Annotated in this window: 48 protein-coding genes and 1 pseudogene; 33 read left to right on the top strand and 16 right to left on the bottom strand. The window is 60.9% G+C overall.

The annotated features are described in order from the left end of the window. The 3 genes from EM858_RS24870 to EM858_RS24880 all read right to left on the bottom strand — a co-directional run. Nucleotides 1-204: helix-turn-helix domain-containing protein (locus EM858_RS24870; RefSeq protein WP_164865502.1), on the bottom strand; the 204-nt coding region annotated here is incomplete at its 3' end. A gap of 223 nt (nucleotides 205-427) precedes the next feature. After that, nucleotides 428-1,396 carry a polysaccharide pyruvyl transferase family protein gene (locus EM858_RS24875; RefSeq protein WP_127758312.1) on the bottom strand — a complete coding sequence of 323 codons (969 nt, stop codon included), beginning with the start codon at nucleotides 1,394-1,396 and terminating at the stop codon, nucleotides 428-430. A gap of 52 nt (nucleotides 1,397-1,448) precedes the next feature. Continuing rightward, nucleotides 1,449-2,414 (bottom strand): glycosyltransferase family 2 protein, encoded by a 966-nt coding sequence (locus EM858_RS24880; protein ID WP_127758313.1) that lies wholly within the window; start codon nucleotides 2,412-2,414, stop codon nucleotides 1,449-1,451. A gap of 118 nt (nucleotides 2,415-2,532) precedes the next feature. On the opposite strand from EM858_RS24880, the gene EM858_RS24885 reads away from it, so the two are divergent. The 10 genes from EM858_RS24885 to EM858_RS24930 all read left to right on the top strand — a co-directional run bounded on the left by EM858_RS24885 (nucleotide 2,533) and on the right by EM858_RS24930 (nucleotide 15,144). After that, complete coding sequence (locus tag EM858_RS24885) at nucleotides 2,533-4,011, top strand: lipopolysaccharide biosynthesis protein (RefSeq protein ID WP_127758314.1); 1,479 nt, start codon at nucleotides 2,533-2,535, stop codon at nucleotides 4,009-4,011. Between the two features lie 371 nt (nucleotides 4,012-4,382). Further along, nucleotides 4,383-5,531 (top strand): acyltransferase, encoded by a 1,149-nt coding sequence (locus EM858_RS24890; protein WP_127758315.1) that lies wholly within the window; start codon nucleotides 4,383-4,385, stop codon nucleotides 5,529-5,531. A 4-nt stretch (nucleotides 5,532-5,535) separates the two neighbouring features. Next, a complete protein-coding gene (locus tag EM858_RS24895; protein WP_127758316.1) occupies nucleotides 5,536-6,327 on the top strand; it encodes a glycoside hydrolase family 16 protein in 792 nt (263 codons plus the stop codon). A 62-nt stretch (nucleotides 6,328-6,389) separates the two neighbouring features. Beyond that, entirely contained in the window at nucleotides 6,390-7,571 is a 1,182-nt protein-coding gene (locus EM858_RS24900; protein ID WP_127758317.1) for a glycosyl transferase family 1, read from the top strand. Between the two features lie 17 nt (nucleotides 7,572-7,588). Further along, nucleotides 7,589-8,587, top strand: coding sequence for a glycosyltransferase family 2 protein (locus EM858_RS24905; protein ID WP_080819931.1), 999 nt, complete (start codon nucleotides 7,589-7,591; stop codon nucleotides 8,585-8,587). Continuing rightward, entirely contained in the window at nucleotides 8,584-9,528 is a 945-nt protein-coding gene (locus EM858_RS24910) for a glycosyltransferase family 2 protein (protein WP_127758318.1), read from the top strand. The genes EM858_RS24905 and EM858_RS24910 overlap by 4 nt, the downstream gene beginning before the upstream one ends. Continuing rightward, nucleotides 9,528-10,523 carry a glycosyltransferase family 2 protein gene (locus EM858_RS24915; protein WP_127758319.1) on the top strand — a complete coding sequence of 332 codons (996 nt, stop codon included), beginning with the start codon at nucleotides 9,528-9,530 and terminating at the stop codon, nucleotides 10,521-10,523. The genes EM858_RS24910 and EM858_RS24915 overlap by 1 nt, the downstream gene beginning before the upstream one ends. 67 nt (nucleotides 10,524-10,590) lie before the next feature. Continuing rightward, nucleotides 10,591-11,496, top strand: coding sequence for a UTP--glucose-1-phosphate uridylyltransferase (locus EM858_RS24920; RefSeq protein WP_026363575.1), 906 nt, complete (start codon nucleotides 10,591-10,593; stop codon nucleotides 11,494-11,496). A gap of 108 nt (nucleotides 11,497-11,604) precedes the next feature. After that, nucleotides 11,605-13,953 (top strand): polysaccharide biosynthesis tyrosine autokinase, encoded by a 2,349-nt coding sequence (locus tag EM858_RS24925; RefSeq protein WP_127758320.1) that lies wholly within the window; start codon nucleotides 11,605-11,607, stop codon nucleotides 13,951-13,953. Nucleotides 13,954-14,199: 246 nt separating this feature from the next. Beyond that, on the top strand, nucleotides 14,200-15,144 hold the full coding sequence (locus EM858_RS24930) for a glyoxylate/hydroxypyruvate reductase A (RefSeq protein ID WP_127758321.1): 945 nt from the start codon (nucleotides 14,200-14,202) through the stop codon (nucleotides 15,142-15,144). Between the two features lie 17 nt (nucleotides 15,145-15,161). Here EM858_RS24930 and EM858_RS24935 read toward each other — a convergent pair whose 3' ends face one another. After that, a complete protein-coding gene (locus EM858_RS24935) occupies nucleotides 15,162-18,137 on the bottom strand; it encodes a PAS domain-containing protein (RefSeq protein WP_127758322.1) in 2,976 nt (991 codons plus the stop codon). Between the two features lie 364 nt (nucleotides 18,138-18,501). Here EM858_RS24935 and EM858_RS24940 point away from each other — a divergent pair, with 364 nt between their 5' ends. The 3 genes from EM858_RS24940 (at nucleotide 18,502) to EM858_RS24950 (ending at nucleotide 21,662) form a co-directional block, all read left to right on the top strand. Further along, entirely contained in the window at nucleotides 18,502-19,500 is a 999-nt protein-coding gene (locus EM858_RS24940; protein WP_127758323.1) for an ABC transporter substrate-binding protein, read from the top strand. 220 nt (nucleotides 19,501-19,720) lie between these two features. Further along, nucleotides 19,721-20,608: a proline/glycine betaine ABC transporter permease gene (locus tag EM858_RS24945; protein ID WP_035263623.1), complete on the top strand. Its 888-nt coding sequence runs from the start codon at nucleotides 19,721-19,723 to the stop codon at nucleotides 20,606-20,608. Further along, a complete protein-coding gene (locus tag EM858_RS24950) occupies nucleotides 20,601-21,662 on the top strand; it encodes a glycine betaine/L-proline ABC transporter ATP-binding protein (RefSeq protein WP_127758324.1) in 1,062 nt (353 codons plus the stop codon). The genes EM858_RS24945 and EM858_RS24950 overlap by 8 nt, the downstream gene beginning before the upstream one ends. On the opposite strand, the gene EM858_RS24955 is transcribed toward EM858_RS24950, so the two are convergent. Continuing rightward, nucleotides 21,654-22,883 (bottom strand): TIGR03862 family flavoprotein, encoded by a 1,230-nt coding sequence (locus EM858_RS24955; RefSeq protein ID WP_127758325.1) that lies wholly within the window; start codon nucleotides 22,881-22,883, stop codon nucleotides 21,654-21,656. The genes EM858_RS24950 and EM858_RS24955 overlap by 9 nt on opposite strands. Nucleotides 22,884-22,951: 68 nt before the next feature. Between EM858_RS24955 and EM858_RS24960 the strand changes: the two genes are divergently transcribed. The 3 genes from EM858_RS24960 (at nucleotide 22,952) to EM858_RS24970 (ending at nucleotide 24,982) form a co-directional block, all read left to right on the top strand. Continuing rightward, nucleotides 22,952-23,539 carry a YigZ family protein gene (locus EM858_RS24960; protein WP_127758326.1) on the top strand — a complete coding sequence of 196 codons (588 nt, stop codon included), beginning with the start codon at nucleotides 22,952-22,954 and terminating at the stop codon, nucleotides 23,537-23,539. A 139-nt stretch (nucleotides 23,540-23,678) separates the two neighbouring features. After that, entirely contained in the window at nucleotides 23,679-24,347 is a 669-nt protein-coding gene (locus EM858_RS24965; protein ID WP_080819914.1) for a pseudouridine synthase, read from the top strand. 8 nt (nucleotides 24,348-24,355) lie between these two features. Then, the gene (locus EM858_RS24970; RefSeq protein ID WP_080819912.1) at nucleotides 24,356-24,982 is read left to right on the top strand and encodes a class I SAM-dependent methyltransferase; all 627 of its coding nucleotides are present in this window, start codon (nucleotides 24,356-24,358) and stop codon (nucleotides 24,980-24,982) included. On the opposite strand, the gene EM858_RS27255 is transcribed toward EM858_RS24970, so the two are convergent. Continuing rightward, entirely contained in the window at nucleotides 24,983-25,168 is a 186-nt protein-coding gene (locus tag EM858_RS27255; RefSeq protein ID WP_149743367.1) for a hypothetical protein, read from the bottom strand. 184 nt (nucleotides 25,169-25,352) lie between these two features. On the opposite strand from EM858_RS27255, the gene EM858_RS24980 reads away from it, so the two are divergent. Beyond that, nucleotides 25,353-26,579, top strand: a complete 1,227-nt coding sequence (locus EM858_RS24980) for a PQQ-dependent sugar dehydrogenase (protein ID WP_127758327.1) — start codon at nucleotides 25,353-25,355, stop codon at nucleotides 26,577-26,579. Nucleotides 26,580-26,666: 87 nt separating this feature from the next. After that, nucleotides 26,667-27,683, top strand: a complete 1,017-nt coding sequence (locus EM858_RS24985) for a DNA topoisomerase IB (RefSeq protein WP_127758328.1) — start codon at nucleotides 26,667-26,669, stop codon at nucleotides 27,681-27,683. Nucleotides 27,684-27,686: 3 nt separating this feature from the next. Here the strand turns inward: EM858_RS24985 and EM858_RS24990 are convergent, their stop codons facing one another. Both EM858_RS24990 and EM858_RS24995 read right to left on the bottom strand, forming a co-directional pair. Continuing rightward, entirely contained in the window at nucleotides 27,687-28,409 is a 723-nt protein-coding gene (locus EM858_RS24990; RefSeq protein WP_127758329.1) for a response regulator transcription factor, read from the bottom strand. 1 nt (nucleotide 28,410) lies between these two features. Beyond that, nucleotides 28,411-29,646, bottom strand: a complete 1,236-nt coding sequence (locus tag EM858_RS24995; protein ID WP_127758330.1) for a sensor histidine kinase — start codon at nucleotides 29,644-29,646, stop codon at nucleotides 28,411-28,413. Nucleotides 29,647-29,950: 304 nt separating this feature from the next. Between EM858_RS24995 and EM858_RS25005 the strand changes: the two genes are divergently transcribed. From EM858_RS25005 to recX, 6 genes are all read left to right on the top strand, one after another. Beyond that, nucleotides 29,951-30,967, top strand: coding sequence for an ABC transporter substrate-binding protein (locus EM858_RS25005; protein WP_078053674.1), 1,017 nt, complete (start codon nucleotides 29,951-29,953; stop codon nucleotides 30,965-30,967). Between the two features lie 98 nt (nucleotides 30,968-31,065). Then, nucleotides 31,066-32,529 carry a sugar ABC transporter ATP-binding protein gene (locus tag EM858_RS25010; protein ID WP_127758331.1) on the top strand — a complete coding sequence of 488 codons (1,464 nt, stop codon included), beginning with the start codon at nucleotides 31,066-31,068 and terminating at the stop codon, nucleotides 32,527-32,529. Next, nucleotides 32,526-33,467 carry an ABC transporter permease gene (locus EM858_RS25015; protein WP_080838912.1) on the top strand — a complete coding sequence of 314 codons (942 nt, stop codon included), beginning with the start codon at nucleotides 32,526-32,528 and terminating at the stop codon, nucleotides 33,465-33,467. The genes EM858_RS25010 and EM858_RS25015 overlap by 4 nt, the downstream gene beginning before the upstream one ends. Beyond that, nucleotides 33,464-34,411 carry an ABC transporter permease gene (locus EM858_RS25020; RefSeq protein WP_127758332.1) on the top strand — a complete coding sequence of 316 codons (948 nt, stop codon included), beginning with the start codon at nucleotides 33,464-33,466 and terminating at the stop codon, nucleotides 34,409-34,411. The genes EM858_RS25015 and EM858_RS25020 overlap by 4 nt, the downstream gene beginning before the upstream one ends. A 35-nt stretch (nucleotides 34,412-34,446) precedes the next feature. Beyond that, on the top strand, nucleotides 34,447-35,367 hold the full coding sequence (locus EM858_RS25025) for an SMP-30/gluconolactonase/LRE family protein (protein ID WP_127758333.1): 921 nt from the start codon (nucleotides 34,447-34,449) through the stop codon (nucleotides 35,365-35,367). Between the two features lie 72 nt (nucleotides 35,368-35,439). Further along, a complete protein-coding gene (gene recX, locus EM858_RS25030) occupies nucleotides 35,440-36,030 on the top strand; it encodes a recombination regulator RecX (RefSeq protein WP_127758334.1) in 591 nt (196 codons plus the stop codon). A 3-nt stretch (nucleotides 36,031-36,033) separates the two neighbouring features. Here recX and EM858_RS25035 read toward each other — a convergent pair whose 3' ends face one another. From EM858_RS25035 to EM858_RS25060, 6 genes are all read right to left on the bottom strand, one after another. Then, nucleotides 36,034-36,432: a cytochrome c family protein gene (locus EM858_RS25035; RefSeq protein ID WP_164865562.1), complete on the bottom strand. Its 399-nt coding sequence runs from the start codon at nucleotides 36,430-36,432 to the stop codon at nucleotides 36,034-36,036. A 95-nt stretch (nucleotides 36,433-36,527) separates the two neighbouring features. Continuing rightward, complete coding sequence (locus EM858_RS25040; protein ID WP_003522107.1) at nucleotides 36,528-37,055, bottom strand: DUF992 domain-containing protein; 528 nt, start codon at nucleotides 37,053-37,055, stop codon at nucleotides 36,528-36,530. 248 nt (nucleotides 37,056-37,303) lie between these two features. Beyond that, nucleotides 37,304-38,113: an ATP-binding cassette domain-containing protein gene (locus EM858_RS25045; protein ID WP_127758336.1), complete on the bottom strand. Its 810-nt coding sequence runs from the start codon at nucleotides 38,111-38,113 to the stop codon at nucleotides 37,304-37,306. A gap of 34 nt (nucleotides 38,114-38,147) precedes the next feature. Further along, on the bottom strand, nucleotides 38,148-40,112 hold the full coding sequence (gene fhuB / locus EM858_RS25050) for a Fe(3+)-hydroxamate ABC transporter permease FhuB (RefSeq protein ID WP_127758337.1): 1,965 nt from the start codon (nucleotides 40,110-40,112) through the stop codon (nucleotides 38,148-38,150). Continuing rightward, entirely contained in the window at nucleotides 40,109-41,011 is a 903-nt protein-coding gene (locus EM858_RS25055) for an iron-siderophore ABC transporter substrate-binding protein (RefSeq protein ID WP_164865563.1), read from the bottom strand. The genes fhuB and EM858_RS25055 overlap by 4 nt, the downstream gene beginning before the upstream one ends. Nucleotides 41,012-41,039: 28 nt before the next feature. Beyond that, nucleotides 41,040-43,202 (bottom strand): TonB-dependent siderophore receptor, encoded by a 2,163-nt coding sequence (locus EM858_RS25060; protein ID WP_164865564.1) that lies wholly within the window; start codon nucleotides 43,200-43,202, stop codon nucleotides 41,040-41,042. 157 nt (nucleotides 43,203-43,359) lie between these two features. Between EM858_RS25060 and EM858_RS25065 the strand changes: the two genes are divergently transcribed. The 5 genes from EM858_RS25065 (at nucleotide 43,360) to EM858_RS25085 (ending at nucleotide 48,712) form a co-directional block, all read left to right on the top strand. Further along, the gene (locus EM858_RS25065) at nucleotides 43,360-44,271 is read left to right on the top strand and encodes a LysR family transcriptional regulator (RefSeq protein WP_127758346.1); all 912 of its coding nucleotides are present in this window, start codon (nucleotides 43,360-43,362) and stop codon (nucleotides 44,269-44,271) included. 243 nt (nucleotides 44,272-44,514) lie between these two features. Then, nucleotides 44,515-44,778 carry a hypothetical protein gene (locus EM858_RS25070; RefSeq protein WP_127758339.1) on the top strand — a complete coding sequence of 88 codons (264 nt, stop codon included), beginning with the start codon at nucleotides 44,515-44,517 and terminating at the stop codon, nucleotides 44,776-44,778. Nucleotides 44,779-44,965: 187 nt separating this feature from the next. Continuing rightward, entirely contained in the window at nucleotides 44,966-46,633 is a 1,668-nt protein-coding gene (locus EM858_RS25075) for a phosphoethanolamine--lipid A transferase (protein ID WP_127758340.1), read from the top strand. A gap of 65 nt (nucleotides 46,634-46,698) precedes the next feature. Further along, nucleotides 46,699-47,352 carry a response regulator transcription factor gene (locus tag EM858_RS25080; RefSeq protein WP_020010073.1) on the top strand — a complete coding sequence of 218 codons (654 nt, stop codon included), beginning with the start codon at nucleotides 46,699-46,701 and terminating at the stop codon, nucleotides 47,350-47,352. A gap of 22 nt (nucleotides 47,353-47,374) precedes the next feature. After that, nucleotides 47,375-48,712 (top strand): HAMP domain-containing sensor histidine kinase, encoded by a 1,338-nt coding sequence (locus EM858_RS25085; protein WP_127758341.1) that lies wholly within the window; start codon nucleotides 47,375-47,377, stop codon nucleotides 48,710-48,712. A 63-nt stretch (nucleotides 48,713-48,775) separates the two neighbouring features. Here the strand turns inward: EM858_RS25085 and EM858_RS25090 are convergent, their stop codons facing one another. After that, nucleotides 48,776-50,080: an MFS transporter gene (locus EM858_RS25090; protein WP_164865566.1), complete on the bottom strand. Its 1,305-nt coding sequence runs from the start codon at nucleotides 50,078-50,080 to the stop codon at nucleotides 48,776-48,778. Between the two features lie 289 nt (nucleotides 50,081-50,369). Between EM858_RS25090 and EM858_RS25095 the strand changes: the two genes are divergently transcribed. From EM858_RS25095 to iolG, 4 genes are all read left to right on the top strand, one after another. Continuing rightward, nucleotides 50,370-51,479 (top strand): RHE_PE00001 family protein, encoded by a 1,110-nt coding sequence (locus EM858_RS25095; RefSeq protein WP_127758343.1) that lies wholly within the window; start codon nucleotides 50,370-50,372, stop codon nucleotides 51,477-51,479. A gap of 256 nt (nucleotides 51,480-51,735) precedes the next feature. Next, nucleotides 51,736-51,966 carry a helix-turn-helix domain-containing protein gene (locus EM858_RS25100; protein ID WP_003522093.1) on the top strand — a complete coding sequence of 77 codons (231 nt, stop codon included), beginning with the start codon at nucleotides 51,736-51,738 and terminating at the stop codon, nucleotides 51,964-51,966. A gap of 232 nt (nucleotides 51,967-52,198) precedes the next feature. Further along, nucleotides 52,199-53,449, top strand: coding sequence for an adenylate/guanylate cyclase domain-containing protein (locus EM858_RS25105; RefSeq protein WP_127758344.1), 1,251 nt, complete (start codon nucleotides 52,199-52,201; stop codon nucleotides 53,447-53,449). Between the two features lie 211 nt (nucleotides 53,450-53,660). Further along, complete coding sequence (gene iolG, locus EM858_RS25115; protein ID WP_003522091.1) at nucleotides 53,661-54,653, top strand: inositol 2-dehydrogenase; 993 nt, start codon at nucleotides 53,661-53,663, stop codon at nucleotides 54,651-54,653. A 20-nt stretch (nucleotides 54,654-54,673) separates the two neighbouring features. Here the strand turns inward: iolG and EM858_RS25120 are convergent. Continuing rightward, a pseudogene (locus tag EM858_RS25120) lies at nucleotides 54,674-55,004 on the bottom strand (hypothetical protein); the annotation flags it as partial.

Genomic DNA, 55,004 nt, shown 5'->3' on the forward strand with positions numbered 1-55,004 from the left:
GGATGTTCGCCGAGGGCTCGAATGCGGACGGCGGGAGCGATCCAGCAAGGCGTCTCCCGCCTGCGCCCGCCGCAGCCAGACATAACCCGTCTGCCGACTGATGCCGAAACGCTTGCACAAAGCCGAAATAGTGGCCCCTTCCAGCAACGCAAGCATCACAAATTCTCGTCGCTGATCCACGACAGACAACTCCCGCCAAGCCATCCCGACCTCCTCTGCCACAAAGGCAAAGTTGTCAGGGATGTCTCCGAACATCTGTCAACTATGTATCAGGGCTGCACACTTGTCCCGAGGATCTACTCACGTATCGTATGATCGGTCGGTTGCAGATGCTCGGGACAAGCCCGAGCATGACGATAGAGACCCTAGAGGATGGCATACTCAAGCGAAGGCGGCAGAAAATTCTCTGCCGCATCACTCTTCACCCTCAGAGATAATCCCGCTTCACCGTTTCCAGAACGGCGGCAAAGCGCTCCTTGCGCTCTTCCAGCCGGCCATCCGGGCTGAGACGCGGCTCCGCGCGGCTTGCCTGCCAGAGCGCCAGCGTGGAAGGCGCGGCCAGCACCTGCTTGGCCAATTTGCGCAACGACCGGGACTGCGTTTCCTGCGGCCGCACCAGCACGTCACCCTCATGCGCCGGCCCCGCATGCGCCGGAACGGAACCGGCCTCGGCAATGATCGGGCCGGGCGGCGGCGGGAAGCTCATGCCCCAGAAGCGCGAGCCCTTTTTCGCCGCCTCGGCGCGGGTCGAAACCGGCACGTATCGCGGCTGATATTCGACACCCACGCTGCCAGCCCAGTCGCTCCATTTGAAGCTGTTGATCGACGGCGAGGTGCTGACCGCGACCCATGGCACGCGGAAGGCATCGGCAAGGATTGCGCCATGCATGGATTCGGCAACGATGAATTCCGACTGGGCGATGGCGCGGATCACCGCTTTCGCCTCGCCGCGCGGGTCGAGATAGGTCAGTCCCGCCGGTTCGCAGACGGTTTCCCACATGCCGAATTCCGCCGATTCCCAGTGCGGAACGAAGGTCTTCTTGTAGAGCTTCGGCAGGCCTTTGAAATCAGGCATCTCGGTGACCATGACGGCCGGGTCGACAATGCCCTTTTCGGGCGCGAGCCCCAGCTTGGCGGCGGTTTTTTCGCCGCGCACGCAGCGAATATCCCAGAACTCGGTGCTGGTATCCGGCACCGCGCCATAACCATAACCGCTGCCGATCACCAGCTTGCGCTGCTTTGCGGGCAAAAGAACGTCGTTCAGCACGGTGCCGACGCCGACGAGCATGACGTCGTCATGCACATCGCGCAGGCCCGGAAGCAGAAAATCCCACAGCCACAGGTTGAGATCGTCACCGAAATTTCCGTGATGAGATTCCCAGTGGTAAGGTTTCATGAGGTCACTCCTGGGTGAAAAAACATATAAATTCTTGCGGGCGAGAATTCGCTCATCTGGAGCGGACGATTTTTCCAGCACCGAGTTCAAACGCGGCGCGCAGCAGTGCCGGATCGCGCATCGCCCATTTCAGGAGCAGCCCGAATTCGGGCGCCTTGCGCCGTTTCAGATTGCCCGCCTGGCTCCACAGCGCCTGTTTGCGCGCCGTGTTTTTATAGGAAGCGATGGAGGCGACATCGTCCGGCCGGCGTGAAAAACGCCCCTCCAGCGTATCGAGCGCCACCCAGGTATTGAACTGCTGGCGCAGGAATTCCGGCGAGGTATTGTCGATGCTGTGGAAGATATTGACGCCCATGCCGCGCATCGCGCCGGCGTCGTCACAGAGAAGCGTGCGCTTCGATGCGAGGATGGAATCGCAGAAAAACAGCACGTCTTCCGCCGCCAGACGAAGCGCCGGGTCGAAGCGGATCTTTTCAAAAAGGGGACGGCCGATCACCATGCAGGAGAGATGCAGGAAGCTCCAGTTGCGCAGCATCACACTTGCCAGATCCGGCAGTTCGATCAGCAGCGGCTTCTCGGAAAGCCGTGCCGCACCCTCATTCTTCTCCAGTTCGGAAATGGCGAAATGATAATAAAATTCGTCACTTGCCTGCATGGATGCCCAGTAGCACTCGCCGCCATAGGTCTGAAGCGCAAAGGCCGCATTCTGCAGATGATCGGGTGTCCAGATGTCGTCGGAATCAAGAAAGGCGACATAGTCGGTGCCGTCAGGCACATTGTCCAGACCGGTGTTGCGGGCGCCGCCCGGGCCGGCATTGGCCTGCTTAATGACGAGAATCCGGTCTTTCTCACCCTGCGAAAGTTCCGCAAGTTCCTGATCGATCGGGTATGGCGATTCGTCATCGACGATGACAAGATCGAAATCCTGGTAAGTCTGCGCAAAAACCGATGCGAGTGCACGTCCCAAGACACCGTGCTGCTTTTGGTAGTAGGGAATGACGACAGTAAATCTTGCCATTGTTTCGCCCCTTGCGTTGATCAAGAAGTGTCGGGCCCGATCCTAAAAGCGGCCCCGATGGTATCGGCAACTCCCAACCGGCTTTCCTCCCGCCGGCCTCCAGAAACAGGATGCTTGTATGCCCCCAGCGCCAAATGTAAAGACCATCACCACGAATGTCGGCTGGAGCGTTTTATCAAAAACAGGGACATTCGGGCTTAAATTTGTCACGGTCCCAATTCTCGCAAGACTGCTCTCCCCGGAGGAATTCGGGGTGGTTGCGGTAGGACTAACGGTTGTACAGTTTCTGACGATGATCGCCGGCGCGGGGCTCACCTCCGCGCTCATCGTCGAAAAGGAAGAGGATATGGAAACGATCCATACCGTCTTCTGGGCCAATCTCGCCATCTCCTGTACCATGGCCGCCGTCCTCTACATCTTCGCGGAATTTTTCGGCGGGCTGCTGGGCGCGGTGGAAAGCGCTTACCTGTTGCGCATCATGGCCTTCCTCATTCCGCTGCAGCTTGCCGGCGATGTCGCCTATTCACTGCTCGCCCGGCGCATGAATTTCAGCAAGGATGCGCTTTGGAGCATGGCGTCGGAAAGCATCGCGGCCATCGTCGCGGTCGCGCTCGCCTTCATGGGCTTCGGCGTCTGGGCGCTGATCATCCAGCTTTTTGCCGCAGCCCTCATCCGGCTTGTCGGGCTTTATGCCGTTTCGCGCTATTGCCCGCGCTTCGTCATGAAACCGCGCCGGCTGGTGCCGCTTCTCGGCTTCAGCTCGGGGCTGATGGGCTCGGAAATCGCCAATTTCGTTACCTTTCAGTCGCCGATGGTGGTCATTGCCCGGCATCTTGGGCTGGCGGATGCCGGCGCCTATTCCGCCTCCAACCGCTTTGCCAGCATTCCCAATCAGGTGGTTCTATCGGCCGTCATGGGTGTCCTGTTTCCCGCCTTCAGCCGCATGATGGACGACCCGCAACGCCGGCGCGATGCGCTGATGTTCAGTACGCAGGTGCTGACCGTGCTCCTGGCACCGATGATGTTCGGCCTCTGGGCCGTGGCGGAGCCGGCCATGCTTGTCATCTTCGGGCAGAACTGGGCCTATGCCTGGCCGGTCCTCGGTCTGCTCGCCCTGTCGAAGGCCATTCTGACGCCATGCAGCACCTTCATCCCCTATCTGAAGGGAGCAGGTTACGGCCGCGTGCTGTTCTGGTCGGCAACGATCCGCGCCATCGTCACCACCGTCGCGGTCTGGCTTGCCGCGCTTTATGGCACCCTGATCGACGCGATGGTGTGGCTCTGCATCGTCAATGCGGTAACGCTGGTCGCCTATTCATGGGCCGTGTTCAAGGCAAGCGACACGCCATTTTTCCGTGGCCTCTATGTCAGCAGCCGGCCGATGATCGCGGCGCTGGTGATGGCCGTTTCGGTACGTTATCTGCTTCACCTTCTGGCTGAGCGCGTTCCCAATGCCACGCTTCAGGTCCTCATCGGCGCTGCCGTCGGCGGGCTCATCTATGCGGTGCTGATCCTGCTGACCGAACGGGCGCTGCTGGGGAAAATCCTGGGGATGGTAAAGTCGCGGCGGATGCGCGATACCGCAACCCAGGGTTAGGAAATTCAAAAAAAAACGCGCCTCATTTCCGCCGTGAACCGGCTTTTCCGCGGTGATTTCATTCGCCGCGGCAAGGGCGTGCAGGCACGCTTTTTGCAGCGCAACATCACGACAAATGACAATTTCGCACGCTTCAGCGATTTTTAACGATGCGGGAATTTGTATAAAATAAAGCAATTTCAATTGTTTGATTTTTTATAGCCGCCGGAATGGCGTTAACGCCAGACATTCACCCGCAAAATCTAATCTTGTGTTTTTCCCGCGTCGCCACATTTTATCCCAAAGTCGAAACCAGACTTTCCAGTGCGGGCTTAAGTTCGCTCTGGTTGCAACGCGGCGTGGGTGGACGCCGCCCAATAGGGGTGACTGATGTGACTGTCGATCAGAACCTATCCTCCCGTATCAATTTGATGCGCATATTGCTGATCTCCGGGATCGTGTTCGTCCATGTGCCGCACGATGCCGAAACCAGCCCTTTTCTCGGCCTTTACGGCTTCTTCGACTGGCTGCGGGTTTTTCTGGGCGATGCGCTGTTTCGCATCGGCGTGCCCTGTCTCAGCGCCATTTCCGGCTATCTGCTGTTTCGCCGCGGCATGAGCGGTTTCGATTATCCGGCGACGATCCGTTCCAAGTCGAAAACCGTGCTGCTGCCTTTCCTTCTGTGGAATGGCGCGCTGTTTGCGGCCATATTGCTGATCCAGCTCTTCGATGTCGGCGTGGGGTATTTCCCCGATCTGTGGAACGCCAGCCCGCGTGAAATCATCAGCCACGGAACGGCGCTTGAGGAGCTGCCGGTGAATGTGCCGCTTTATTTCCTGCGCGACCTCTTCGTCTGCATCCTGCTGTCGCCGGTGCTCGCCTTTCTGATGCGCCGCTTCGCCCTGCCGACGCTCGCCATCCTGCTCTTCATCACCGCCATGCCTGACCTGACGATTTTCATCGTCCAGAAGAAATCCATTCTTTTCAGCTTCTCGCTCGGCATTGCGCTCGCGCTCCACCGCGTCGACGTCAAGGCGCTCGACCCCTATGCCGTGCCGATCATGGCGCTGACCTTTGCCGCCTCTGCCATATTGGCGACGGGACTTTATTTCACCGGCCCGGAATTCACCTTCTGGCTCAACATGTCGCGCAATCTGCTGGCCGTCTTCGGCGCGCTCGGTTTCTGGGCATCTTCCGCCCTGTTGATCCGCAGCCGGCTTGGCCAGCGGCTTGCCGAAACCGGCAGCCTGAGCTTCTGGATTTTTTGCGCCCATTATCCGCTCCTCGTCATCATGTGGATGGTGTGGAACAAGGGCGGGCCGGATTTCTACCCTGCTTTTTATATCAGCGCCACGCTTTCCGCCTTCGTCATTCTGGTGATCAGCAATGCCCAGACCCGCAAATATCTGCCGGCCGTCTATGCCGTGCTGACCGGAAGCCGCAGCGGCAAAGGCAAGACGAAGGCCGACTTTGCGGCAAAACGGGCCGCCATGATCGGCCCGCCGACATCCGAAACGCTTTATTCGCAACGACAGAGGTGAACCAATGACAACATTTGTCACCCGCGTTCAGACACGCATTCTTCTCGCCGCGGCCCTTCTGGCCGCTCCCTTCGCGACGCCGGGCCAGGCGCAGGAAGGCAATGGCGCATCCTTCATCGAGAACTTCGACCAGATGGACAGAAGCTTCTGGTACGTCTCCGATGGCTGGAACAACGGCGCGCATCAGAACTGCACCTGGTCGAAGAAGCTGGCGACGGTGGAAAACGGCCAGCTGACACTCGGTTTCGAAGAAGCCAAGGCCGGAGACCGCAAATTCGCCTGCGGTGAAATCCAGACCAAGGGGCGTTATCGCTATGGCACCTATGAAGCACGCATGAAGGCCGCCACCGGCTCGGGCCTGAACTCCGCCTTCTTCACCTACATCGGCCCGACCGACAAGAAGCCGCACGATGAAATCGACTTCGAGGTTCTGGGCAAGAACACCGGCAAGGTGCAGCTGAACCAGTATATTTCCGCCAAGGGCGGCAATGAGAAGCTGGTGCCGGTGGAAGGCGGAGCCGATGCCGGCTTCAACGATTACGCCTTCGTCTGGGAGCCGCAGCGCCTGCGTTATTACGTCAACGGCAAGCTCGTCCATGAAGTGACCGACGAGTCGAAAATCCCTCAGAATGCCCAGAAGATTTTCTTCAGCCTGTGGGGCACCGACACGCTGAAGGACTGGATGGGCGCCTTTTCCTATTCCGGCGCAACGCAGATGATCGTTGACCGGTTTGCCTTCACGGCGCTCGGCGACAAATGCCAGTTCCCGGAATCCATTGCCTGCGCCCTCAACTGATTTTTTTTGAACCAAACCGTCATCCGCGGCGTCTCTGACGCATGAACCAACCGGACCCTTGCATGACCCATGTTCTATATCTCGCGCATGATCTGTCGGACCCCGCCATTCGCCGGCGGGTGCTGACCCTGCTTGCGGGTGGGGCGCGGGTGACGCTGGCGGGCTTCCGGCGCGGACAGAACCGATTGGCGGAGATCGAAGGCGTCGTACCCGTCGTGCTCGGAGAAACCGCCGACGGCCAGTTTCTGCAGCGCATGGCGGCGGTGGCGAAAGCCAGCCTTTCGCTCGGCAAGACATTGAGCCGCATCCCCGCCCCTGATGTCATTCTTGCCAGAAATCTGGAAATGCTGGCGCTGGCAAAGCGGGCCATGTCGATCTATGCCGGGCAGCCGGCGCTGGTTTATGAATGTCTCGACATTCACCGCCTGCTTCTCAATACGGGCAAGCCCGGACAGCTGCTGAATGCCGCGCAGCGTTATTTCGCACGCGACGCCAAGCTGCTTATCACCAGCTCTCCGGCCTTCGTGGAGCATTATTTCAAGCCCGTGTCGGGCCTCGACCTTCCCGTCCTGCTGCAGGAAAACAAGGTGCTGGCGCTCGACGCCACCGTTGCCGCCACGCCGCAGCCACGCGCACCCGCCCCCGGCGAACCTTGGAAAATCGGCTGGTTCGGCGCGCTTCGCTGCCGGAAGTCGCTGGAAATACTTGCCGAATTCGCGAAGCGCATGGAGGGCAAGGTCGAAATCATCCTGCGCGGCCGGCCGGCCTATTCGGAATTTTCAGATTTCGACGGCTTCGTGGCTGCCGCTCCGCATGTCCATTTCCATGGGCCTTACAAGAACCCCGAAGACCTTGCCGCGATCTATAACGAGGTGCAGTTCACCTGGGCGATCGACTTTTTCGAGGAAGGCCAGAATTCCAGCTGGCTGCTGCCCAACAGGCTTTACGAAGGCTGCCTTTATGGCACCCTGCCGATTGCGCTGGCCGGCACGGAAACCGCACGCTTCATCGAAAAGCGCGATATCGGCTTCGTCCTGCAGCATGCCGGCGCTGAGGATCTCACCGCGCTGTTTAACTGGATGAACCCGCAAACCTATGCGGACGCCTTCAACACCCTCTCGGCGCTCGACAGGAAACAATGGCTGACGGACCGCGACGATTGCCGTCAGCTGGTGCAGCACTTGTCCTCTCTCGCCAAATCCGCTTCCGGCCATGCCCGCGAAGCGCAGTTTTCACCCGTGTAGTGCGTAGGGGGCAAATCATGGAAGGTCTTGGTCATTCCGGCATCAGAACGCTGATCGTCATTCCCTGCCTCAATGAGGCGAAGACGATCGAGGGGCTGCTTGTCAAATTCACCGGCGCGATGCAGGGGCGTCTTTTCCGCATCGTGGTTGCCGATGGCGGCAGCACGGACGGAACCCGCGATATCGTGACCGCCTTTGCGGCGACGGATGACCGCGTGACGCTTCTTCCCAATCCGAAGCGCATCCAGAGCGCTGGCATCAACCTTGCCGTCGCCACCTTCGGCGAGGATTTCGATTACCTCATCCGCATCGACGCCCATGGCGATTATCCCGATGATTATTGCCAGCGGCTGATCGAGGATGCCGAGCGCATCGGTGCGGATTCCGTCGTCGTCGCCATGGATACGGTCGGCCACGGTCTGTTTCAGAAGGCGACGGCCATCGCCCAGAATTCCAAGCTCGGCAATGGCGGCTCCAAGCACCGCGAAGGCGCGAAAGGCCACTGGATCGACCATGGCCACCACGCGCTGATGCGGATCGCCGCTTTCGACGCGGTCGGCGGTTATGATGAGAGCTTCAGCCATAATGAGGATGCCGAACTGGATTTCCGGCTGCGCAAATCCGGTTTCCGCATCTGGATGACCGACAAGACCCGCATGACCTATTATCCGCGCGCGAGCGTCATGCCGCTGTTCAGGCAATATCTCGCCTATGGCCGCGGCCGGGCGAAGAACCTCCTGAAACATCGCTCCATCCCGAAAATCCGCCAGATGATCCCGCTCGCCGTGCTGCCGGTTTTCATCCTCGCGCTGCTGTCGCTTGTGCATTGGGCGGCACTTATTCCGCTCGGCCTCTGGATCGCCGCATGTGTGGGTTATGGCTTGTGGATGGCAATAGGTCAGAAAAACCCATACGGCCCGCTCGCCGCCTTTTCGGCAATGGTGATGCATCTGGCCTGGTCCACCGGCTTCTGGCTGGAACTCCTGAAATTCCGGGGAAGAAAGGCTGTCTCATGACCGACAACACCGTCACCCGCACCGATGATTCGAAAACCGTCGATATCGGCATCTGCACCTACAGACGCCCCGCGCTCGTCGCCACACTTCTGTCACTCTTCGAGCTGGACGTGCCGGAAGGCGTGAAAGTTCGGCTGATCGTTGCGGATAATGACGAGGAGCCGAGCGCCAAGGCCAGTGTGGACCGCCTGCGGGAAACAGCACCCTTCGAGATTACCTATGTGCATTGCCCGAAATCGAATATTTCGATTGCCCGCAATGCCTGCCTGTCGGAATGCAGGGCGGATTATCTGGCCTTCATCGACGATGACGAGACCGCCCCGCCGCACTGGCTCTCCGCCCTTCTGGAAAAGGCCGACGAGACCGGCGCGGAAGCCGTTCTCGGCCCCGTTACGGCGGTTTACCGGGACAATGCGCCGGGCTGGATGAAACGCGGCGATTTCCACTCGACCGTTCCGGTCTGGGTCAATGGCGAGATCATCACCGGCTATACCTGCAACACATTGCTCAAGATGGATGCGCCCTCGGTGAAGGGCCGGCGCTTCGCGCTGGCGCTCGGCCAGAGCGGCGGCGAAGACACCCATTTCTTCTCGCATCTTCACGCCGCCGGCGGCCGCATCGTTTTTGCGGAAGATGCCATGCTGTCCGAACCGGTGCCGGAAAATCGCGCAAGCTTCATGTGGCTTGCCAAACGCCGCTTCCGCTCCGGCCAGACCCACGGCCGCGTGCTGGCGGACAGGAAACCCGGTATACGCCGCGTGGTGCAGGTGCTGAAGGCAGGTTCGAAAGTGCTTTATTGCGCCGTCTTCGCCGCATTGAACGGCTTTAACGCTGTTCGCCGCAACCGTTATGCGCTGCGCGGCGCGCTGCATATGGGCTCGATGAGCGGCGCCTTCGGCGTGCGTGAAATCCGCCAGTATGGCGCGGTGGAGGCGACCTGATGGAAAACCTTGCCTCGCCGCCCGATATCAGCTTCGTTATCGCCGCCTATAATGCCGCCGATACGATCGAAGCCGCCGTTCAAAGCGCACTCGACCAGAAGGGTGTGACGCTGGAGGTTATCGTCGTCGACGACCGCTCCGCAGATGACACCATTGCGCTCGTGGAAGGTATCGCCATCATCGATCCGCGCGTCCGCCTGCTTGCTCTTGCCGAAAATCTCGGTCCTGGCGGTGCGCGCAATGCCGGCATCGAAGCCGCGACAGGACGCTGGATCGCCGTGCTCGATTCCGACGATGTCATTCGCCCGGAACGCTCCGCCTGCATGATGTGCCGGGCGGAAGCCGCCAACGCGGCGATTGCGGTCGATAATCTCGATGTCGTCTATACCGACGGCAGGCCGATGGAGACGATGTTTCCGGAAGAGTTTCTGGAGGAACGGCCGGTTCTCACGCTGGAGGACTTCATTTCCTCCAACATCCTGTTCCGCGCCACCTTCAATTTCGGCTATATGAAACCGATGTTCCGGCGCGATTTCCTCAATGGCGAGGGACTGCGCTTCCGCGAGGATATCCGCATCGGCGAGGATTATATCCTGCTCGCCTCGGCGCTCGCCGCCGGTGGTCTCTGCGTCATCGAACCCAAACCGGGTTACATCTACAATATCCGCGAAGGCTCGATTTCGCGCGTGCTCGAACTTCATCACGTCGAAGCGATGATGCGGGCGGATCAGGAATTCCTGAGCCATTACACTTTGCTGCCCGCCGCCATGGATGCGCAGCAGGCGAGAGCCCGCAGCCTGCGGCTGGCGCATAATTTTTTGACATTGGTGGAAAACATCAAGAGCCGCTCGGTACTCGGCGCCTTGAAGACCACGATAAGGGATCCTGCCGTGCTGGGGCACTTAAGAATGCCCATTGCAGTGCGGCTGAGGAGACTGCGGGACGCCATGTTTGCGCCTGCGGCGAATACAGGGGTGAAAAGACAGATTTCGTGAAATTGACGCGTGGACGAAATCTGCGCGGGGACTGGGGACAGATCAAACCTTGATGAAGGAGAACGCGATGGACCTGAACAAAACTGTCAGAAAAGCCGTCATTCCCGTAGCTGGCAACGGCACGCGGTTTTTGCCCGCCACCAAGGCGATGCCAAAGGAAATGCTGACGATTGTCGACCGTCCGGTCGTGCAGTATGCCGTTGACGAGGCCATGCAGGCCGGTATCGAGCATATTATTTTCGTGACGAGCCGCAACAAGACCGCCATCGAAGACTATTTCGACAGCGCGCCGGAACTCATCAACACGCTCACCCGCTCCGGCAAGACCGTGCAGGTGCTGCAGCTTGAAAAGATGCTGCCGGTTGCCGGCACTGTCAGCTATACGCGCCAGCAGGTGCCGCTCGGTCTCGGCCACGCCGTCTGGTGCGCGCGCGAACTGGTGGGCAAGGAGCCTTTCGCGCTGCTTCTGCCTGACATGGTTTCCTACGGCGCACGCGGCTGCATCGCTGGCCTGATGGAGCTTTATGACGAAGTCGGCGGCAATATTCTCGGTGTCGAGGAATGCCTGCCGGAAGAAGTCTCGTCCTATGGCGTCGTCGGCGTCGGCCAGAAGGTCAATCATGGCTTCGCCGTCACCGAAATGGTCGAAAAGCCGGAACCATCCAAGGCGCCTTCGAATTATTACCTGAATGGCCGTTATATCCTGCAGCCGGAAATCTTCGATATTCTCGCCAAGCAGGAGCGCGGCGCGGGCAATGAAATCCAGCTGACCGACGGCATGAAGCGGCTTGCCGAAAAGCAGTCTTTCCATGCGCAGAAATATAGCGGTCGCACCTTCGACTGCGGCAGCAAGCAGGGCTTCATCGCCGCCAACGTCGCCTTCTCGCTGCTGCGCGCCGACATGGAAGCTCAGGTTCTCGCTTCGGTGAAGGAACTGGTTGCGAACCACGAAAGCCGCGTCCAGGCGGCCTGACTTTAATCGCGCCGCCGGGGGAGGCGGCCGGCGCACCAATAACGGGGGGCGGGAAGGCGAGCATTTGTTCGGCTTCCCGCGTACCATTTTAATTCACAAGGTAGGTCCATGCACCACAAGACCTTTAAATCCAATATCGGTTTTCCGGAGTCCGGCAAGGATTCCGACACGTTCATCGACCTCGACCGCCTGTGGGCCGCCGTGGTGCGCCGTGCCAATGTCATTGCCGCTTCGGTCATCGCCGCCGTGGTTCTGGCCGGCCTTTATCTGGTGCTTGCGACCCCCGTTTACACCGCGATGACGCAGGTGCTGCTGGATGAAAGCCTTTCCCGTTATGCGGAAGAGGAATCACCGGTGCCCGCCGCGCAGATCGTCGACAACCGCATCGCCAGCGCCGTGGAAATTTTGAAATCCAAGGAAATGGCGTTGACCGTGGTCGACAAGGCCAAGCTCGATGAGAACGACACCATCGTCAATCCGCCGATGTCGCCTGTCGAGCTCGTCAAATCCTCCGTGCGCGGCATTCTCGATCTCGTCCTGCCGGGCGATCCGCCGGTCTCCGAAGCCGCAATCCGCGCCGGACGCCGCGAAAAGGCCGCCGCCGTGCTGCAGCAGTCGCTGACGGTGGAACGTGTCGGCCGCAGCTCGGTCATCGCCATCTCCACCCGCTCGACCGACCGCCAGCTTGCCGCGCAGATCGCCAAGACCTATGCGCAGGCCTATCTCACCGAACAGCTGAACGCCAATTTCGACGCCAGCGAGCGCGCCTCGGTATGGTTGCAGGAACGCATGACGGACCTGAACCAGCGCGCCCAGGCGGCTGAACTGGCGGTACAGAAATTCAAGTCGGACAACAACATCGTCTCCTCGCGCGGCGAGCTGATGTCCGAAGGCCAGCTTGCCGACCTGAACGGCCAGCTGATTGCCGCGCAGGCCGATGCCGCGACGGCCTCTGCCCGTTACAACCAGTATAAATCGATCATCGACCGGGGACCGGATGCGGCCGTCGACAATGCCGTCGTTTCGGCCCGCGATACCGATAATTCGGTCATTCAGGATCTGCGCAAACGCTACATCACCATTTCCGACCGGCAGCAGGGCATCGTCCAGCAATTCGGCGCCGACCATCCGCAGGCGGTTGCGCTGGACGCCGAGAAGAAAGAGGTTTCGCGACAGATCTATCAGGAACTGCAGCAGCTTACCGGCAGCCTGAAGAACGAATACGACGTCACAAATTCCCGCGTACAGTCGCTGCGCGACAATATCGACCGGGTGGCAGGCCGCAATTCCGAAGCCAACATCACCATGGTCCAGCTGCGCGAACTCGAGCAGCGGGCGACGGCGCTGCGCACCCTCTACCAGTCCTATCTCGGCCGCTTCGAGGAGGCTTCCCAGAAGCAGTCGCTGCCCATCGCCAAGGCGCGCATCATCTCCGAAGCGGGCCTGCCGACATCGCCTTCCAGCCCGAAAAAGACCATGACCATGGCGCTTTCGGTCGTTCTCGGCCTGATGCTCGGCGGCGGTATCGCAGCGCTTCTCGAATTCCGGGATCGTTTCTTCCACACCGGCAACGACGTGCGTGACAATCTGCGCATGCGTTTTCTCGGTTACCTGCCCTTCATCGGTGAAAGGGGCGTGGAAAACGCCAAGGCGGGCAACAGCGCCGCCACCCCCGGCGGCGAGAACGCCACGCTTGACGAAAGCGGACAGGTCTCGTTCCAGAAAATGCTGCGCCTTGCCGTCGACAGCCCGCGCTCCAGCTTTGCGGAAACGCTCCGCAACGTGAAACTCACGGCAGATGTCGTCATTCAGGAACGCCAGTGCCGGGTCATCGGCGTCATTTCCTGCCTGCCGAACGAAGGCAAGTCGGTCGTGGCGCTCAATCTCGCCGGACTGATCGCCTCCACCGGCAAGCGCACGCTGGTGGTGGATGCGGATATCCGCAATCCCGGCCTCAGCCGCATGCTGACGACACGGCAATCCGCCGGTCTGGTGGAGGTCGTCCTCGACGAAATCCCTTGGACGCAGGCGGTGAAGGTGGATACGCGCACGAAAATGGGCATCCTGCCGGTTTCGACCAGCAACCAGTTCGCCCATTCGAGCGAGCTGCTGTCTTCCTCCGGCATGCGCAAATTCATCGACTCCGCTCGCGAGGCCTGCGACTACATCATCGTCGACCTTGCACCGGTGGTTCCCGTGATCGACGCCAAGGCCTTTGCGCCGCAGGTGGACGGTTTCGTCTTCGTCACCGAATGGGGCAAGACGCCGATCCAGATGGTGCAGAACCTGATGGCCAACGAACCGCAGATCGCCAACAAGACGCTCGGCATCGTGCTGAACAAGACCGACATGACGGAATTGCAGCGTTATGCCGGCCCCGGCGGTTCGGAGCATTATCACGAGAAATTCTCGGCCTATTACGGCGACGCGAAGCCGCCGGTAAAGGAAGATGCGTAATGGTGGAGATTTAACAGGCCGGTTGCATCCACACTCCGTCACCCCGGCTGCCGAGCCGGGGTCCAGCCAGCCCAAGTCCCTGGGCTGAAAAGAAGTCTTGGCGCCGCGCAGACGCGCGGCGGCTGGATGCCGGATCTAGTCCGGCATGACGGAAGAATCACAAATTCCCCCATTCCACCCATGGCATTACCCGCCGAAATTGCGCATTGATGGCGTGAAGCTAAAATCGCAAGCAGGATCAGTCCCATGCCATCACCCATCGCCTTTGTTTCACGGATGAATGCGGAAACGGAGGCCGTCTGGAAACAGGCGCTGCGCGCCGCCATGCCGCAGGAGGACATCCTCTCCTTTTCCGAATTGACGGACGAGCAGCGACGGGCAGTGGACTTTGCCATCGTCGCCAATCCCGATCCGGCCGATATCGCGGCACTTCCGGGCCTCAAATGGATCCACAGCCTGTGGGCGGGTGTCGAGCGGCTGGTGCTGGAGCTGGGCGACAAGGCTCCCCCCATCGTCCGGCTGAAGGATCCGGCGCTTTCGCGCGTGATGGCCGAAGCCGTGCTGGCATGGACCTATTACCTGCAGCGCGACATGCCCGCCTATCGCGAAAACCAAAAAAAGGCGCTCTGGCAGGAGCTGGACTACCGCCACCCCGGCGAGATGACCGTCGGTCTGCTCGGCCTCGGGGCGCTCGGCACGGCTGCGGCGGCGCGCCTCATCCATGCCGGATTCAACGTTGCCGGCTGGAGCCGTTCGGCCAAGGCGATAAAGGGTGTGGAAACGTTGACCGGCGATGACGGGCTCCAGGCATTGCTGGAAAAGAGCGACGTTCTCGTCTGCCTCGTGCCGCTTACCGATGCGACGCGCGGTCTTCTCGATGCCGACCGTCTCACCGCAATGAAACAGGGCGCGGCGCTCATCAATTTCGCCCGCGGCGCGGTCATCGTCGCCGATGACCTGATTGCGGCGCTTGATTCCGGCAGGCTTTCGCATGCCGTTCTCGATGTCTTCGAGCAGGAGCCGTTGCCCGCCGCTTCCGCCTTCTGGCAACACCCAAAAGTTACGGTTCTGCCGCATATTTCCGCGCCGACAAGCCGGGAAAGTTCGGCCCGGATCGTCGCCGGCAATGTCCGCACATGGCGGGAAACGGGCGGGCTGCCGGAGACGGTCGACATGGCCCGCGGTTACTGAGCCGGCGGCAAGGCGGCCTATTCGGCCGCCACCGACTTGCCCGTATGGGCCTGTTCAACGGCGGAGACGATCTGCTGTTCGTTATAGGGTTTGGTCAAGAGAACCGCGCTTGCCGGCGCTCCTTCCGGCAAATGGCTGTCTCCCGTCGCAAACACAATGGCAAGCCCCGGCTTGCGGCGCAGGGCCTCCACCGCCAGTTCGCCGCCCTTCATGTCGGGCAGGCCGATATCGGTGACGAGAACGTCGATCTGATCCGCTTCGATAGCCTTCAGCGCCTGCGCCGCATTTCCGGCTTCGACGACGGCAAAGCCGCTCTCCGACAGCATCTCCGTCGAATTCATCCGGATCAACTCGTCATCCTCGACCAGAAGAACGCGTATGGACCGGTTTTGATTTTCGGCTGCCCTGACCGGTTCGGAAAGTTTCGAAGAACCCGGCGCAGATGTCGGCCGCGCTCTCGACAACGAAACCTGCTTGCGGTTGGCGATGACGTGGCGAATGCGCCGCGCCAGCGCTTCGCGCGTATAGGGTTTGGAAAGCAGCTCCACCCCGGCATCCAGCTTGCCGCCATGCACGATGGAGTTTTCGGTATAACCCGAGGTGAAGAGAACGGCGAGATTGGGCAGCCGTTCCTGCGCGCGGCGCGCCATTTCCCGGCTTTTCAGCGGTCCGGGCATCACCACGTCGGTGAAGATGACATCGATCGGAATGCCGCTTTCCACCACCGTCAAACCGGCCTGCGCATCGCGGGCGGTCAGCACGCGGTAACCGAGATCGCTCAAGGTCTCGACGACGGTGTTGCGCACTTCCTCGTCATCTTCCACCACAAGAATGGTTTCCGTGCCGCCCTCCACGGGGCCGGTCGGCATCACCACTTCCCTGTCCTCATCGGCGGCGGAGCGCGGCAGATACATCTTCACCGTCGTGCCCTGCCCCACCTCGCTATAGATGTTGACATGGCCGCTGGACTGTTTCGCAAAACCATAAACCATCGAAAGCCCGAGGCCGGTGCCCTTGCCTTCCGGTTTGGTCGAGAAGAACGGCTCGAAGACCTTTTCAAGAATCTCCGGCGACATGCCCGAACCGGTATCGGTAACGGCGAGCATCACATATTGCCCCGCCGAAACTTCCGAGTGCTTGCGGGCATAATCGCGGTCGAGAACCGCATTTCCGACCTCGATGGTCAGCTTGCCCTGCCCTTCCATGGCGTCGCGCGCATTGATGGCCAGATTGAGAAGAGCGTTCTCCACCTGGTTGGGGTCGGCATAGGTGTTCCAGAGACCCCCTGAGGTGATGACCTCCACCTCGATCGCCTCGCCGAGCGAGCGGCGAAGCAGATCGTCCATGCCGGTCACGAAACGGGCGATATTGATGACACGCGGCTCCAGCGCCTGGCGGCGGCCGAAGGCCAGAAGCTGGCTGGCCAGCTTTGCGCCGCGATGAACGCCGGCAAGTGCATTTTCCAGCCGCCGCTCCGCACGTTCATTGCCGATCACATCCTTCGACAGCAATTGCAGATTGCCGGCGATCACCTGCAGCAGATTGTTGAAATCATGCGCCACGCCGCCGGTGAGCTGGCCGATGGATTCCATTTTCTGCGCCTGCTGCAGCGCCTTTTCGGTCTGGCGGCGCTCGGCCATTTCCGCCTCGACACGCGCCTCGAGGCTCTCGTTCAATTGCCGAAGCTGCTCTTCCGCCCGGATGCGGTGGCGAATTTCGCGTTCGAGATTGCTCGCATGTTCCTTAAGGGTGTTTTCGGCCCGCCGCTGCTCGGTGACATCCGTATGGACGCCGACCCATTCGGCGATGGCGCCGGCCTTGTCGAAAATCGGCACGCCACGGATCGCGAACGTGCGGTAGACGCCGTCATGGCGGCGCACCCGATGTTCCCAGATATAGGTCGACTTTTCCGCGACCGCCTTGTTCCAGCTGTCGACAGACCCCTGCCTGTCGTCGGGATGGACCGCATCCGCCCAGCCAAAACCCCGATATTCTTCCGGAGTCTGGCCCGTCAAAGCGCTCCAGGCGGGTTGTTCGCCCAGCATCATTCCTTCGGCGCTGTTGGTCCACAGCACGCCGTGCACAGCATCCACCGCAGCACGGAAACGATTGTTGCTGATGAGGATTTCCCGCTCCGAGCGCTTGCGCTCCTCGATATCGATGATCAGCACATAAATGCCGTCGATGGACCCATCTGCAATGTAACGCGGAACATAGCGGATTTCGGCGGCGCGCGTGCTGCCGTCCGGTCTGCTGATCACGGTATCCGAAACAATCTTCTCGCCGTTGAGTGCGCGGTCGAGATAGGCCCTGCGGGCCTCGAAAAACGCCTCGCCGACGATTTCGGGAACGCTGCGGCCGATCACCTCCTCGGCGCGGCGGCCGAACCATTCCAGATAGCCGTCATTGGCGAATTTATAAACGTAATCACGGTCGACATATCCGACCAGAATGGGCAGGGCATTGGTAAGCCGGCTCAGTTCCTTGCGGCTCTGCTCCAGCGCCTCCACGGCCTTCACCTTGTCGGTATTTTCAAGCACGGTGCATAAAACGCCGTCTACGGTGCCGCCCTCATTATAGATCGGCGTGTAGAACAGATCGAAGATCACCTCTTCCGGCATGCCATGCCGCATCAGCGTCATCGGCTGGTCGCGATAGGCCATGACCTCACCGCGAAAACCGGCTTCGAGAATGCGGCTGTTCCAGTCCCATATTTCCGGCCAGATGCCGGGCACGGTTCCGCCCAGCGCCTGCGGGTGATAATTGCCGGCGATCTCCGCATAGCTGTCATTATAGATCATCACATGATCCCTGCCCCACATCAGCACCTGCGGAATGGGGGAATTGACGACGGAATTGGCTTTTTGCCTCAGATTTTGCGGCCATTCGCAAATAGGACCGAGCGATGTCTTCGACCAGTCGAAGCGGCGCACAAGCTCACCCGTTTCACCGCCACCGATCGGCCATACCGGCGCAGCACCAAGATTGGTCATTCAACATCACCACAAAAACCGAGAGAAAATCTCCCGTAATACAGAACAGGATAAAAGTCCAAGAAAACAGAAACTTCCGCTTATTGTTCCCAAGCTTTTCAGAAAATTGAAAAAGTTCCATCACGGCGTAAATGTCGCAAGGCGAGTGCTAAACCATCAGACATTTCAGGACCTTCGTGCGAGAAATTTCTCCAATATATCCCTGCGACCTCGCCTTCGTTTGACAATTGGCATCCTCAATACGCCAGAAATTGCCGCAAACGGGATGGCGACAAAGGAATTATTAAGCCTCAATAAGGGTGCTGGCGGTCGCGGTGCCGTCAGCGCCCGGGTCTTCGCCACACCGCGACCAGAGGGAACAACAATGAAAATACTTTTGGGTGCCACAATTCTTTCCGCCGGCTTCGCCTTTTCAGGCGGCGCAGCCTATGCTGCCGACTGCGGAAACGTGACAATCGCCAGCATGAACTGGCAATCCGCCGAAGTTGCCGCGAACCTGGACAAGTTCATTCTTGAAAAGGGCTATGGGTGCTCCGCCGAAATCGTGACCGGCGACACCGTGCCGACACTGACCTCCATGGCCGAAAAAGGCCAGCCGGATATCGCGCCTGAGGCCTGGGTCAGCCTGCAGCCGGAAATCGTCAAGCAGGGTCTGGAAGGCGGCAAAGTGGTCGCGGCCGCAAAAATCCTTTCCGATGGCGCTGTTCAGGGCTGGTGGATTCCGAAATACCTCGCCGAGGCCAACCCCGATCTCAAGACCATTCCGGATCTCTTCAAACACCCCGAACTCTTCCCCTCGCCGGAAGACAAGTCCAAGGGCGCCGTGTTCAATGGCCCGCAGGGCTGGGGCGGCACTGTCGTCACCGCGCAGCTTTTCAAGGCTTTCGGCGGCGAAAAGGCGGGCTTCACCCTCGTCGACACCGGCTCCGCCGCAGGTCTCGACGGTTCCATCGCCAAGGCTTACGAAGCCAAGCAGCCATGGGTCGGCTATTATTGGGCGCCCACCTCGCTGCTCGGCAAATACGAGATGGTAAAGCTCGAATTCGGCACCAACTATGACGCGGCCGAATGGAAGCGTTGCACCTCGGTTGCCGATTGTCCGGACCCGAAGCCGAACGCATGGCAGGTGGACGACGTGCAGACGCTGGTCAGCAAGTCCTTTGCCGACCGTGCCGGCCCCGCCATGGACTATCTCAACAAGCGCGCCTGGAGCAACGCGACCGTCAACAAGCTGATCGCCTGGATGACAGATAACCAGGCGACCGGCGAAGATGGCGCCAAGCAGTTCCTGAAGGAAAACGAAGCTCTCTGGAAGGGCTGGGTTTCTCCCGAGGTCGCGGAAAAGGTCAAGGCCGCCCTTTAACAGCCGGTCCTTACATATCTGCCCGGCAACCGGCGTCCGCCAGCAGCGACGCCGCGCCCGCACCGGCCCTGGAATGCCTCCCGGCTTTCCGGTGACGATGCGCCGGTTCAACAGAGCGTTCCGCCCTGCCTCCAGAAGGATGCGCGGCGCTCTGACGATTTTACTCCCGGAGCGCGGAGGACATCGATCCCCGCCTCCGGTTCGTCATGGAGAACAGGATATGGAATGGCTTTTCAAATTTCCGACCATGAATGACGATGCTCTGCGCGCGCTGAAAAAAGTCATCGACGAGGGGTTCCGGGCTTTCACCCGAACCTATGGCGGCGCAATCGAGGGGCTGTTTACCCCCCTTCAGAGCTTCCTCATTTGGGCGGAAAGGCTTTTGATCGGCGCACCCTGGCCGGTCGTTATTCTTATTGTCGGCGCGCTCGCCTGGTTCGGCAGCCGCAGCGCCACCATTGTTTCGCTCTGTTGCGGCATTCTCTTCGCCATCGGCTGGTTCGGCATGTGGGAAGACACGATGAAGACGGTCTCGATGATCTTCGTCTGCGCCGTTCTGTCCATCGTCGTCGGCCTGCCCATCGGCATCGCCATGGCACGCTCCAACCGCCTGCAGAGCGTGGTCAATCCGGTTCTCGACGTGATGCAGACGATGCCGAGTTTCGTCTATCTCATTCCCGTCGTCATGCTGCTCGGCATCGGCCGCGTGCCCGGTGTCATCGCCGTCGTCATCTATGCCATTCCGCCGATGATCCGGCTTACCAACCTCGGCATCCGCATGGTCGACCGCGACGTGCTGGAGGCCGCCGACGCCTTCGGCTCTTCGAAGCGCCAGAAGCTTTTCAAGGTGCAGTTGCCGCTCGCACTGCCCACCATCATGGCCGGCATAAACCAGACCATCATGATGGCGCTCGCCATGGTCGTCATCGCCTCCATGATCGGCGTTCAGGGCCTCGGCCAGCCGGTGCTGAAGGCCATCGCCAACCAGTATTTCACGCTCGGCGTGTTCAACGGGCTTGCCATCGTCGGCATCGCCATCATCTTCGACCGCATCAGCCAGGCCTATGGCCTTCGCCTGCAAAAACACCGGGAAGTGGCGCATGGCTAGTCAATCGATCGAAATTCGCAGCCTCTACAAGATTTTCGGCCCCAAGGCGGGAGACTATGTCGAACCCGTCAAGGCCGGCATGTCCAAGTCCGATCTCAACGCCAAGCATGGCCATGTGCTCGGCCTGCGTGATATCAACATCACCATGCCGGGCGGACAGATCACTGTCATCATGGGCCTTTCAGGCTCGGGCAAATCGACGCTGATCCGCCACGTCAACCGGCTGATCGACCCGACAGCCGGCGAAATCCTCTATGGTGGCACCGATGTTTGTCGCCTCAACGAAGCGGATCTTCTTGAATTCCGCCGCCACAAGACGGCGATGGTGTTCCAGAAATTCGGGCTGCTGCCGCACCGCAACGTGCTGCAAAACGTCGTCTATGGCCTCGAGGTGCAGGGCGTCGACAAACGCGAGCGCGAAGAAAGGGCAGAGGTCTGGATCAGGCGCGTGGGGCTGGAAGGTTTCTCCAACCATTATCCCAACCAGCTCTCCGGCGGCATGCAGCAGCGCGTCGGCCTCGCCCGCGCGCTCACCAACAATGCCGAAATCCTTTTGATGGATGAAGCTTATTCGGCGCTCGATCCACTCATCCGCGTCGATATGCAGACGGTGCTGCTGGAACTGCAGAAGGAACTGAAGAAGACCGTGGTCTTCATCACCCACGATCTCGACGAAGCGCTGCGGCTCGGCGACAAGATCGCCATCCTGCGCGATGGCGAAATCATCCAGCAGGGCACGGCGGCCGAAATCGTCATGTCGCCGGCCGACAGCTATATCGAGGCCTTCGTGGAAGAGGTCAATCGCGGCCGCGTCATTCGCCTTGGCGCCGTGGTGCAGCCGGAATTTGCCGGCCAGTCCCGCCTTCAGCTCGATGCGGACATGACGGTTGAAGAAGGCCTGCGCGCCCTCGTCCGGGAAAATGTCGGCAGCGCCACGGTCGTCGGAGAAAACGGCAAGGCGCTTGGTGCAATCACCACCGATGCCATCATGCGCTGCCTCGTCAGGACCGCACATGGTGAGGAAGCAGGCACGGCTGAACGTTTGTCAGGCTGAGCCTTCGAGCCACGCGGCCATGCCCTTTGCGGCCGCCTTGCCGGTGGCGAAACAGGCGGTCAGGAGATAACCGCCGGTGGGCGCTTCCCAATCCAGCATTTCCCCGGCAGCAAATATGCCGGGGAGCTTTTCCAGCATGTAGTTTTCATCAAGGCCGCTCCACGCGATACCGCCGGCGGACGAAATTGCCTCGGCAATCGGCCTCGTCCGCAAAATCGGTATCTCCGCATGTTTTATTCTCGCGGCGACGAATTCATCCGGCATGGCCGCGATATCGGGAAATATTTCCCGCAGAAGCCCGACCTTCACAGCCGATAAGCCGGCCGCCTTGCGCATGCGGTTTGCAAAGCTCTCTTTCCGTCCGAGTTTCGCCAGATCGCGGCTGAGGCGTTCGACCGTACGTCCCGGCGCAAGATCGATTGCGAGCGATACTTTGCCCACCTCTTCCAGCCGGTCGCGCAGCGCGGCGGAATGGGCATAGATCACGCTGCCCTCAATACCATGTTTCGTGATGACGAATTCGCCCTGAAAGGCTCCGCCCGGCGAAATGGTGATGGTGGATTTCACCGCTTCACCGGCAAAACGCGCGCGGAAGACATCGCTCCAGTCAACGTCGAAACCGCAATTGGCGGGGCGGAACGGGGAAAGCGCCACGCCTCTCTCCGCCAGCGCCGGAACCCATACGGCGTCCGAACCGAGACGCGGCCAGCTTGCGCCACCGAGCGCCAGAAGAACGGCATCGGCCTTGATGATGATCTCGCCCTCCGGTGTCGCGAAAACCAGGTGCTCGCCGGAAAAACCCGTCCAGCGATGCCGCGTCCTGATGGTCACCCCCTGCGCCTCCAGCCGGGCGAGCCATGCCCGCAGCAACGGCGAAGCCTTCATGACGGTGGGAAACACCCGGCCCGAGGTGCCGACGAAGGTTTCCTGCCCCAGCCCCTGCGCCCAGTCGCGCAGCATATCCGGCGTAAAATCATCGAGAGCGGCGCGCAGCCTCGGTTCCGCCTCGCCGAACCGGTGACGGAAGCTGTCGTAATCTTCGGCATGGGTGATGTTGAGGCCGGATTTTCCGGCCATCAGCAATTTGCGCGCCACGGTCGGCATGGCCTCGAACACCGTCACGACATGGCCTGCGGCCGAAAGCATCTCGGCCGCCATCAGCCCCGCCGGTCCGCCGCCGATAATCGCGACCTGCCTCGCCTTTGCCAAAACCCTCTCCATCGCCATCTTCGCCGTTCCGAGCCTTATACCGATTTCCGCATGCGAATATATGCGATATTGAAACCCGCATGTTCACGCTCGACCGCCCCGTCACCTTTTCGCAGGATATCAAGAAAAGCCGCTTCATCGCCTTTGCCGCGCCGGTGACGGGCGAAGAGGATGCGAAAAACTTTCTTGCGGCGCATTCCGATCCCGATGCGAACCATAATTGCTGGGCCTGGCGAAACGGCCAGACCTATCGTTTCAGCGATGACGGCGAGCCTTCGGGCACGGCCGGGAAACCGATCCTTCAGGCCATCGACGGTCAGGCGCTGGACAATGTCGCCGTTCTCGTCATCCGCTGGTTCGGCGGCATCCTGCTCGGCAGCGGCGGGCTGATGCGCGCCTATGGCGGCACGGCAGCCGCCTGCCTGCGGCTTGGAGAGACGTCACCGGTCATCGCTTATGTCAGCGCGACGCTGAGCTGCCCTTTCTCCGATCTGGCGCTTGTGAAATCACGCCTTTCCGCCACCCAGAACCTGCGTCTGGAAAGGGAGGATTTCACCGGCACCGGCGCGGATATGCTGCTCTCGGTTCCGGCCGAGGAAGCCGAACGGCTCACCCGTCTTCTCAGCGACCTGACCAGCGGGCGCGTCAATTTGCATATTCCCGACTAGAGTTTTTTCGCTTTTCTTCGAATTGCGAAAACACTCTAACTCTTTGTTTTGGCGCATTTCCGGACGAAAAACCGGGGTCCACTTTCCTGGAAATGCTCTAGCGCCTGTCCGAATGCGCAATTCGTGCTAAGGAAGCGACATGTCTCCAGAGCTTTCCAACCCCATCTATCATCCGCCACTCGAACCCTGGCTCACCATCGTGCACCGCGACGACAATCTTCTGGTGCTCGACAAGCCAAGCGGGCTTTTATCGGTGCCGGGGCGCGATCCGGCGCTTTCGGACAGCCTCATGACGCGGGTGCAGAAACAGTTTCCGAAAGCGCTGATGATCAACCGGCTGGACAAGGACACCTCCGGCATCGTGCTGATGTCCCTGAACCGCAAGGCGCATGCGGCGATTGCGTCGCAGTTCGAAAACCGTCAGACGCGCAAATCCTATGTTGCCCTGGTCTGGGGAGAAGTTGCCGGAGAAGCGGGGGAAGTGGACCTGCCGCTTGCCATCGATCCGGAAAACAAGCCCCGCCACCGGGTCGACCGCGAGAACGGCAAGCCGGCGCAGAGCCTTTGGCGGGTGCTGGAACGATTGCCGCTTCCGGCAACGCGGCTGGCGCTGACACCCCTCACCGGCCGTACCCACCAATTGCGGGTGCATATGAAGGCGCTCGGCCATCCGATCCTCGGCGATGAATTTTATGCCGAAGGCGAAGCGCTCGCCGCTGCGCCGCGCCTGATGCTGCATGCGCAGGAGGTCGGGTTCCGCCATCCCGATGGCCGTGACGTCACCTATACCGTCCCCTGCCCCTTCTGAGGTCCAAGATGAAGGAACAAAACGAAAGCTTCGTGGTGGATTTTGTCGGCGGCGCGGTCGGGCACCGTTTCCGCTCCGGCGAAGGGCGCGGGCAGGCCCTGCCGAAAGCTGCGGGTTTCACCAAAGGCCGCACGCCAAAGATCGTCGATGCCACGGCCGGGCTCGGGCGGGATGCCTTTCTGCTTGCCTCGCTCGGCGCGGAGGTGACCCTCATCGAACGCTCGCCGGACATGCATGCTCACCTCGCCGATGGCATTCGCCGTGCACTGGCAGCAGGCGGCGCTTATGCCGAGGCGGCAGCGCGCATGACGCTGCTCCACGGTGATTCCCGATATCTGCTGAAGGAGCTTTCACCGGAGGTGGTGATTGTCGACCCCATGCATCCGCCGCGCCACAACACGGCGCTGGTGAAAAAGGAGATGCGGGTGCTGAGAGAACTGGTTGGCGCCGACCCGGACCAAGTGGAGCTGATGGAGGCTGCGCTGGAGAATGCGACGAAGCGGGTGGTTCTGAAATGGCCCCTGAGAGCCGAGCCTATGCCCGGCATCCGCAAGCCTTCACATCAGATAATGGGCAAGAACACCCGTTATGATGTCTTCATGATCTTCGGAAAATCTCTCGACGACGAGGAATGATCAGCGGAAGGTCGGCTTGCGCTGCGCATTCATCAAAAGCTCATGCCGCGAGGCGAACTCGCCGAACAGTTTTCGGAGCCGGGTCTCCTCGGCCTTGTCCAGCCGGTAACGCCGGCAGAATTCCGCAACGTTGAGGATCGGCTTGGTTCTGTTCCCGTCAATGGTCTTGTTGTCGATGATCTGCATGGCGCCCTCCGTATAACAGAGGCCAAACGTCGCTTGCGCCTTGCGGTTCCTTATGAATTCGCATGGATGAGAAAAGAGCGTGCCGCCTGCACACGGAGTGATCAAGTTTTCTTGAAACTATCGCAGGAAACGAAATCCTCCCCAAATGGTTCTCTGCCTGATGTAAACCATGGAAGGGAGACCCATGTTCCATAACAACCGATTTCTGAGTTCGACGATCCTGTGTGCACTGCTCGCCGTGCCGCTCGCCGGTATCGCACAGGCCCAGACCCCGGCCGCCGAAACGAAACGGCCGAATGCGCCGGATCAGAAACCGGCTTTTGAAGGCCAGACCCGCGCGCCGCAGGCCGCCACCCAGCCACGCGTCGAAAAAACCGTGATCGCTGACGGCCTGCCGCATCTATGGTCGATGGAGTTTCTGCCCGATGGCCGCATGATCGTCGCGGCCAAGGAAGGCGCCATCCATATCGTCGCCGACGGCAAGGCCGGCCCGGCGATCGCCGGCGTGCCGGAAGTGGCGTCCGATGGGCAGGGCGGACTTCTCGACATCGCGCTGGCTCCCGATTTCGAAACATCGCGCACCATCTTCTTCTCCTTTTCCGAACCGCGCGATGGCGGCAATGGCACGTCGGTAGCCTCGGCAAAACTGACCGAGGAGGGAGGCGCGGCAAAGCTGGACAATGTCTCGGTGATTTTCCGCCAGACGCCGACCTATGACGGCGACAAACATTTCGGCTCCCGCCTCGTTTTCGGGCCGAACAACGAGCTTTATGTCACTGTCGGCGAACGTTCGGATTCAAAGCCGCGTGTGCAGGCGCAGGATCTGTCGAGCGGGCTCGGCAAGGTCTTCCGCATCGATACACAGGGCAAGGCCTTTGAAGGCAATCCTTTCGCCAGCCAGCAGAACGCCCTCCCCGAAATCTGGAGCTATGGCCACCGCAACCTGCAGGCCGCGGCACTTGATGGTGAGGGCAGGCTCTGGACTGTGGAACACGGCCCGAAGGGCGGCGATGAGCTGAATATGCCGAAAGCCGGCCTGAACTACGGCTGGCCCATCATCACCTATGGCGTCGAATATAGCGGAAGGTCGGTTGGCGAAGGCGTTACCGCAAAGGAAGGCATGGAACAGCCGGTCTATTATTGGGACCCGGTCATCGGCCCCTCCGGCATGGCCTATTATGACGGCGACCAAATCCCCGAATGGAAGGGCGCCTTCCTCGTCGGCGGTCTGGTAAGCCAGGGTCTCGTCATCCTGCATATCGATGGCGACAAGGTTGCCACCGAAAGCCGGTTGCCGCTGGAAGCGCGCATTCGCGACGTGAAGGTCGGTCCGGATGGCGCGATCTATGCCGTGACCGAAGAGCGCGGCGGCGGGAACTCGCAGATTCTGCGGATCGCCAAGGCCGGCTGAGAAAACTCACGACTGGAACGACAGGCCGCCGGAACGAAGGCGGCCTGTTTTTCGTTTGCCGCAGCGTGAAACCTGCCGGAAAAAACAATGCCACAACCGCCCACCCGCCTTCTTGCCAAAATCGGACTTGCCTATGTCAACGATCAGGAGCCGGGTATTTCCCGCGAGAAACGCGGACGCGGTTTCTGTTACCGTCTGCCGGGCGGCGAACTTCTCTCCGACAGCGTCGAACTGAAGCGCATCAAATCGCTCGGTGTGCCGCCCGCTTATAAGGACGTGTGGATATGCATCGACCCCGCCGGCCATCTGCAGGCTACGGGTTTCGATGCCCGCGGGCGAAAACAGTATCGGTATCATCCCGACTGGCATGCGCTCCGGGGCGAGACGAAATTCTTCCAGCTCAAAAGCTTCGGCAAGGCGCTGCCCGCCATCCGCCGCCGCGCCATCGCCGATATCGAAAAACAGGATCATGGGCCGGAAATGACGCTCGCAGCACTCACGCTGCTGCTCGATGCCGCCTATCTGCGCGTCGGCAATCGCTCCTATCTCGAAACCAACGGCACCTATGGTGCAACGACCTTGCTCAAGCGGCACGTCTCCTTCGGTGAAACCATCGAGTTGCGGTTTGCCGCCAAAGGCGGGCAGAAGGTGAAACGGCAATTGCGCCACCCGCGCCTTCAGAAAATCCTCGAGGAGATCGCCGATCTGCCCGGCAAGGAACTCTTCGTCTGGCAGGACAGCGAAAACCGGGTGCATTCGGTCGATTCCAGCGATCTCAACGCTTACCTCTCCCGTATCGGCGGGCGAGGCATTTCCGCCAAGACCTTCCGCACCTGGGGCGGAACGCTCGCCGCCTTCTGTAACGCGATGGAACATGTGGCGGCGGGCGACAAACCGAGCATAAAGGGCATGTGCCAGGCAGCCGCCGCGGAGCTTTCCAACACACCCGCCATCTGCCGCAAGAGCTATGTGCACCCGGCTGTCCTCGATATCGCCACGGAAGAGAAAGCGCAGAAAAAACTTGGCCGCATCCTGAAGGTCGGGGCAAAGCCCGTCTCCGGCCTCAGGGCGGATGAAAGACGGCTGCTTGCCTTCCTGCCCTGAGGATCAGCGGCTGCCCGCCCATTCCGCCAGCTCCCGCTCGGCCCTTTCCAGCGCGCTGTAATTCAACAGCTTGCGCAGGAAAGCGATGGTAACGGCGCGGGTTCTGAGATTATACCGGCCTTCCGCCTCGTCGTCGCCGGCCGCCTGATGCACGTTCAGCTTCTCATAGAGGCTTTGCAGCCGGTTCTGCACACTGCGTAGCGACAGGTTGCGGCGGCGGGCAATCGCCTTGTCGGTGAGGCCGAGCGCGACATCGACAAGAATTTCATATTCGGAATCGGTAAAGCCATGGGCCTTGCCGAGGCTCTTTTCCTGCAGGCCGCGCACCTCCCGGTCGATCACGCATTGCGCCTCGATGAAGATGCTGCGCAGCGCCAGCCGCAGGCGGTCATCGGAGGCCGATTTCAGCACGTAGCCATAGGCCGCCCCTTCCGGCACGATGCGGGAGACACCGCGCACATAGGCCTCGTCGGAATAGTTGGACCAGAACAGGATGCGGGTATCGGGCCTTTCCTTCCAGATGGTGCGCGCCGCCTCGATGCCGTTGCGCTCGTTCATCTGCAGATCCATGACGATATGGGCGGCGCGATTTTCCCGTGCGAGCTTTTCGCCGGTTCTGCCATTGGCCGCTTCCAGCACCTTGTCGCATTCCGGCAGCGCGGCACGCACCGCCTCGTTCAGATAGGCGCGGTGCAGCGCATCGTCTTCGACGATCAACACATCCATGTCACAACTCCTCCCGCCGGTCGAAAGCGCCTGCCGGCAAGGTGACGGTGATGCGGGTTCCCGCTCCCGTGCCATTGCCGCCAATATCGAATCTCGCCGAAATCAGCCTCGCCCGCGTCTTCATATTGCCGATGCCAAGGCCGCCGGAGGCCCCGCCTTCGCCGCCGCCGCTGCCGTCGTCGCTAACCGTCACCCGCAACCCGCCGTCGATTGCGGTCAGTTTCACGGCAATCGCTTCGGGCTGGGCATGGCGAATGGCATTGTTCACCGCCTCCTGCACGATGCGGAACAGTGAGATGGCCACCGTCTTGTCGAGCTTTTCCACCAGCCCATCCGTCTCATCCGTCACCGACCAGTCGATTGCCGATCCGCTGTCGCGCACGGAGCGGTCCACATAGGTTTCGATGGCTTCAACGACGCCGAACAATTGCAGGATCGAGGGTTTCGCTTCCTCGATGATCTCGCGCAAATCCTGCATGCAATGCTGCAGGCTGCGCACCACCGGCTCCAGCATCTCGCCCGACAGGTCGGGGGTATGGCTCATGCGCTCGATGCGCCGCGCCAGCCGCGTCAGGTCCGCCAGCGTCTGGTCGTGCAGATCCATGCCGATGCGCTGCCGCTCGGCCTCCAGCGCCTCGGTCAATTGCAGCGCGCCCAGCCGCAGGCCCTCCTCGCGGGCATTGGCGCGCGCCTCCTCGATGGCGGAGCGTTTGGCCTGCTCGGCGGCGCGGATGGCGTAGAAATAAGGCGCCAGCAAATCGGCGACCGCGCGTGCATTCGCCACATCCTCCATCGTATAGGCGTTCGACTGGTGCGAGGAACAACTCAGCGCGCCGATGATATCGCCATGCACCTTCATCGGCACATGCAGCCGGCTATGCAGGTTGAGTTCGATGATTGGGCTCGAAAACGACCCTTCAAAATGAAAGCGCGGATCGGAACAGGCGTCGCCGCTCAAGAGGTATTCCACCTCGCCTGACAGCAGTGTCCGGATCGGGCTACCGGTCAGAAGGGCGGGCGGCTGCCGGCTCCAGGCGCTGACGAGACCGCTCTCATAGGCGATGTGATATTTGTCATCCAGCTGCTTGATGCAGACATCCATATGGTCATGCGGGATGATATGGCTGATCTCGGTGGCGACCGCCTGGATGATGGCATTAAATTCGAGCTGCCCGGCAAGCAGCCGCGAAATGCCCATATAATGATGAAAAAGAGCGCTTTTCGGCGTATCCAGCATGTGCGGACGCCCTCCCAAGCGCCTGCCTTCGACCATCGCGGCGAAGATTCAACCCCTTGGGCGCCGCATCATTCATTCTGCGCCCGGCAGTGGCGTTTCGTCCTGCGGGTTCCCGCAAGCTTTCTGCGGAAACCCGCAGGAAGATTGCCGCGATCCGCCTATACAAGCCAAATCTTCTTGGTCATTCTCGCTTCTACTGGGGAAAGGAGCTCCAGTGCAAAGGAATTCCACCTGCCGCCGAGGAGATTTGCGGCGTGCGAGAATTCCGGGCTCGAAAAGGGCAAGCCACGAGGGAGGAAATCAAATGGCTTTCAGGAAGATGCTTCTGGCATCGGCCGCTGTCGCATGCGCAGCTCTGCCGATCACCGCTCATGCCGATACGTCGGCCAAAAAAATCGCGCTTTCAAACAATTATGCCGGTAATTCCTGGCGTCAGGCGATGCTGACAAGCTGGGACAAGATCACCAAGCAGGCGGTTGCCGACAAGCAGGTCGCCGCCGCCGACGCCTTCACCACAGCCGAAAACCAGGCGACCGAACAGGCCGCGCAGATCCAGAACCTCATTCTTCAGGGTTACGACGCCATCGTCATCAACGCCGCTTCGCCCACTGCGCTTAACGGCGCGGTGAAGGAAGCCTGCGACGCCGGCATCACCGTCGTATCCTTCGACGGCATCGTCACCGAGCCCTGCGCATGGCGCATCGCGGTCGATTTCAAGGCGATGGGCGAAAGCCAGATCGACTATCTCGCCAAGGCCATGCCGAAGGGCGGCAACCTGCTCGAAATTCGCGGCCTCGCCGGCGTTTCGGTCGATGACGAAATCCACGCCGGCATCGCCGCCGGCGTCGCCAAGAACCCGCAGTTCAAGATCGTCGGTTCCGTCAATGGCGACTGGGCGCAGGATGTCGCGCAGCGCGCCGTCGCCGGCATTCTGCCGAGCCTTCCCGAAGTCGCGGCTGTCGTGACGCAGGGCGGCGACGGTTATGGCGCGGCACAGGCTTTCGCCGCCGCCAAGCGCCCGACACCCACCATCGTCATGGGCAACCGCGAAGACGAGCTGCAATGGTGGAAACAGCAGAAGGACGCAAGCGGTTACGAGACCATGTCGGTCTCCATCGCCCCCGGCGTCTCGACGCTCGCTTTCTGGGTGGCGCAGCAAATCCTCGACGGCAAGGATGTGAAGAAGGACCTGACCGTGCCCTTCCTGCGCATCGATCAGGCCAATCTCGAGGAAAACCTGAAGACGACCCAAAAGGGCGGCGTGGCGAATGTGGAATATTCGCAGGAAGATGCTGAGAAGGCCATCGCATCGGCAAAATAGGCCGGATCGGCCCAGAGCCTGACTATTGCGGCGCTCCCGGAACGGGTGCCGCAATAGCCACACATTATCCGATTTTCACATCACTGGCGTAATTGCTCATGAATGACATCATCGAGGCGGAAGAGGTCGTCGCTGCGCGCGGCGTGAAGGTCGTGTTCGGCGCGGTAAGGGCGCTGGATGGGGCCGATCTCGTCATCCGCACGGGGGAATGCCTCGGGCTCGTCGGCCATAACGGCGCGGGAAAGTCCACCATCGTCAATGTCATCAATGGCGGGCTGACGCCGCATGAGGGTTCCGTTTCCTATGGCGGCAACGAAAGCCGCCACGGCATTGCCGCCGCGCGCGCGAACGGCGTTCGCTGCGTGTTTCAGGAACTGTCGCTCTGCCCGAACCTGACGATCGGCGAAAATGTCCGCATCATGCATGCCGCCACGGGTGGGCGAAACTGGCGCGGCCGTGCGCTGACGACGATCCGCCAGACACTGGACGAGATTTTTCCCGGCCACGGCATCGATTGCGAGCTGACCATCGCTGAACTTTCCATCGCCGAACGGCAGATGGTGGAAATCGCCATCAATTTCTGCCGCATACCACACGCGCCGAGACTGGTGATCCTCGATGAGCCCACCTCTTCGCTGGATGCCGGTCTTGCCGAGCAGTTGATGGATTACGTCCGCCGTTTCGTGCGTGAGGGCGGCGCGGTTCTGCTGATCTCGCATATTCTCGGAGAAATTCTTTCGACGGCCACCCGTATCGTGGTGATGAAGGATGGCCGGGTGGTTGCCGACCGGAAGGCCGCCGACTTCACCACCCGCTCGCTGGTTGAGGCCATGGGCAGCGTCGTCAAGGAACAGGACAGGCGGCGGGGCGAAAGCCGCAAGGCAGGCGAAAAAGTGCTCTCCATGCCGGCGCGGCGTGGTGAAGGCCTCGCCTTTGAGGCCTTTCGCGGCGAGATCGTCGGCCTTGCCGGTCTCGGCGGCCATGGCCAGACCGAAGCGCTTCTCGATCTTTATCTCGCGCAGAACAGCAGCTGGCTGCCCGCGCGCAAGACCGATATCGCCTTCGTGGCGGGCGATCGCAGCCTGAACGGCACTTTTCCGCTGTGGAGCATCCTCAAAAACCTGTCCATCGCCTCGCTCAGGGATATTTCAGCCGCAGGCATGGTGGACAGGGGCAGGGAAACCGAGCTTGGGACGCAATGGAAAAAGCGCATCGAAATCCGCACGCCCGACATGAGCAACAAGATCCTTTCGCTCTCCGGCGGCAACCAGCAGAAGGTGCTTTTCGCCCGCGCGCTCGCCACCACCGCCAGCACCGTCTTGATGGACGACCCGATGCGTGGCGTCGATATCGGCACCAAACAGGAGGTCTATGACATCTTGAGAACCGAAGCCTCCCACGGCCGCACCTTCATCTGGTACTCCACCGAAATGGACGAAATCCGCCTTTGCGACCGGGTCTATGTGTTCCGCGACGGCGCCATCCAGGCGGAACTCATCGGCGACGATATTACCGAGCAGAATGTGCTGGCGGCCTCCTTTGCCGGAGAAGACCACGCATGAAACTCTCGGCAAACGCGCTCCGCCTCATCATTCCTGCCGCCTCGCTCGCCTTCCTGCTTGCCGCCGTCTTCTACATGCAGCCGCGCGCCATGAGCTATACCGGCATGAACCTGCTGTTCAATCTGGCCGTGCCGATTGCGCTCGCCACCATTGCGCAGATGCTAATCATGTCGGTCAACGATCTCGATCTGTCGATGGGCACCTTCGTCAGTTTCTGCGCCTGTGTGACCGCCACTTTCCTGCAAACCACGCCCATCCTCGGAATTGCGATCTTTGCCGGTGCGATTGCGGTCTATGCATTGCTTGGCGCCATCATCCATATCCGCGCCCTGCCCTCCATCGTCGTCACGCTCGGCATGAGCTTCGTCTGGGGCGGCCTCGCCGTCCTCATTCTTCCCTCGCCCGGCGGCCAGGCCCCCGCCTTCATCCGGGCGCTGATGACGGCAAAACCGCCTTTCGTGCCGATCGCCATCGTCGCCAGCATCCTGATCGCGGTCGTCGCTCACTATATCGTCATGCGCTCTTCCTTCGGCGTGCTGATGCGAGGCGTCGGCGGCAATTTCCGCTCGGTCGAACGCTCCGGCTGGTCGGTCGTCGGCATTCGCGCCGCTACCTTTGCGCTCGCCGGTTTCTTCGCGGTGCTGTCCGGTATCGCGCTCGTCGGGCTGACGACATCGGCCGACGCCAATATCGCGCTGCGTTACACGCTGCTCTCGATTGCCGGCGTCATTCTCGGCGGCGGCGAATTCGTCGGCGGCCGGGTATCGCCCATCGGCGCGGTCATCGGTGCGCTGACGCTGACGCTTGCCGGTTCGTTTCTCTCCTTCATGCGCATTTCACCCGACTGGCAGATCGGCGCGCAGGGGGCGATCCTCATCATCGTGCTAGCGCTGCGCATCCTGCTCAACCGTCTTGAAAAGCGGGAGAAAAACCAATGAACGGGCTCTCTTCCCTCACCAGGAAACCATGGATTTGGTCTTTCGCCGCAACGATTGCGGTCTGGATCATCACCGTGCTCTTCACCGGCGGCGCAAGCTCCTTCGGCCTGTCGCACGCCGCACTCACCTTCGCGGCCTTTTCGGTCATCGTCGGCATCGGCCAGATGTTCGTCATCACGCTCGGACCGGGCAATATCGACCTCTGCGTACCCGCCACGATGACGCTGTCAGGCACGCTGGCCTTGAAATTCATGGATGTGTCCGACGGTCTCATCCTGCCCGGACTGCTGATCGCCATTCTGATCGGCATCGCCATCGGCATCGGCAATTATGCGCTGATCAAGCTCTTACGCATCCCGCCAATCATCGCGACGCTGTCAATGAGCTTCATCGTGCAGTCCATCGCCATCTGGTCGAACCGCGGCCTGCGCATCAAGCCGCCGGAAACATTGGCCACATTCGCCACGTCAAGTTTCTTCGGCATTCCGAACGTCGCCCTCGTGGCCCTGCTGCTTTCCGTCATCGCCTGGCTGCTGCTCGACCGCTCGTTTTACGGACGCTGGATTTCCGCCATCGGCCAGAGCACCTTTGCCGCCCGCATGACCGGCATTCCGGTGGATGGCACACGTTTCGTCACCTATGTGCTCTGCGCGGTGCTTGCTGCCATCGCGGGTTATCTGCTCGCCAGCTTCTCCGGCGGTGCTGCGCTCAACATGGGCTCGGAATATCTGCTGATGTCCATCGCCGTCGTCGTCATCGGCGGAACGGCGGTGGCGGGCGGCGATTCCAATGTGCCCGGCATCTGGGGCGCTTCGCTCTTCATGTTCCTGGTGGTTTCAATGCTGAATACCTATGGTTTCGGCGCGGGCATCCGCCTCATCCTCACCGGCCTCATCATCATCTCCGTCATTCTTCTGGCAAGCGGCCCCAAGGCCACGCGCTGAACCCATAACGACAAGCCCCCAAGCGGACCACGCTCATGACCACAGACAAGACCTCCCCTTACGAAATCCACGACGACCGCTTCCGCCATCTGATCGTCGGCAATGCGGAGCTGGAAGAGCTTTATTCCGGCTGCCGCTGGGCCGAAGGCCCGGTGTGGTTTGCCGATCTCAACTGCCTGCTGTTCAGCGATATTCCCAATGAGCGCATGCTGCGCTGGGTACCGGATGGCGGGATCTCGGTATTCCGCCAGCCTTCCAACTTCACCAACGGCAATACGCGCGACCGGCAGGGGCGGCTCGTTTCCTGCGAACATGGCGGCCGCCGCGTCACCCGCACCGAAGTCGACGGCTCCATCACGGTGCTTGCCGACAGCTACGGCGGCAAACGGCTGAACTCACCCAATGACGTGGTGGTGAAATCCGATGGCAGCGTCTGGTTCACCGACCCAACCTACGGCATTCTTTCGGACTACGAGGGCTACAAGGCCGAGCCGGAACAGAAGACCCGCAATGTCTACCGGCTCGATCCCGCAACCGGAAAGATCGAGATCGTGATTGACGACTTCGTGCAGCCGAACGGGCTTGCGTTTTCGCCTGATGAGACGAAGCTTTACGTCGCCGACAGTTCCTATAGCCACGATGTCTCCCGCCCGCGCCATATCCGCGTCTTCGACGTGGTGGACGGCGCGAAGCTCACCAACGGCCGGGAATTCTGCAACCTCGACAATGGCCTGCCGGACGGCTTCCGTCTGGATACGGCCGGCAATCTGTGGACCAGCGCCGGCGATGGCGTTCACTGCTTTTCCCCCGAAGGTACGCTCCTCGGCAAGATCAGGGTGCCGCAGACGGTGGCGAACCTCACTTTCGGCGGCCCGAAAAAGAACCGCCTGTTCATCACCGCGACGAAGTCGCTCTATTCGGTCTATGTCGCCGCAACCGGCGCGCAAACACCTTGAGGTACTGAAAAACCGGAGGAAACGGGCCGGGAAGGAACTGGCAAGACGGCTTCACCGCGCTATAAAAGCGGAATGAACGACGATTCCAGCCCCTTCCTGACCGACGACATGGCCGTGGACGGCGACGCGCCGGCCGTTGAGCCCACCAGCCGCATGCTTTCCTGGGCCCGCAATTCCGCTCTTTACCGGCTGGAACAGCGCATGATGACGGAAAAGCAGCTGCGCGACGCCATCATGCGCAAGGCGCGGGAAAAATTCGAGGATATCAGCCCGGCGCAGGTCAGGGCGCTCGGCGAATTTGCCGTAACCTTCGCTTATGGCATCAAGGCGCTCGACGACACGGCCTTCGCGGAAATTACCGTGCGGAGCGGCCAGCGCAGCGGCAAGTCGAAACGCGGGCTCGCGCAGAAACTTCAGATCAAGGGTATCGCCCGGGAAACGGCTGCGGTCGCGTTGCAGGAGACCAATGATCTCGTCGCGGCCGTCATCTTCGCCCGTAAGCGCGCCTTCGGGCCGTTTCGCCGTGTCGAACTGGACGAGAAGCGCAAGGCCAAGGAATTCTCTGCCTTTGCCCGCAACGGCTTCAGTTTCGAGATCGGCGCGAAGGTGATGGAGATGACCTTCGAAGAAGCGGAAGAGATTATCGCTGAAGCACCGCTCTGACCGCTATTGCGGCATGGGATGCGTTTTCAGATAGGCGATCAGATCCGCAATATCGGTTTCGCTCCACAGCCCGAAAAAGCGCATGGCATTTCCCGGTATCGCCTTTTTCGGGCTGGCGATGAATTTTTGCAGTTCATCCTCCGACCACACCCGGCCAGCCGCGCCGGCATCCTTGAGCGCCTGAGAATAGTGGCCGTAATCGGCCACGGAAGCCATCGGCCTGCCGACGACACCCATCAGATGCGGCCCCATGCGGGTGCGTGGCGTATCGGCGCTGTGGCAAGTGGAACAGCGACTGAAGACCTTCTCCCCATGGGCCGCATCGCCCTCGGCAAAAGCGGCTGTCGCCAAAAGGAAAGAACAGGCGGTCACTGCCGCCACACTTCTGAAAGTGGAAATCATGGCCCGGATAATACAACGCCCTCTCCGTCTGACAACGAAGAGGGCGTTTTTTGACATGCGACAGAATGCCCGACCGAGGCCGGGCACTTTGCCGATCAGTTCATGGCCGTGAGCGTCACGGAGGTGCCGGTGGCGGCGAGGTTGAGGCCAACCTGACCCGTCACGCTGACCGTCTGCAGCTGGATGGAGCCGGACGTGCCGCCAACGAGAACGTTGGTGCCGACGCCGAGACCGACGGTGACTTCAGCCGTTGCGCCCTGATAAAGGCCGCCGAGCGAACCGCGGTGGTAACCGGCGGTCGGGGCGAAAACGGCCCAGACCAGACGGCCCTGCGTGGTGAAGCCGAGGTCGACACCCATCTTGCGGATGGCGCCGGTGTAATGGTCGGTGCGACGGGCCCCCATGGTGGACTGGAAGGTGCAATCCAGTTCCTTGGCCGAGCCGAGAACGTAACCGACGCCGCCGCCGATATCGCAGGTGAGGTAACCGATTTTGACGCCGTTGCGATCGTCCTGCTCCTGCGGAGCCGGCTCATATCTTGCAAGGTCGGCAGCGAGGGCGGATGCGGTTCCGCCGAGGCCCATCGTCAATGCGGCAAAAGTTACGGCAACAGCCTTTTTCATCTGATTTTCTCCTGTTTTATTCCTACCCGCAGCAGCCCTTCTTGCCCTCTCCGGATATTGAATTCCGCACTGTTAACGTTTGTTCCCTGAAATCGATCCAAAACAACTTAATTGGAGGCGATGAAAGCGGAACGGTTAACAATGTCTGATGGCGGTAGGATGCCATTAAGACATTGTTAGGGCGGGAAATGCGTGCGGAATCGCCATCAACAGCCAGCGTTGCCGGCCGTTGTTTTGCTGCAACAACCTCAAAGCGGCAGGGCGACGGGAAAGCCGGTGGCGGCATGGGTCATGACATCCATGCGAACGCCATAGATGCGCTGCAGCGTCTCCGGCGTCATGATCTCCTGCGGCGTTCCCCGCGCGATAAGCTGGCCGGAATGAAGCGCTACGATCTCATCGCAGAAGCGCGCCGCCATGTTGACGTCGTGCAGCACGACGATGACGCCGAGACCCTTTTCGCGCGACAGTCTCTGCACCAGCGAAAGCACCTCGAGCTGGTGCGCCATGTCGAGTGCGGAGATGGGTTCGTCGAGAAGCAGGCTTTCGGCGTTCTGGGCCACCAGCATGGCAAGCCACACGCGCTGGCGCTCGCCGCCCGAAAGCGTATCCACCAGCCGGTCGCGGAAGGCGACGGTGTCGGTGAGTTCGATGGCTTCGTCCACCTTCTCCTGATCCGCCTTGGTGAATTGCCCAAGCGCGCCGTGCCAGGGATAACGGCCGAGCGCCACCAGTTCCTTGGCCAGCATGCCGGAGGCGGCCGGCGTATATTGCGGCAGATAGGCGAGCTTTCGCGCAAATTCACGATTGCCCCAGGCGCCGAGAGCCTTACCCTCGAATGAGACCCTGCCCGCCGTCGGCTCCTGAATCCGTGCGAGAATCTTGAGCAGCGTGGATTTTCCCGAACCGTTATGGCCGATCAGGCCGATGGTCTTGCCGGTCGCAAAACTGGCCGTCAGCGGCTGCAGCAATGTCCTGCCCGGCACTTCCATCGTCACGCCGTCGAGAGAAAAAAGCGGAATATCGTCATAATCGACGGCAAGTGCTGCCTGACCCATGGTTCTCATCTCCGTACATCGTTCAAAAAATTCATCATCGCCTGCCTGAAAGCCAGATCAGATAGGGCGCGCCGGCAAGCGCCGCAAAAAGCCCGAGCGGCAGCTCGTAGGGAAAGGTGACTGTCCGTGCGCCGAGATCGGAAAGCGCCATCAGCACCGCGCCGAACAGGAAGGAGGCGAAGAGATGTTCGCGCGGCGTGGTGAAACCGGCGCGAAGCGCAATATGCGGCGCCATCAATCCGACGAAACTCAAGGGACCGACGAGCAGCGAGGCAGCCCCGGTGGCAATGCCCGCCACCGCGATGACGGCGATGCGCGCCGCGCCGAGCGGCAGGCCGAGGGAGAGCGGCACATCGCGTCCGAGCGGCAGGATCGTCAGCCAACGCGTGACCGATAGCGCCCCCGCCAGCAGCACGATGGAAAGAATGGCGAGAAAGATCGCCGAAGCCGGCGTCGCCGTCGAGCCCGAGCCGCTGAGCCAGGCGAGGATCTGCCATGCCCGCTGGTCGCCAATGGCAAGCAGTGCCGAGAGAACGGCCGAGCAGAGGGAACTGATGGCAATGCCAGCGAGCAGGATTTTTTCCGGCGCGAGGTGCCGGCGCATGGAAAACAGCAGGACGAGGATCATGACGGCCGCAGAGCCGATGCCGGCGCCGCAAAACAGTTCGAAAAGACCGGCGGCCGGAAAAATCGTGATGGCGGCGGCAAAACCGAGGCCTGCACCGCCGCTGACGCCGATCACTTCCGGGCTTGCCATGGGATTGCCGGTAAGCCGCTGGAGAAGCGCCCCCGCCATGGCCAGAAGACCGCCTGCGGCCACGGCCGCCACCAGCCGCGGCCAGCGGAACGGCAGCAGGCTTTGCAGATCGTCAGCCTTCAGCACCGTCCAGCCATCGGGCCCCTTGCCGATGGCGAGCGCTGCAAAAACCAGCCCCGCCATGACCGCCAGTACCGGCAGCAGGGCCGTAAGCCGGCGTCTTGTCGCCAGCTCGACGCCTTCACCGCGATGCACATCGGTCGGCCGGATTTTCGGCAGCAGCCACAGAAGCAGCGGGCCGCCGATCAGGGCCGTTACCGCGCCGGTCGGGAAAACTTCGGCCGTCGTGCTTGCCAGAAGCTGCACGAGACCGTCGCAGAACCACAGCAGCAGACCGCCCAGAAGCGGGGAAACCAGGAGCACCGAAGACGAACGCCGCACACCGAGCGCCCGGGTGAGCGCAGGTGCTGCAAGGCCGATGAAGCTGACGAGACCGACCGCCGAAGCAACGAAGGCGGCCAGCATGACCGCGACGGCGGCAACCGCCAGCCTGATCGAAAACAGCGAGACGCCGAGCGATCGCGCACCGGCATCGCCGAGACCGAGGACCGTCAGCGGCTTTATCAGCAGGCCGGTCAGGACGAGCCCGGCAACAAGCTGAAACGCGAGGGACAAGGCGTTCGACCAGTCCTGCTGGCTGAGCGAGCCGCCGTTCCAGACGACCAGCGACATCAGATATTCGCCCTGCGCCAAGGTCAGCGCAGCGGAAACGGATGCGGCGGTGATGCCGACCAGCAGCCCCGACACCACCATGGTCACCGGCTCGAAGGAGCGTCGCCAGCCGAGAAGAAACACGATGCCGGCCGCACCGGCCGCGCCGGCAAGCGCCACCAGGGCGCGGTTGCCATCCAGCACCGAAGGAAAGAACAGGGTGGCGATGACGATGGCCAGTTGCGCGCCGGCCGAGATGCCGAGCGTCGAAGGATCGGCAATCGGATTGCGCAGCAATTGCTGGAACAACGCGCCCGACAGGCCGAGCATCGCCCCCGCCAGAATGGCGACCGCCACGCGCGGCATCAGGCTGAAGGCGAAAATCACCTGATCCATCGACATGGTGGCGGCATCGAACGGCAGGCCGGGCCATGCACCGAAAGGCAGCCGCAGCAGCCCGGCATGCAGGGAAAGCCCGCAGGCCAGAACGAACAGCAGCCCGAAGAAAAGCTGGAGAGGCCGCGCCGTCACAGGGCTTCTCCCTGCGCCGAGAGCGCTTCGGTCAGAAGTCGCGCAAAGCGCATGCCGGCGGTGATGCCGCCATAGGGGCCGACATTGCCGAGCGTGACCACCCGGTTTTCCCGCACGGCAGGCAGCGCGCGCCATATGGCGCTGCTGCGCAGGGTTTCCCGCGCCTCGACCGGAATATCGGAGACGATGACGATGCGCGCATCGGGCGAAGCGGCGAGGTTTTCAAGCGGCACCGGGGCCGCGAAGGTGAATTGCGAACGATCCACCCAGGCATTGGCGAGCCCCAGCCGGCCAAGAACATCCCCGAACATGCTATCCGCACCGAAAGCGCGAAAATGCCGGGCGTCGCCGATATTGATCACATAGGTCGGCCGCGCCGCAAAACCGGCAAGGCGGGTCCGCATGGCTTGCAGCGCCGCTTCCGTTTCGTCCAGAACCCTGCGCGCCTCGTCTGCCCTGCCGAGCTTGTCGCCAAGGGCGGAGACCGCCGCCAGCGCCTTTGCGAAAGGCGGTTCGCCCTTCACGTAAAAGGGCAGCGAGAAGACCGGGGCAATCGCTTCCAGCCTGCCGGTATAGCGGGTGTAGAAGGGCGAAATCAGAATGAGATCGGGCCGGGTCAGTTGCAGAAGCTCGAAATTCGGCGCACCGCGCAGGCCGAGATCGGCGACAGTTGCAGGGATTTCCGGCTCGACCGCGTCCACCCGGAACTGGATGAGCTCGGTCGCCGCCACCGGCATGACGCCGAGCGCAACGGCGGTTTCCAGCATGGCCCAGTCGATGGCGGCAAGCCGTGGCGTGACCGCCGCGCGCGCCTTGCCAGCAAGAGCCGAAGCAGCGAGCAGGCCTAAAAATTCCCGCCGCCCCCAAAGGGGGGACATCCATCGATCCTTGCGCGTCATGCCCCTGCTGCTTCACTTTGATATGGCGTCACCAACGATAGGTCAGCTTGCCCATAATCGTTCTTCCGTCACCGTAATAGCATCCGAAAGTGGAGCAACTAGAAATATATTCTTTATCAGTCAAGTTTTGCACCAGAAGTGAGGCGCGGTAGCCGTTCTTCTCGTAATGCACGCCGAGATCGAGCAGGGCGAGGCCCTTCATCTCGAAGGTATTGGCGGCATCGCCATAGCGTTTTCCGACATAACGCACACCGCCGCCGATGCCGAAACCCTCAAGGGCGGTATCTTCCGGGAAAGTGTAATCCAGCCAGAGGCTTGCGGCGTGCCGGGGCGTGCTGTCCAGCTCCTTGCCGTTATTCACACGGCCGGAGACCTCGCTGTCCATGTAGGTATAGGCCGCGCGCAGGTCGAGCCCGTCGGCAAGGCTTGCGACGCCTTCAAGCTCGAGGCCTTTCACATGCGCCTCGTCCATCTGCTGCGTCACGCCGCCCACGGTCGTCGTGACGTTTTTCTGTGTCAGATCGTAGACCGCGGCGGAAAAGAAACCGTCGAAACCCTCGGGCTGGTATTTGACGCCCGCCTCCCATTGTTCGCCGGTGGTCGGTTTCGGCGCATCGCCGACAGCCGGCTGCGGCACCGGTTCGAAGGAGGTCGCGTAGCTGACATAGGGCGCGATGCCGCCATCGAACAGATAGCTGACGCCGACGCGGCCGGTCAGCTTGTGATCGTCCTTGTCGAGCGAGCGGTAGGTGGTGCCGTTGAAGGTCGTGCCGCTGGTGCTTGCCCAGTCCTGCCGCAGGCCGGCGGTGACGCGCCAGTTCTCGAAGGCCATCTCGTCCTGCGCATAAAGGCCGATCTGGGAAATATCCGTCTTCACATCGGCATAAAGCGTGCGCGAGGTGAGGCTGATCGGCCCGCCATAGACCGGATTGACGGGATTGAGCGGCGTCGCGGCCCAGAATTCGGTTTTGACGTTATTGTCGAAATAACGGTAGTCCAGCCCCACAAGCAGGGTGTGGTCGATCGGCCCCGTGGAGAACTCCGCCTGCAGGCTGTTGTCGATATTGAAGGTGTTCAGCAACTCGTCCTGGAACGTCGCATTGCGGCGGATAAGATTGCCGATCATGCCGCCGCTGGTCGAGGACATGCCGAGCGCGCGGTAGGACCAGTCGAAATTGGAATAACGCGCATTCTGCCGGAAGGTGAAGGTCTCGTCGAAACGGTGCTCGAATTCATAGCCGATATTGGTGAATTTGCGGCTCGACGTATCGAAGGACGGATCGCCGACATAAAAGCTGCGGTCCAGCATATTGCCGGGCCTGAAATAGGTCAGCGCCGGCGGCAGGCCGGAGGGCGAACTCGGATTGTCGTGCTGATAGGAGGCGAGAACCGTCAGCTTCGTATCCTCGTCCGGCTGCCAGATGAGCGCCGGTGCGATGAAATAACGGTCGTTCTGCAAGTTGTCCGTCTGGGCATGGGCGTTGCGCGCAAGGCCGGTCAGGCGATAGGCGAAACTGTCGCTATCCGCCACCGGGCCGCCAATATCGAACATCGACTGGTAATAGTCGAAGCTGCCGATCTGCACACCGACTTCGCCGAACCGTTCAAAGGTCGGCCGCTTGCTGATGAGATTGATGAGGCCGCCAGGATTGCCCTGACCGAAAAGAACGGAAGCAGGCCCGCGAATGACTTCCACGCGCTCCAGGCCGTAGACCTCATAGGAGGGCGCACCGGCGGTACGCATCAGCCGCAGACCGTTCAGGAACTGCAACTGGTTTCCCTGGAACCCGCGAATGCGCGGCGCATCGAAACGTGGATCCGCCCCAAACGGCTGCGCGACGACACCCGGAACATAGTTCAGCGCCTCGCTGAGATTGCGAACGTTCTGAGCATCCATCTGGTCCTTGGTGATGACGGATACGGATTGCGGCGTCTCAATCAGGGATCGCCCCGTCTTGGTGGCGCTGGCGCTGGTTTTCGCCACATAGCCCTTCACGGGCGCCTTGGGATCCTGATTTTTGGCGCCCTCCACGGTGATGGTCTGCAGCACCGTCGTACCGGCCTCCTGCGCAAGGGCGGAAGCCGGGGCCAAAAACGCCACATAAGCGATGACGGCGCAACCGCCAGCCAGAATGGAAATGTGTTTGGTTTTTCCCTGCACCCCAAGACCCTTCATCACCCGCGCCACCATAAGGCGGCATTTTTCTGGAGAATTTAAGTCATCTTATTACGCAAGGGACGGATTGCGATCCAATAAGCGCAGCCGGTTTTTTTCAGAACTATTGATTATGAAAACTCACAACGATAATAGCTTGGAATTATTCAAATCTGCCGGGAAAGGCGTGACGATGGGCAGGAAACCGGCAAGCCGGGCAGAAACATTCGAGTTGCGCCACCTGCGCTATTTCACCACGCTGGTGGATGAGCGCAATTTCGAGCGCGCCGCCGCCCGCCTCGGCATTGCCCAGCCGGGTTTGAGCCAGCAGATCATGGCGCTCGAACAGATTGTCGGCATGCCGCTTCTCGACCGCACGCGCCGCTCGGTGAAGCTGACCACGCCCGGCCAGCTTCTCTACGAGGACGCCCGGAAGATCCTCGCCAATGCCGAGGCGACGCTTGCGGCGCTCAAACGCGTCGACCGCGGCGAAACCGGGCGCATCTCCATCGGTTATGTCGCCTCGGCCGCCTATTCCGGCCTGATGACCCGGTCCATTGCCAGTTTCCGCGCTTCCCATCCCGATGTGGAGCTGCAACTGATCGAGATGGAGATGCGGCTGCAACTGGCCAAGATTGCCGACGGCAATCTGGACTTCGCCTTCACCCGCCCGCCCGCGCCCGTTCCGGAAGGTGTGACAACCCATGTGGTGCTGCGCGAACCGCTGATGGCTGCACTCCCCGAAAACCATCCCCTGGCCTTTGCGCTGCAGGTCGATCTGAAAAACCTTGCCGGCGAGACCTTCATTACCCCGCGACAGCCGCCGGATGTCGGCTTTCACTACAATACGATAGAGGCCTGCAATGAAGCCGGGTTCCAGCCGGCGATCACGCCGGAAGGCAGGGACTACACCACGATTGCCAGCATGGTGGCCATCGGCCTCGGCGTCGCGCTGGTGCCGCGCTCGCTTAATTGCCTGAGGTTGCCCGGCGTGCGCTATGTGCCGCTTGCCGCCAGTTCCACGACCTCGGACCTCGCCATCGCCCACCGAAAAACGGAAGCCTCTCCCGCCGTCAGGGCCTTCATTCTCCATATGCGCAATTGAAGCGGCAGCACCCGCCCGCCTGTCGGTCCCGTGGACGAAAAATCCGTCATCACCCGTCTGCGCCGCATCGGCGGCAACAGGCGGGGGCGGCGTAACCGCATGGGATTGCGAAAAGAATGACGCTCTCGCGGGCCGGCCGAAAACAGGAGCGAAATCCTGTCCGGATATTTCCTGTCCCCGTTTTTCCCCGTGGCTGCAGCGCACTCCATAATCGTGGCAGATTTCGATTTACGGGAGACAGCAATGGCTGAGACTTACGAACACCACGCCGCCGGCCTCGAATCCCCGGCGTCCCACGCTTTCGATGTCGTTCCGGACGATACGAGCCCGCTTCCTTCCCCCACCCGCGCCATCTATGTGGGCAATGGCGGCCATCTCTGCCTGACCCTGCTTTCCGGGGCGACGGTGACCTTCCAGAACCTGCCCGCAGGCAGCCTGCTGCCGGTCAGGGCCACGCGCATATTTGCAACGCGCACCACCGCCACAGGCATGGTGGGCCTCAATTAAGGGCTCTATCGTCTCGACGATCTGAAACACCCCCGCCAAACGGCCACCACGGAGTGTGACACTTTCATGACAAGCTTTCAGGTTGATGTCAGCAAAATGACGCATCCGCCATTGATCGGCCCATGCGGCAGCCTCGACGACGGCGTTTTCGCCCCGTCTCCGTTGCCGCCGGCCTACTGGAAATCTGGTGGATCTGACAGTGGCTCTTTTTACCGCGAAAGCGACGGGAACAGTAACATATCGTCCGGAAATCGGCAGCGTGCCGCTCAGCCTGCTGACGGCGGCCTATCTGCTGTTTTTCACGAACCGGACATTCTGGTCGAAGGTTCACACCTATCTTTCCGCCTATCCGGTTGCCATCGTCGCGCTTTATGCCGCCATGGCCGCCCTGCTCGGCGCCATGATCATCATTTTTTCCGCCAAATATCTCATCAAGCCGTTTTTGATCTTCCTGGTCTTCGCGGCGGCGGCCGCTTCCTGGTTCATGGATCGCTACGGCATCGTCATCGACAGCGACATGATCCGCAACGCCATGGAGACGACGCAGGCGGAAGCCGGCAATCTGATCACGCCCGGCTTTCTCTGGCACATGGCGATCTACGGACTGGTGCCGTCCCTCCTCATCGCCGCCGTGCGTGTGCGTCACCGCCCGATCCTCGACAAGCTTTTGTGGAACACGATCAGCATCCTGATCTGTCTTTCCATCGCCGGCATCATCAGCTTCGCCAATTCCAAGACCTTCACCACCGCCGTGCGCCAGCACAAGGATATCGTCAAAAGCGTCAATCCATTGTCGCCGATCATGTCGGCCATTCATTATTTCACGCTGGCGGGGAAGGAAGTCGATATTCAGGTCAGCGCGGTCGGCGGGGATGCAAAGGTCCTGCCTTCATTGGGCGGCGTCCGCAAACCCCGCATCACCGTCATCGTGGCGGGCGAGACCGCGCGGGCCGCGAACTTTTCCCTGAACGGCTATGGGCGCGATACCAATCCCGAACTCGCAAAACGCGGCGTGATCTATTTTCCGAACACGACCAGCTGCGGCACCGCGACGGCGATTTCCATTCCCTGCATGTTCTCGAAGTTCCCGCGCTCGCAATATAGCCACAAAAAGGCGCTCGCCAATGAAAACGTCATGGATGTTCTCGTCCATGCCGGGGTCAGCGCGACATGGCTGGACAACAATACCGGCAGCAAGAACGTGGCCGACCGCATTCCCTATTTCGACCTGCCCTCCACCAATGACAGCCGCTTCTGCACCGGCGGGGAATGCCGCGACGATATCTTCTTCGACAAGCTCGACTCCTGGCTCAACAACGTCACCAGGGACAGCGTCATCGTGCTGCACCAGATGGGCAGCCACGGGCCGACCTATTATCTGCGCTATACCGACGAATTCCGCAAATTCACCCCGGATTGCCGCACGGCCGAGCTTGGCAACTGCTCCGACGCGGAGATCGTCAACTCCTACGACAACACGCTTCTTTATACCGACCATTTCCTCTCGACCGTCATCGACAAGCTGAAGGCCCGCTCCGACAGGCTGGCGACGGGCATGATCTATGCGTCCGATCACGGCGAGTCGCTTGGCGAGAACGGCGTCTACCTGCATGGCGCGCCCTATCTGCTGGCGCCCGACCAGCAGACCCATGTGCCGTTTCTGGTCTGGTTCGACGACGACTTTGCGAAATCCATGGGGCTCAACAAAGCCTGCCTCACAAAAACCGCGGCGGAGGGCGGACGCTCGCACGACAATTATTTCCACAGCATCCTTGGCATGATGAACGTCTCCACTTCGGTCTACGATCCCTCGCTCGATGTATTCGGCGGCTGCACCCAGCGCCAGAACAGCTGAAACACCGTGCTTGACGCTTATCCGGAGAAAGAGATACGCAGGACGAAGCGATAGAGGGAGCTGTCTTGCGGGTTCTGCTTGTTGAAGACGATCATGTGCTGGGCGAAGCGCTGCGGGACCATGTCGCGGCGGCGGGTCATGCTGTCGACTGGTTCAAGACGCTGGGCGACGCCATGGCGGCGACGCTGACGATGGGTTACGGCCTCATCCTGCTCGACATGCGCTTGCCGGATGGCGAGGGCATCACCCTTCTGCAAAGCCTGCGCCAGCGCGATGACGCAACGCCGGTGATCATTCTGACCGCCCATGACCAGGTCTCCGACCGGATCGCCGGGCTGAACGCCGGTGCGGACGATTATCTGGTCAAGCCTTTCGATCTCAACGAGCTTTCGGCCCGCATGCTGGCGGTCTCGCGCCGTTACGAAGGGCGTTCCGCTCCCGTCATCCGCCTGCCCGGCATCGAGATCAACCAGGTGGCGCGCAATATCACGGTCGATGGAACGGCGCAGACGCTGAGCGCCCGGGAATGGGCCGTGCTGGAAAAACTCGTCGAACATCCCGGCGCGGTCGTCTCGAAAGCGCAATTGCACGACACGCTTTACGAATTCGGCGCGGAAATAGAAAGCAACACGGTCGAGGTCTATATCAGCCGGCTGCGCAAGAAAATCGGCCATGACCGCGTCGAAACCGTGCGCGGCGTCGGCTACACCATCCGATAGTCAGAATTACAAGCAGGCAGAAATGGCCAGACCGACCAGCATGACCCGCAAGCTCGTGACGGCGCTGACCAGCGTTGTCGCCATATCCTGGCTTCTCGCCTGCGGGCTGGGCGTCATGGTGATGCAGGACGAGTTCGCCGAAATTTTCGACGCCGGCGTTGAGGAAACCGCCGAAAGACTGCTGCCGCTGCTGGTGGACGACCTCCGGGAAAACAACACCGCGCCTGCCGCGCAAAAGCTCAACCAGACCTCGGAACGGGCGGAATATCTGACCTATCAGGTCCGCGACCGGGAAGGACAGGTGGTGCTGCATTCGCATGACAGTTCGACGGAGCCTTTCGAGGTCTCGCTCGAACCCGGTTTTTCCGAAACCGCGACCCAGCGCATCTTTACGGTTGCGACGCCGGACGGAAACTATTTCCTGCAGGTCGCCGATGCCTTCGCCAATCGCCGCGAGGCGATCGAAGAGGCGGGCACCGCGCTGCTGCTTCCCGTTCTCATCCTCATTCCCGCCAGCATTTTCGCCGTCATTGTCGTGGTGCGCAGAACGCTGCGACCGATACAGACCCTGCGCGACGACATCGGCAAAAAGGACGGCGGCAATCTCGCGCCGCTGCCGACGCAACCCTTTCCGGGCGAGCTCCATCCCATTGCCCGTTCGGTCAATCTGCTGCTCGGACGATTGCGGTCGGCAATCGAGGCGGAACGGGAATTCACCGCCAACAGCGCCCATGAATTGCGCACGCCGATTGCCGGCGCGCTGGCGCAGGCGCAGCGGCTGCATGCCGACATTCCGCCGGAACTTGCGCCGCGCGTGGAAAACATCGAAAAATCGCTGCAGCATCTCGCCCACCTGGCCGAAAAACTGCTTCAGATGTCGCGCGCGGAAGCGAGGATCGGGGTCACCGACACGGCGAACGATCTCATCCCCGTTCTCGAACTGGTTATCGACGACATGATGAGAACGGCCATCGGCTCATCCCGCATCCGCTTCACCAATCGTTGTGAAGGCGGCCTCTCCTGCAGGATCGGCGCGGATGCCTTCGGCATCGTCGTCCGTAACCTCCTCGAAAACGCGCTGATCCACAGCCCGGCGGAAAGCCCGGTGCAGGTCCTCGCCGAAGCGGACGGCACGATCCGCGTCGTCAATTCCGGGGTAGCGGTCGACGCGGCGCTCCTGCCCAAGCTGACGACACGTTTTACCAGGGGCCAGACCACGGCGGACGGAACCGGACTTGGCCTTGCCATCGTCAAGAGCCTGGTGGAGCAGGCCGGCGGAGAGCTGGTGCTTTCCTCGCCGGTACCGGGCCGGCAGGACGGTTTTGAGGCCCGCATCGTCCTTCCCGCCGAAACCGCCTGAATGCCGAAAAGAAAAAAGCCCCGCCGGAAGGACGGGGCTTTCTTCGGTCTGGATGGCCGTCGCTCAATCCTCGTGGATATGGCTGTGATCGCGCGTGTCGCGCATTTTCACATAAACCACCAGCGACAGGGCGATCATGATCGTCACATACCAGAAGAACCAGTTTTCGTGGCCGATCTGCTTGAACTTCAGGGCCACGAATTCCGCCGTTCCGCCGAATATGGTGTTCGCCAGCGCATAGGGCAGAGCCACGCCAAGCGCGCGGATATGGGCGGGGAACATTTCCGCCTTCACCACCGCATTGATGGAAGTATAGCCGGTGACGATCAACAGGCCGACCAGCACGAGGGCGAAAGCCATGATGGGATCGGTCGTCGTCGAAAGCGTGCTGAAGATCGCATAGGTGAACAGCGTTCCGAGAATGCCGAAGCCCACCATCAGCGGCTTGCGGCCGATCCTGTCGGAGAGCGCACCCGCAATCGGCTGGCACAGCATGAAGACGAAGAGCGCCGCCGTGGTGATTTCCGTGGCGCTTTCCTTGCTGAAACCGGAGGTGTTGACGAGGAATTTCTGCAGATAGGTCGTATAGGCATAAAAGGCGAGCGTGCCGCCGGAGGTGAGCGCCATGACCATCAGCGCTTCCCTTGGATAGTGCTTGAACAGCGCCCATCCGCTGGACTTCGGCTTGTCGGCAGCGCCCGTCTTGGCGTTTTCGAACGACTGCGTCTCAACAAGGCCGCGGCGGATATAAAACACGGCAATCGCCAGAAGGCCGCCAATGAAGAAGGGAATGCGCCAGCCCCAGGAGCCGAGCTGTTCCGGCGTCAGGGCCCGCTGCAGCACCAGAAGCACCGCCAGCGCCAGAAGCTGACCGGAAATAAGCGTCACATACTGGAAGCTGGAGAAGAAACCGCGGCGGTTCTTGCCGGCCATTTCGCTGAGATAGGTTGCGCTGGCGCCATATTCGCCGCCGACGCTGATGCCCTGCAGAAGCCTTGCGAAAACCAGAATGGCCGGCGCGGCAATGCCGATCGCCTCATGGCCGGGCGTAATCGCGATCAGCAGCGAACCGAGACACATCAGCGTGACGGACAAGGTCAGGCCGGCCTTGCGGCCCTTGCGGTCGGCATAGGTGCCCATGAACCAGGCCCCGATGGGCCGCATCAGAAATCCGACGGCGAAAACGGCGGCTGCACTCAGGAGCTCGGCGGTCTGGTTTCCGGAAGGGAAAAACACCGGCGCGAAATAAAGGGTGAAGGCCGAATAGACGTACCAGTCGTACCATTCGACGAGGTTGCCCGCCGATCCGCCGATAATGGATTTCAAACGGGTTTTCTGGTCCGGCGCGGTGGCGGGACCATTTGCCATAATATTCACGGGTAAACTCCAATTCATCTTCGTCTGGAGATGGAAGGGCGAACGGAAGGTGTGATAATTTGTCGCTCTCGGTGGGGGTATATACCCGTCATGTTGCAGTGCGCAAGTTTATACCGCACCGCGATATTGCCGAAAAACCAGCCATGGCGGCTGAAGTCCTGCCGATTCCCGGCCTCCGCCACCCTTTTTTCAGCGGATTTTCGGGTGGAAACCTCAAAAGTAAAACCGCCCGACTGTGATCCGCCTTGTAAGCCGCCCGCGCTCAAACTAAAAAATATCAATGATTTACGATATATCGGACGTCCAGATCGAAAAGCTCCTCATTGCCGCCGCCCGTGCCGGCGAGGCGCTGGCGCGGCTGGACGAGCGGATCGACCGGTCACCGATGAAACACGGCTTCATCGAAAGACAGGATTTCACCGATGCGATTTCCTCCATGTGGGTGGATGGCGAACTCGTTCACATGGAAGATCTGGTGCTGCATGACGCGCATATGGATGTGCGCGCGCCAACCCATGAAATGACGGCGGCGCACCGGATTCTACGCTCGAGACGGCTGATCTTTTCCAATGCCCCCGGCTGGGCCTTTACCGCACCGGGCCTCTCGAGGCTACGCGGCAGGGCGTCACTTGCCGAAGAGCCAGCGCCTCCCAGACAAGCGCCCGATCACTCCCGCGATGAAGACACCGACGCGGAGGAGGAAACATCGCTGGACGGCGCTTTTTCCGAGCTGGATGCGCTTCTGGCGCGAAGCGCCGCAACGCTCGATGCGATCACCACCGGCAGCGCGCTTCCGCCAATGCACAGGGAGGAAAGCCATGCGATCATCAACGAACCCGACTGGGACGAGGATGAGCGGCTGAAAGAATGGTGGGACGTCCATGCGCGGACAGAGGAACTGCCGGCGATTCTTCGCACCGCCATCCTGCTCGACGCCTGGAACATGATCGAAGTGCTGCAACGCAGCCCCTGGCTCGGCCGGCTTCTGGCCTCCGCCTTTCTGCGCGACGGCGCCGTCACGCCAGATCACCTGCCGGCCCTCAGCGCCGGTCTCCGCGCGGTCCCACGGGAGCGCCGGCACGCCCGAAACCAGACGCAGCGCGTTCTCGCACTTCTCGACAGCTTTTACGAAGCGGCGCAGGCCGGCATGAAGGAACACGACCGGCTGACCCATGCGCGTGAACGCATGATGCGCAAGCTGGCAGGCCGGCGTTCCTCCTCGCGCCTGCCGGAACTCGTGGAGCTTGTCGTCTCCCGACCGGTGGTTTCTGCGGCGATGATCGTCAAGGAACTCGGCACCACGCCGCAGGGCGCGATAGGGCTCGCCAACCAGCTGGAACTGCGGGAAGTGACGGGTCGCGGCCGGTTTCGCGCCTGGGGCATGCTGTAGCGAAAGCTGCCCCCGCCCCTCGCAAGAGCCCCGAAAAACGGCGGTATTTCGGCCTTTTTCCGGCAAAGACGTGCCGCAGGAATGCAGCGATCACGAATCTTAACAAAATTTAACTATTGCGTAGGTCGGTGAAGCCGCTATGTTCCTCGCTGCGTTGCAGCACCGATTTTCTTCTCCGGCAACGCGGTCGCATTCGGCCCCGGCAACTTTTCTTTGCCGCCCGCATTTAAGTGTCCATTCTGAGGGAGATGCAATAATGACAATTTCAATCTCACAACCCGATTCCGATCACGAAACCGATGCTCCTTTTGCCAAAAAGGTTCTCACCGCGCGCAATCTCGCCGGATATACGGTCGAACAGCTTGCCGTTACCTGCGGCCTGACGACCAGCGAAATACGCGCGCTCGAAGACGGCACGGACAGCGATCCGCTGCGCATCAGACGCGTTGCCGCAGCACTTCATATTCCTGTCGAAACCGTTATCTGATCCGCCTTAGCGATCATCAAAAATCTCAGCGCCGCCGGGGACGATGTTCCAGGGAACATCCGGGCGGCGCGCGTGGCCTAATGCCGCCAGTCCCTTCCGGAACATTTTCCGCATCCCTCTCTTAACATTTTCGTTATCCGGCACCACATGGGGTTCACGAGCGACCATGTTCGGCCGAGTGCGACATGCGCCCCGCTTGTGCGAGAGCAGCAACAACCTCCGGAACCCTGCCATGACACTAAGTCTCGACACCGAAGAACGGGTTTCTTCAGCACTGGATGAATTGTGGCCAGCGGAAAAGACGGAAATTCTCGACTGGCTGATCACCGGCACCAAGGACGAACGCTTTATCGACGAAATATTCGTCGAGCTCTGCAACAGGCTGCGGGCGAGCGGAATTTCCGTGGCGCGGGGCGTGCTCGCTTTCCGCATTCGCCATCCGCAATGGCTTGGCGCGCGCATTCTGTGGAAAGCCGGCCTGTCCTCCGCCGAAATCGCCACCTATGGCTATGGGTCTGAAAATACGCCCGAATATCTGAACAGCCCTATCAACGACATTCATCAGGGCGCCACCGAAGTCCGCCACCGGCTGAACGGAGAGGACATCGATGAGCCCGGCTATACGATCTACGAAGACCTGCGGGCCGAGGGTCTGACGGATTATTGCGCATGGCCGATCGAGCACACTTTCGGCAAGCGCCATGTCGCCACCTTCTCCAGCGACCGGCCCGGCGGTTTTTCCGACAGCGAAATCCTCGCCTTGAAAAACCTGCTTCCGGCGCTCGCGCTCGTCAGCGAGATACGCCTGAAAAACCGCATGACGCGCACCCTTCTGGAAACCTATGTGGGGCCGCATGCCGGCGAAAAAATCCTCAATGGCGCCACCACGCGCGGCAGCGGCATGACGGTGGGTGCGGCGATCCTGATCTGCGACCTGCGCAATTTCACCCATATTTCCGACCTTTGGCCGCGTGACGATGTCATCGAGCTTCTCAACGGTTATTTCGACGCCATGTGCGATCCCATCGAGGAATTCGGCGGCGAAATCCTGAAATTCATGGGCGACGGGCTGCTGGCGATTTTCCCGCTGAGCGACCCGCAGGCCTGCGAAAACCTGCTGAAAGCCATCGCCAGTGCGCAGAAGAGCCTCGTTGCGCTGAATGAAATCAATTGCCGCAAGGGCCACGATCCCCTGGGTTACGGCATCGGCGTGCATGTCGGCGATGTCATGTATGGCAATATCGGCTCGAAAACCCGCCTCGATTTCACCGTCATCGGCCCTGCCGTCAATATCGCCTCGCGGCTGGAAACGCTGACCAAAGAGACCGGGCGCAACGTGCTTTTCTCAGAAGAATTCGTGCGCATGGCCGGATATCAGGAAAAGCTGGAAAATCTCGGTCCGTGGCTGCTGCGCGGCCTCGAAACCCCGGTCGAAGTATATGCCCTGCCCCACAACGCGGCCCTGGCAGCCTCGGCTGATTGATTATCGCGAGGGGCTTTTAACGACACCCCCATCCGCACCGCATGACCTTCCCGAAGAGCGATTTCGGCCGTCTGGATCATCGTCAAAACGCTTGACACGTCTGCGATGTCGATCTAGCAAAATGGAACATATATTCCATATCGAAACATTGCTTGCATTCATATTCTGTCTTTCCGGGAGTGAGGGACGGGTGTGAGAAACCGGAGGAAAGATGGTTACGAAATTGGCACTGCTCGGCGCTGGACGGATCGGCAAGGTCCACGCCAAGGCGATCACCACCGACAGCCGTGCGCAGCTGGTGGCCGTTGTGGACGCCATGGCCGGTGCCGCGGAAGCAATCGCCCGCGAGGCGCAGTGCAAGGTCAGCACGATCGATGAGGTTCTGGCCGACAAGACGATCGACGCCGTCATCATCTGCACCCCGACCAACACCCATGCCGACCTGATCGAGCGTTTCGCCCGGGCCGGCAAGGCGATCTTCTGCGAAAAGCCCGTCGATCTCGATGTCGCCCGCGCGGAAGCCTGCGCCAAGGTGGTCGAGGAAACCGGCGCGAAGGTGATGCTCGGTTTCAACCGCCGTTTCGACCCGCATTTTCAGGCCGTTCACAAGGCCATCGACGATGGCCGCATCGGCAAGGTGGAAATGGTGACCATCACCAGCCGCGACCCCGGCCCGCCGCCGGCCGAATATATCAAGGTCTCCGGCGGCATTTTCCGCGACATGACCATTCATGACTTCGATATGGCCCGTTTCCTGCTCGGCGAGGAAGTGGAAAGCGTGTTCGCAACCGGTTCCGTTCTCGTCAATCCGGAGATCGGCGCGCTGGGTGATTTCGACAGCGCCAGCATCATCCTGACGACGAAAAGCGGCAGGCAGGCGATCATTTCGAATTCCCGCCGCGCGACCTATGGTTACGACCAGCGCATCGAAGTCCACGGTTCGCTCGGTTCGGCAGCGGCCGAAAACCAGCGTCCGGTTTCCATCGAAATCGCCAATGCGGATGGCTACACCCGCCCGCCGCTGCATGATTTCTTCATGACGCGTTACACGGCGGCCTATGCCGCGGAAATCACCGCCTTCATCGACAGCATCGAAAACAACGTCGCGCCGTCGCCCTCCATCAAGGACGGTCTGATTGCGCTGAAACTGGCCGACGCCGCGCTGAAATCCGCGACCTCGAAGACGGCCGTGAAGATCGGCTAAGGGCCTTAAGCGCGACGCCGTCATGTGGGCATGAACCCCTCCAGACATGTTGCCGTCATCCTCGGCCTTGTTGTAAAGACCGGAGACGTCCCTGACAGATGTTCGGAGACATCCCTGACAGTTTTCATGGGTTTTCGAGGTTTATTTCTGCGACCTGAGTTGCGCCGAAGAAGACGCCATAGAGGCCGGTCTGGTTGAGGGATCGTATGGCGAGACGTTCGTTCCGGAAGGCGTTCGGCACCCGCCAGGCTTTGCCCTTGAAACTGACATAGCCCTTTGTTGAGCTGACGCATCGGATGGTTTCGCTGCTGTCGTAGGCCGGCTCTGGAAGTGCATCTGGAAAAGGACGCG

This window comes from Agrobacterium sp. CNPSo 2736 (assembly GCF_004005385.1).
In the GTDB taxonomy this organism is placed as follows: domain Bacteria; phylum Pseudomonadota; class Alphaproteobacteria; order Rhizobiales; family Rhizobiaceae; genus Agrobacterium; species Agrobacterium leguminum.

What these genes read in the sequence shown, in the direction of transcription:
- EM858_RS24875 (WP_127758312.1), bottom strand. Translation starts at nt 1,396, where the DNA reads ATGAAACCTTACCACTGGGAATCTCATCACGGAAATTTCGGTGACGAT.
- EM858_RS24880 (WP_127758313.1), bottom strand. Translation starts at nt 2,414, where the DNA reads ATGGCAAGATTTACTGTCGTCATTCCCTACTACCAAAAGCAGCACGGT.
- EM858_RS24885 (WP_127758314.1), top strand. Translation starts at nt 2,533, where the DNA reads ATGCCCCCAGCGCCAAATGTAAAGACCATCACCACGAATGTCGGCTGG.
- EM858_RS24895 (WP_127758316.1), top strand. Translation starts at nt 5,536, where the DNA reads ATGACAACATTTGTCACCCGCGTTCAGACACGCATTCTTCTCGCCGCG.
- EM858_RS24900 (WP_127758317.1), top strand. Translation starts at nt 6,390, where the DNA reads ATGACCCATGTTCTATATCTCGCGCATGATCTGTCGGACCCCGCCATT.
- EM858_RS24905 (WP_080819931.1), top strand. Translation starts at nt 7,589, where the DNA reads ATGGAAGGTCTTGGTCATTCCGGCATCAGAACGCTGATCGTCATTCCC.
- EM858_RS24910 (WP_127758318.1), top strand. Translation starts at nt 8,584, where the DNA reads ATGACCGACAACACCGTCACCCGCACCGATGATTCGAAAACCGTCGAT.
- EM858_RS24915 (WP_127758319.1), top strand. Translation starts at nt 9,528, where the DNA reads ATGGAAAACCTTGCCTCGCCGCCCGATATCAGCTTCGTTATCGCCGCC.
- EM858_RS24920 (WP_026363575.1), top strand. Translation starts at nt 10,591, where the DNA reads ATGGACCTGAACAAAACTGTCAGAAAAGCCGTCATTCCCGTAGCTGGC.
- EM858_RS24925 (WP_127758320.1), top strand. Translation starts at nt 11,605, where the DNA reads ATGCACCACAAGACCTTTAAATCCAATATCGGTTTTCCGGAGTCCGGC.
- EM858_RS24930 (WP_127758321.1), top strand. Translation starts at nt 14,200, where the DNA reads ATGCCATCACCCATCGCCTTTGTTTCACGGATGAATGCGGAAACGGAG.
- EM858_RS24935 (WP_127758322.1), bottom strand. Translation starts at nt 18,137, where the DNA reads ATGACCAATCTTGGTGCTGCGCCGGTATGGCCGATCGGTGGCGGTGAA.
- EM858_RS24940 (WP_127758323.1), top strand. Translation starts at nt 18,502, where the DNA reads ATGAAAATACTTTTGGGTGCCACAATTCTTTCCGCCGGCTTCGCCTTT.
- EM858_RS24945 (WP_035263623.1), top strand. Translation starts at nt 19,721, where the DNA reads ATGGAATGGCTTTTCAAATTTCCGACCATGAATGACGATGCTCTGCGC.
- EM858_RS24950 (WP_127758324.1), top strand. Translation starts at nt 20,601, where the DNA reads ATGGCTAGTCAATCGATCGAAATTCGCAGCCTCTACAAGATTTTCGGC.
- EM858_RS24955 (WP_127758325.1), bottom strand. Translation starts at nt 22,883, where the DNA reads ATGGAGAGGGTTTTGGCAAAGGCGAGGCAGGTCGCGATTATCGGCGGC.
- EM858_RS24960 (WP_127758326.1), top strand. Translation starts at nt 22,952, where the DNA reads ATGTTCACGCTCGACCGCCCCGTCACCTTTTCGCAGGATATCAAGAAA.
- EM858_RS24965 (WP_080819914.1), top strand. Translation starts at nt 23,679, where the DNA reads ATGTCTCCAGAGCTTTCCAACCCCATCTATCATCCGCCACTCGAACCC.
- EM858_RS24970 (WP_080819912.1), top strand. Translation starts at nt 24,356, where the DNA reads ATGAAGGAACAAAACGAAAGCTTCGTGGTGGATTTTGTCGGCGGCGCG.
- EM858_RS27255 (WP_149743367.1), bottom strand. Translation starts at nt 25,168, where the DNA reads ATGCAGATCATCGACAACAAGACCATTGACGGGAACAGAACCAAGCCG.
- EM858_RS24980 (WP_127758327.1), top strand. Translation starts at nt 25,353, where the DNA reads ATGTTCCATAACAACCGATTTCTGAGTTCGACGATCCTGTGTGCACTG.
- EM858_RS24985 (WP_127758328.1), top strand. Translation starts at nt 26,667, where the DNA reads ATGCCACAACCGCCCACCCGCCTTCTTGCCAAAATCGGACTTGCCTAT.
- EM858_RS24990 (WP_127758329.1), bottom strand. Translation starts at nt 28,409, where the DNA reads ATGGATGTGTTGATCGTCGAAGACGATGCGCTGCACCGCGCCTATCTG.
- EM858_RS24995 (WP_127758330.1), bottom strand. Translation starts at nt 29,646, where the DNA reads ATGCTGGATACGCCGAAAAGCGCTCTTTTTCATCATTATATGGGCATT.
- EM858_RS25005 (WP_078053674.1), top strand. Translation starts at nt 29,951, where the DNA reads ATGGCTTTCAGGAAGATGCTTCTGGCATCGGCCGCTGTCGCATGCGCA.
- EM858_RS25010 (WP_127758331.1), top strand. Translation starts at nt 31,066, where the DNA reads ATGAATGACATCATCGAGGCGGAAGAGGTCGTCGCTGCGCGCGGCGTG.
- EM858_RS25015 (WP_080838912.1), top strand. Translation starts at nt 32,526, where the DNA reads ATGAAACTCTCGGCAAACGCGCTCCGCCTCATCATTCCTGCCGCCTCG.
- EM858_RS25020 (WP_127758332.1), top strand. Translation starts at nt 33,464, where the DNA reads ATGAACGGGCTCTCTTCCCTCACCAGGAAACCATGGATTTGGTCTTTC.
- EM858_RS25025 (WP_127758333.1), top strand. Translation starts at nt 34,447, where the DNA reads ATGACCACAGACAAGACCTCCCCTTACGAAATCCACGACGACCGCTTC.
- recX (WP_127758334.1), top strand. Translation starts at nt 35,440, where the DNA reads ATGAACGACGATTCCAGCCCCTTCCTGACCGACGACATGGCCGTGGAC.
- EM858_RS25035 (WP_164865562.1), bottom strand. Translation starts at nt 36,432, where the DNA reads ATGATTTCCACTTTCAGAAGTGTGGCGGCAGTGACCGCCTGTTCTTTC.
- EM858_RS25040 (WP_003522107.1), bottom strand. Translation starts at nt 37,055, where the DNA reads ATGAAAAAGGCTGTTGCCGTAACTTTTGCCGCATTGACGATGGGCCTC.
- EM858_RS25045 (WP_127758336.1), bottom strand. Translation starts at nt 38,113, where the DNA reads ATGGGTCAGGCAGCACTTGCCGTCGATTATGACGATATTCCGCTTTTT.
- EM858_RS25055 (WP_164865563.1), bottom strand. Translation starts at nt 41,011, where the DNA reads ATGACGCGCAAGGATCGATGGATGTCCCCCCTTTGGGGGCGGCGGGAA.
- EM858_RS25060 (WP_164865564.1), bottom strand. Translation starts at nt 43,202, where the DNA reads ATGGTGGCGCGGGTGATGAAGGGTCTTGGGGTGCAGGGAAAAACCAAA.
- EM858_RS25065 (WP_127758346.1), top strand. Translation starts at nt 43,360, where the DNA reads ATGGGCAGGAAACCGGCAAGCCGGGCAGAAACATTCGAGTTGCGCCAC.
- EM858_RS25070 (WP_127758339.1), top strand. Translation starts at nt 44,515, where the DNA reads ATGGCTGAGACTTACGAACACCACGCCGCCGGCCTCGAATCCCCGGCG.
- EM858_RS25085 (WP_127758341.1), top strand. Translation starts at nt 47,375, where the DNA reads ATGGCCAGACCGACCAGCATGACCCGCAAGCTCGTGACGGCGCTGACC.
- EM858_RS25090 (WP_164865566.1), bottom strand. Translation starts at nt 50,080, where the DNA reads ATGGCAAATGGTCCCGCCACCGCGCCGGACCAGAAAACCCGTTTGAAA.
- EM858_RS25095 (WP_127758343.1), top strand. Translation starts at nt 50,370, where the DNA reads ATGATTTACGATATATCGGACGTCCAGATCGAAAAGCTCCTCATTGCC.
- EM858_RS25100 (WP_003522093.1), top strand. Translation starts at nt 51,736, where the DNA reads ATGACAATTTCAATCTCACAACCCGATTCCGATCACGAAACCGATGCT.
- EM858_RS25105 (WP_127758344.1), top strand. Translation starts at nt 52,199, where the DNA reads ATGACACTAAGTCTCGACACCGAAGAACGGGTTTCTTCAGCACTGGAT.
- iolG (WP_003522091.1), top strand. Translation starts at nt 53,661, where the DNA reads ATGGTTACGAAATTGGCACTGCTCGGCGCTGGACGGATCGGCAAGGTC.